The 56,671-nt window shown below is 71.3% G+C and carries 53 protein-coding genes and 1 pseudogene (2 of these 54 cut by a window edge); 35 read left to right on the top strand and 19 right to left on the bottom strand.

Annotated features, from left to right (window positions below):
- The 8 genes from ACGFIK_RS05125 to ACGFIK_RS05090 form a co-directional block, all read left to right on the top strand.
- On the top strand, positions 1-305 hold the final stretch of the coding sequence (locus ACGFIK_RS05125) for a hypothetical protein (protein ID WP_357531528.1). The gene continues 514 nt to the left of window position 1, outside the view; only the last 305 of its 819 coding nucleotides appear in the window; its start codon lies beyond the left edge, outside the window; the stop codon is at positions 303-305.
- A 163-nt stretch (positions 306-468) separates the two neighbouring features.
- Positions 469-1,704 (top strand): ergothioneine biosynthesis glutamate--cysteine ligase EgtA, encoded by a 1,236-nt coding sequence (gene egtA / locus ACGFIK_RS05120; protein WP_327025430.1) that lies wholly within the window; start codon positions 469-471, stop codon positions 1,702-1,704.
- Entirely contained in the window at positions 1,704-3,038 is a 1,335-nt protein-coding gene (gene egtB / locus ACGFIK_RS05115; RefSeq protein WP_393338514.1) for an ergothioneine biosynthesis protein EgtB, read from the top strand. Before egtA ends, egtB begins: the two co-directional genes overlap by 1 nt.
- 10 nt (positions 3,039-3,048) lie before the next feature.
- Positions 3,049-3,795, top strand: coding sequence for an ergothioneine biosynthesis protein EgtC (egtC, locus tag ACGFIK_RS05110; protein ID WP_327025431.1), 747 nt, complete (start codon positions 3,049-3,051; stop codon positions 3,793-3,795).
- 41 nt (positions 3,796-3,836) lie between these two features.
- Positions 3,837-4,802 (top strand): L-histidine N(alpha)-methyltransferase, encoded by a 966-nt coding sequence (egtD, locus tag ACGFIK_RS05105; protein WP_327025432.1) that lies wholly within the window; start codon positions 3,837-3,839, stop codon positions 4,800-4,802.
- 221 nt (positions 4,803-5,023) lie between these two features.
- The gene (locus ACGFIK_RS05100) at positions 5,024-5,611 is read left to right on the top strand and encodes a TMEM165/GDT1 family protein (RefSeq protein WP_357531525.1); all 588 of its coding nucleotides are present in this window, start codon (positions 5,024-5,026) and stop codon (positions 5,609-5,611) included.
- Positions 5,612-5,652: 41 nt separating this feature from the next.
- On the top strand, positions 5,653-6,018 hold the full coding sequence (locus ACGFIK_RS05095; protein ID WP_327025434.1) for a DUF1622 domain-containing protein: 366 nt from the start codon (positions 5,653-5,655) through the stop codon (positions 6,016-6,018).
- On the top strand, positions 6,015-6,296 hold the full coding sequence (locus tag ACGFIK_RS05090) for a hypothetical protein (RefSeq protein WP_327025435.1): 282 nt from the start codon (positions 6,015-6,017) through the stop codon (positions 6,294-6,296). The genes ACGFIK_RS05095 and ACGFIK_RS05090 overlap by 4 nt, the downstream gene beginning before the upstream one ends.
- 4 nt (positions 6,297-6,300) lie before the next feature.
- Here ACGFIK_RS05090 and nhaA read toward each other — a convergent pair whose 3' ends face one another.
- On the bottom strand, positions 6,301-7,629 hold the full coding sequence (gene nhaA, locus ACGFIK_RS05085; protein ID WP_393337772.1) for a Na+/H+ antiporter NhaA: 1,329 nt from the start codon (positions 7,627-7,629) through the stop codon (positions 6,301-6,303).
- A 360-nt stretch (positions 7,630-7,989) separates the two neighbouring features.
- On the opposite strand from nhaA, the gene ACGFIK_RS05080 reads away from it, so the two are divergent.
- Positions 7,990-9,468 (top strand): polysaccharide biosynthesis tyrosine autokinase, encoded by a 1,479-nt coding sequence (locus ACGFIK_RS05080; protein ID WP_393337770.1) that lies wholly within the window; start codon positions 7,990-7,992, stop codon positions 9,466-9,468.
- On the opposite strand, the gene ACGFIK_RS05075 is transcribed toward ACGFIK_RS05080, so the two are convergent.
- Entirely contained in the window at positions 9,449-10,003 is a 555-nt protein-coding gene (locus ACGFIK_RS05075; RefSeq protein ID WP_327025438.1) for a low molecular weight phosphatase family protein, read from the bottom strand. The two genes, ACGFIK_RS05080 and ACGFIK_RS05075, sit on opposite strands and share 20 nt — an antisense overlap.
- A gap of 159 nt (positions 10,004-10,162) precedes the next feature.
- On the opposite strand from ACGFIK_RS05075, the gene ACGFIK_RS05070 reads away from it, so the two are divergent.
- The 3 genes from ACGFIK_RS05070 (at position 10,163) to ACGFIK_RS05060 (ending at position 13,009) form a co-directional block, all read left to right on the top strand.
- A complete protein-coding gene (locus ACGFIK_RS05070; protein ID WP_393337767.1) occupies positions 10,163-11,419 on the top strand; it encodes a glycosyltransferase family 4 protein in 1,257 nt (418 codons plus the stop codon).
- 205 nt (positions 11,420-11,624) lie between these two features.
- A complete protein-coding gene (locus tag ACGFIK_RS05065; protein ID WP_327025440.1) occupies positions 11,625-11,990 on the top strand; it encodes a hypothetical protein in 366 nt (121 codons plus the stop codon).
- Between the two features lie 47 nt (positions 11,991-12,037).
- Positions 12,038-13,009, top strand: coding sequence for a pirin family protein (locus ACGFIK_RS05060; RefSeq protein WP_327025441.1), 972 nt, complete (start codon positions 12,038-12,040; stop codon positions 13,007-13,009).
- A gap of 229 nt (positions 13,010-13,238) precedes the next feature.
- Here ACGFIK_RS05060 and ACGFIK_RS05055 read toward each other — a convergent pair whose 3' ends face one another.
- Positions 13,239-13,511 carry a DUF2795 domain-containing protein gene (locus tag ACGFIK_RS05055; protein ID WP_327025442.1) on the bottom strand — a complete coding sequence of 91 codons (273 nt, stop codon included), beginning with the start codon at positions 13,509-13,511 and terminating at the stop codon, positions 13,239-13,241.
- 143 nt (positions 13,512-13,654) lie between these two features.
- Between ACGFIK_RS05055 and ACGFIK_RS05050 the strand changes: the two genes are divergently transcribed.
- Positions 13,655-14,065 carry a DUF2267 domain-containing protein gene (locus ACGFIK_RS05050; protein ID WP_327025443.1) on the top strand — a complete coding sequence of 137 codons (411 nt, stop codon included), beginning with the start codon at positions 13,655-13,657 and terminating at the stop codon, positions 14,063-14,065.
- Positions 14,066-14,121: 56 nt separating this feature from the next.
- Here the strand turns inward: ACGFIK_RS05050 and ACGFIK_RS05045 are convergent, their stop codons facing one another.
- The gene (locus tag ACGFIK_RS05045; RefSeq protein ID WP_327025444.1) at positions 14,122-15,288 is read right to left on the bottom strand and encodes a CaiB/BaiF CoA-transferase family protein; all 1,167 of its coding nucleotides are present in this window, start codon (positions 15,286-15,288) and stop codon (positions 14,122-14,124) included.
- Positions 15,289-15,510: 222 nt separating this feature from the next.
- On the opposite strand from ACGFIK_RS05045, the gene ACGFIK_RS05040 reads away from it, so the two are divergent.
- Positions 15,511-16,527 (top strand): TerC/Alx family metal homeostasis membrane protein, encoded by a 1,017-nt coding sequence (locus ACGFIK_RS05040; RefSeq protein WP_327025445.1) that lies wholly within the window; start codon positions 15,511-15,513, stop codon positions 16,525-16,527.
- A 40-nt stretch (positions 16,528-16,567) separates the two neighbouring features.
- On the top strand, positions 16,568-17,869 hold the full coding sequence (locus tag ACGFIK_RS05035; RefSeq protein WP_327025446.1) for an NAD(P)/FAD-dependent oxidoreductase: 1,302 nt from the start codon (positions 16,568-16,570) through the stop codon (positions 17,867-17,869).
- A 76-nt stretch (positions 17,870-17,945) separates the two neighbouring features.
- Here the strand turns inward: ACGFIK_RS05035 and ACGFIK_RS05030 are convergent, their stop codons facing one another.
- Positions 17,946-18,926: a DUF2267 domain-containing protein gene (locus ACGFIK_RS05030; RefSeq protein WP_327025447.1), complete on the bottom strand. Its 981-nt coding sequence runs from the start codon at positions 18,924-18,926 to the stop codon at positions 17,946-17,948.
- Positions 18,927-19,130: 204 nt separating this feature from the next.
- On the opposite strand from ACGFIK_RS05030, the gene ACGFIK_RS05025 reads away from it, so the two are divergent.
- Entirely contained in the window at positions 19,131-19,424 is a 294-nt protein-coding gene (locus ACGFIK_RS05025; RefSeq protein ID WP_327025448.1) for a hypothetical protein, read from the top strand.
- A gap of 67 nt (positions 19,425-19,491) precedes the next feature.
- Here ACGFIK_RS05025 and ACGFIK_RS05020 read toward each other — a convergent pair whose 3' ends face one another.
- Both ACGFIK_RS05020 and ACGFIK_RS05015 read right to left on the bottom strand, forming a co-directional pair.
- On the bottom strand, positions 19,492-19,836 hold the full coding sequence (locus ACGFIK_RS05020) for an STAS domain-containing protein (RefSeq protein WP_327025449.1): 345 nt from the start codon (positions 19,834-19,836) through the stop codon (positions 19,492-19,494).
- A gap of 106 nt (positions 19,837-19,942) precedes the next feature.
- Entirely contained in the window at positions 19,943-20,299 is a 357-nt protein-coding gene (locus ACGFIK_RS05015; RefSeq protein ID WP_327025450.1) for an STAS domain-containing protein, read from the bottom strand.
- A gap of 285 nt (positions 20,300-20,584) precedes the next feature.
- Between ACGFIK_RS05015 and ACGFIK_RS05010 the strand changes: the two genes are divergently transcribed.
- From ACGFIK_RS05010 to ACGFIK_RS04995, 4 genes are all read left to right on the top strand, one after another.
- Positions 20,585-22,324, top strand: a complete 1,740-nt coding sequence (locus ACGFIK_RS05010) for a SpoIIE family protein phosphatase (protein ID WP_327025451.1) — start codon at positions 20,585-20,587, stop codon at positions 22,322-22,324.
- Positions 22,321-23,379: a B12-binding domain-containing protein gene (locus ACGFIK_RS05005; RefSeq protein WP_393337757.1), complete on the top strand. Its 1,059-nt coding sequence runs from the start codon at positions 22,321-22,323 to the stop codon at positions 23,377-23,379. Before ACGFIK_RS05010 ends, ACGFIK_RS05005 begins: the two co-directional genes overlap by 4 nt.
- A 77-nt stretch (positions 23,380-23,456) precedes the next feature.
- Positions 23,457-23,810 (top strand): STAS domain-containing protein, encoded by a 354-nt coding sequence (locus tag ACGFIK_RS05000; RefSeq protein ID WP_327025453.1) that lies wholly within the window; start codon positions 23,457-23,459, stop codon positions 23,808-23,810.
- A gap of 53 nt (positions 23,811-23,863) precedes the next feature.
- A complete protein-coding gene (locus ACGFIK_RS04995; RefSeq protein ID WP_327025454.1) occupies positions 23,864-24,316 on the top strand; it encodes a response regulator in 453 nt (150 codons plus the stop codon).
- Between the two features lie 7 nt (positions 24,317-24,323).
- Here the strand turns inward: ACGFIK_RS04995 and ACGFIK_RS04990 are convergent, their stop codons facing one another.
- From ACGFIK_RS04990 to ACGFIK_RS04980, 3 genes are all read right to left on the bottom strand, one after another.
- On the bottom strand, positions 24,324-25,184 hold the full coding sequence (locus ACGFIK_RS04990) for a hypothetical protein (RefSeq protein ID WP_327025455.1): 861 nt from the start codon (positions 25,182-25,184) through the stop codon (positions 24,324-24,326).
- Positions 25,185-25,532: 348 nt separating this feature from the next.
- Positions 25,533-25,952 carry an OsmC family protein gene (locus tag ACGFIK_RS04985; protein ID WP_327025456.1) on the bottom strand — a complete coding sequence of 140 codons (420 nt, stop codon included), beginning with the start codon at positions 25,950-25,952 and terminating at the stop codon, positions 25,533-25,535.
- A gap of 60 nt (positions 25,953-26,012) precedes the next feature.
- On the bottom strand, positions 26,013-26,954 hold the full coding sequence (locus tag ACGFIK_RS04980) for a serine/threonine-protein kinase (protein WP_327025457.1): 942 nt from the start codon (positions 26,952-26,954) through the stop codon (positions 26,013-26,015).
- A gap of 165 nt (positions 26,955-27,119) precedes the next feature.
- Between ACGFIK_RS04980 and ACGFIK_RS04975 the strand changes: the two genes are divergently transcribed.
- From ACGFIK_RS04975 to ACGFIK_RS04960, 4 genes are all read left to right on the top strand, one after another.
- Positions 27,120-27,341, top strand: a complete 222-nt coding sequence (locus ACGFIK_RS04975; protein WP_327025458.1) for a hypothetical protein — start codon at positions 27,120-27,122, stop codon at positions 27,339-27,341.
- Between the two features lie 75 nt (positions 27,342-27,416).
- Positions 27,417-28,160, top strand: a complete 744-nt coding sequence (locus ACGFIK_RS04970) for a response regulator transcription factor (protein WP_393338512.1) — start codon at positions 27,417-27,419, stop codon at positions 28,158-28,160.
- 18 nt (positions 28,161-28,178) lie between these two features.
- Positions 28,179-29,621, top strand: a complete 1,443-nt coding sequence (locus ACGFIK_RS04965; RefSeq protein ID WP_327027091.1) for a HAMP domain-containing sensor histidine kinase — start codon at positions 28,179-28,181, stop codon at positions 29,619-29,621.
- A gap of 4 nt (positions 29,622-29,625) precedes the next feature.
- Positions 29,626-30,387, top strand: coding sequence for a helix-turn-helix domain-containing protein (locus tag ACGFIK_RS04960; protein ID WP_327025460.1), 762 nt, complete (start codon positions 29,626-29,628; stop codon positions 30,385-30,387).
- A gap of 29 nt (positions 30,388-30,416) precedes the next feature.
- Here ACGFIK_RS04960 and ACGFIK_RS04955 read toward each other — a convergent pair whose 3' ends face one another.
- On the bottom strand, positions 30,417-30,821 hold the full coding sequence (locus ACGFIK_RS04955) for a VOC family protein (protein ID WP_327025461.1): 405 nt from the start codon (positions 30,819-30,821) through the stop codon (positions 30,417-30,419).
- 189 nt (positions 30,822-31,010) lie between these two features.
- Between ACGFIK_RS04955 and ACGFIK_RS04950 the strand changes: the two genes are divergently transcribed.
- The 4 genes from ACGFIK_RS04950 to ACGFIK_RS04935 all read left to right on the top strand — a co-directional run bounded on the left by ACGFIK_RS04950 (position 31,011) and on the right by ACGFIK_RS04935 (position 36,196).
- Positions 31,011-31,160: a hypothetical protein gene (locus ACGFIK_RS04950; RefSeq protein WP_171023063.1), complete on the top strand. Its 150-nt coding sequence runs from the start codon at positions 31,011-31,013 to the stop codon at positions 31,158-31,160.
- Positions 31,161-31,165: 5 nt separating this feature from the next.
- Positions 31,166-32,644, top strand: a complete 1,479-nt coding sequence (locus ACGFIK_RS04945) for a class I SAM-dependent methyltransferase (RefSeq protein WP_327025462.1) — start codon at positions 31,166-31,168, stop codon at positions 32,642-32,644.
- Positions 32,637-34,664, top strand: coding sequence for a sulfatase-like hydrolase/transferase (locus ACGFIK_RS04940; protein WP_327025463.1), 2,028 nt, complete (start codon positions 32,637-32,639; stop codon positions 34,662-34,664). The genes ACGFIK_RS04945 and ACGFIK_RS04940 overlap by 8 nt, the downstream gene beginning before the upstream one ends.
- Before the next feature lie 248 nt (positions 34,665-34,912).
- On the top strand, positions 34,913-36,196 hold the full coding sequence (locus tag ACGFIK_RS04935; protein ID WP_327025464.1) for a citrate synthase: 1,284 nt from the start codon (positions 34,913-34,915) through the stop codon (positions 36,194-36,196).
- 143 nt (positions 36,197-36,339) lie between these two features.
- Here the strand turns inward: ACGFIK_RS04935 and ACGFIK_RS04930 are convergent, their stop codons facing one another.
- From ACGFIK_RS04930 to ACGFIK_RS04915, 4 genes are all read right to left on the bottom strand, one after another.
- Positions 36,340-37,008 carry a fasciclin domain-containing protein gene (locus ACGFIK_RS04930; protein WP_327025465.1) on the bottom strand — a complete coding sequence of 223 codons (669 nt, stop codon included), beginning with the start codon at positions 37,006-37,008 and terminating at the stop codon, positions 36,340-36,342.
- 89 nt (positions 37,009-37,097) lie between these two features.
- A complete protein-coding gene (locus tag ACGFIK_RS04925) occupies positions 37,098-39,260 on the bottom strand; it encodes a M14 family metallocarboxypeptidase (RefSeq protein WP_327025466.1) in 2,163 nt (720 codons plus the stop codon).
- 124 nt (positions 39,261-39,384) lie between these two features.
- Positions 39,385-40,041, bottom strand: a complete 657-nt coding sequence (locus ACGFIK_RS04920) for a response regulator transcription factor (RefSeq protein WP_393337747.1) — start codon at positions 40,039-40,041, stop codon at positions 39,385-39,387.
- A gap of 635 nt (positions 40,042-40,676) precedes the next feature.
- On the bottom strand, positions 40,677-42,080 hold the full coding sequence (locus tag ACGFIK_RS04915; RefSeq protein ID WP_327025468.1) for a glycosyltransferase family 4 protein: 1,404 nt from the start codon (positions 42,078-42,080) through the stop codon (positions 40,677-40,679).
- Between the two features lie 309 nt (positions 42,081-42,389).
- Between ACGFIK_RS04915 and glgX the strand changes: the two genes are divergently transcribed.
- Genes glgX through treZ form a run of 3 tightly spaced genes read left to right on the top strand, consistent with a single transcriptional unit; the run spans position 42,390 to position 48,532 of the window.
- Positions 42,390-44,507: a glycogen debranching protein GlgX gene (gene glgX / locus ACGFIK_RS04910; RefSeq protein ID WP_327025469.1), complete on the top strand. Its 2,118-nt coding sequence runs from the start codon at positions 42,390-42,392 to the stop codon at positions 44,505-44,507.
- Position 44,508: 1 nt separating this feature from the next.
- A complete protein-coding gene (treY, locus tag ACGFIK_RS04905) occupies positions 44,509-46,794 on the top strand; it encodes a malto-oligosyltrehalose synthase (RefSeq protein ID WP_327025470.1) in 2,286 nt (761 codons plus the stop codon).
- A 16-nt stretch (positions 46,795-46,810) separates the two neighbouring features.
- Positions 46,811-48,532 (top strand): malto-oligosyltrehalose trehalohydrolase, encoded by a 1,722-nt coding sequence (gene treZ / locus ACGFIK_RS04900; protein WP_393337743.1) that lies wholly within the window; start codon positions 46,811-46,813, stop codon positions 48,530-48,532.
- Between the two features lie 9 nt (positions 48,533-48,541).
- Here the strand turns inward: treZ and ACGFIK_RS04895 are convergent, their stop codons facing one another.
- On the bottom strand, positions 48,542-49,960 hold the full coding sequence (locus tag ACGFIK_RS04895; RefSeq protein ID WP_327025472.1) for a hypothetical protein: 1,419 nt from the start codon (positions 49,958-49,960) through the stop codon (positions 48,542-48,544).
- Positions 49,961-50,195: 235 nt separating this feature from the next.
- On the opposite strand from ACGFIK_RS04895, the gene ACGFIK_RS04890 reads away from it, so the two are divergent.
- The 3 genes from ACGFIK_RS04890 to ACGFIK_RS04880 all read left to right on the top strand — a co-directional run bounded on the left by ACGFIK_RS04890 (position 50,196) and on the right by ACGFIK_RS04880 (position 52,876).
- Entirely contained in the window at positions 50,196-51,386 is a 1,191-nt protein-coding gene (locus ACGFIK_RS04890) for a helix-turn-helix domain-containing protein (RefSeq protein ID WP_327025473.1), read from the top strand.
- A 130-nt stretch (positions 51,387-51,516) separates the two neighbouring features.
- Positions 51,517-51,687 carry a hypothetical protein gene (locus ACGFIK_RS04885; RefSeq protein WP_327025474.1) on the top strand — a complete coding sequence of 57 codons (171 nt, stop codon included), beginning with the start codon at positions 51,517-51,519 and terminating at the stop codon, positions 51,685-51,687.
- A complete protein-coding gene (locus tag ACGFIK_RS04880; RefSeq protein WP_327025475.1) occupies positions 51,671-52,876 on the top strand; it encodes a helix-turn-helix domain-containing protein in 1,206 nt (401 codons plus the stop codon). Before ACGFIK_RS04885 ends, ACGFIK_RS04880 begins: the two co-directional genes overlap by 17 nt.
- Positions 52,877-53,006: 130 nt before the next feature.
- Here ACGFIK_RS04880 and ACGFIK_RS04875 read toward each other — a convergent pair whose 3' ends face one another.
- Complete coding sequence (locus tag ACGFIK_RS04875) at positions 53,007-53,555, bottom strand: hypothetical protein (RefSeq protein ID WP_327025476.1); 549 nt, start codon at positions 53,553-53,555, stop codon at positions 53,007-53,009.
- Positions 53,556-53,927: 372 nt separating this feature from the next.
- The gene (locus tag ACGFIK_RS04870; RefSeq protein ID WP_327025477.1) at positions 53,928-54,926 is read right to left on the bottom strand and encodes a hypothetical protein; all 999 of its coding nucleotides are present in this window, start codon (positions 54,924-54,926) and stop codon (positions 53,928-53,930) included.
- 179 nt (positions 54,927-55,105) lie between these two features.
- On the opposite strand from ACGFIK_RS04870, the gene argG reads away from it, so the two are divergent.
- The gene (gene argG / locus ACGFIK_RS04865) at positions 55,106-56,557 is read left to right on the top strand and encodes an argininosuccinate synthase (protein ID WP_327025478.1); all 1,452 of its coding nucleotides are present in this window, start codon (positions 55,106-55,108) and stop codon (positions 56,555-56,557) included.
- A 77-nt stretch (positions 56,558-56,634) separates the two neighbouring features.
- Here the strand turns inward: argG and ACGFIK_RS04860 are convergent.
- A pseudogene (locus ACGFIK_RS04860) lies at positions 56,635-56,671 on the bottom strand (NAD(P)-dependent alcohol dehydrogenase); it runs 936 nt beyond the window's last position.

Genomic DNA, 56,671 nt, shown 5'->3' with positions numbered 1-56,671 from the left:
CCACCCCGACGGCCGGCCTGCCGGCACCCGCCGATTCGCTCGCGCCGACCGCGGAGCCCACCGCGCCGGCCGGCCCCGGAAACTCCGACAACCTCGCCGGCCGACCCGGCCGCTGCAAGGCCTATCTGTCGAAGTCCGAACGGCAGCGGGAGAAGGCGCTGCGCACCCCGGCCTTCAGCGAACTGGTGATCGTGGCCGGTGGCGCCGACAACGTCTTGGCGTACTGTCAGGCGCTGTTGGCCGAGACCGACCCGCAGTGGCTGGCCCGGCGTGGCCTCGACGTCGGGTCCACCACCTTCCCCTGACCCGCACCTCCCCTCGGTGGAGCCCGACCACGGTGGCCGGCAGCCCGTCGGTGCGAGGGCGCACCCTTCTCCTCGTGTGCTGAACCCCGGTCAACAGGGCCGCCGATGTCAGTGGTACCGGCTAACGTGAGGGGGCAGAGCCGGCCGCGGAGGGAGCCGTCGCATGGTGATGTCACCTGAGCTGGACCGGGTTCCGCAGTTGCGTGACCGTGCCGCCGCCGCCCGGCACCTGGCCCGGATCTGCTTCAAGACAGGGCCACCGACCTGCACGGGTGTCGAGCTGGAATGGACCGTTCACGACGCGGTCGACCCGACCCGCCCCGTCGAGGCCCGGCGGTTACGCGCCGCCCTGGGCCCCTACAGTCCCACCACCTTGGATCCGACCAGCCCGGCGCTGCGACTGCTGCACGGCGGCGCGGTGACCGTCGAACCCGGTGGCCAGGTGGAGATCTCGACCCCACCCCGCGCCTCCGTGGCCGCCCTGATCCAGGCCACCCAGTCCGACATCGACCAACTGGCCCGCCTGCTGGACACCGCGGGGCTGCGGCTGGGGCACACCGGACTCGATCCGTACCGTCCACCCACACCGGTGATCGACACACCTCGCTACCGGGCCATGCGCCGGGTCTTCGACCGGCGGGGCCCGGCCGGGCGGACGATGATGTACAGCACGGCAGGTCTCCAGGTCTGCCTGGACGCGGGTGAGCCGGGGCAGCTGCGGGCCCGCTGGGCTCTGGTGCACGCGGTCGGGCCACCCCTGCTCGCCGCCTTCGCCACCGCCGACCGGCACGCCGGAGCGGCCACCGGCTGGGCCTCGGCCCGCATGGCGGCCTGGTTGGGCATCGACCCGGCCCGGACCACCGCGGTCTGGGAACCCGACCGGCCCGACCGGGATCCGGTGGCCGCCTGGACCGCCTACGTGCTGGCCGCCCCGCTGCTCTGCGTCCGCGACGGCGACGGCGACTGGACCGCACCACCGGGGGTCACCTTCGCCGACTGGCTCGACGGAGCGCTGTCCCGACCCCCCACCGTCGACGACCTCGACTACCACGTCAGCACCCTCTTCCCACCGGTACGCCCGCGTGGCTACCTGGAACTGCGCTATCTGGACGCCCAACCGGGCCGGGACTGGGCGCTGCCCCTGGCGGTGCTCGCCGCCCTGCTGGCCGACCCCGAGACGACCGACTCGGCCTTCGCGGTGGCCGCCCCGGTGGCCGACCGGTGGCAGGTCGCGGCCCGACACGGGCTGCGGGACCCGGCGCTGGCCTCGGCCGCCACCGAACTGCTCGACCTGGCCCGGGCGGGGCTGCCTCGGCTGGACCTGCCGACCCCACTGCACGACGACATCGACCGAGGGCTGCGCCGACGGCGGGCTGCGGCACGAAGGAGGCAAGGGTGATCCACACCGCTACCGAAGGGGCGGACACCGAGGAACTGCGGAGCCGCATCGCCGCGGAACTGGAACGCACTCGGGCCCGGACCGCCCTGCTGACCGAGGTGGTCGACGACGCGGACCTGATGCGCCAGCACTCGCCGCTGATGTCCCCCCTGGTGTGGGACCTGGCCCACGTGGGCAACCAGGAGGAACTCTGGCTGGTGCGCGACGTCGGCGGCCGGGAGCCGGTGCGGTGCGACATCGACGACCTGTACGACGCCTTCAAGCAGCCCCGCCGGGACCGCCCCGCCCTGCCGCTGCTGCCGCCGACCGAGGCGCGGGCCTATCTGGCCACCGTCCGGGACAAGGTCTTCGACCTGCTCGACCGGGTGGCCTTCGACAACCGTCCGCTGGTCGCCGACGGCTTCGCCTTCGGCATGATCGTGCAGCACGAACAGCAGCACGACGAGACCATGCTCGCCACCCACCAACTGCGCTCCGGACCGGCGGTGCTCCAGGCACCCCCACCACCCGAGCCGACCGTACGACCGGCCGGGGAGGTGCTGGTGCCGGCCGGCCCGTTCGTGATGGGCACGGACACCGACCCCTGGGCCCTGGACAACGAGCGGCCCGCCCACCGGGTGGAGCTGCCGGCGTACTTCATCGACGCCGCCCCGGTGACCAACGGGGCGTACGCCGAGTTCATCGCCGACGGGGGGTACGACGACCCCCGCTGGTGGACCGAGCAGGGCTGGCGGCACCGCCAGGAGGCCGAGCTGAGCGCGCCGCTGCACTGGCGGCGGGACGGCTCCGGGTGGGCGTACCGGCGCTTCGGCCGCTGGTCCGCGGTCCGCGACGACGAGCCGGTGGTGCATGTCTGTTTCCACGAGGCCCAGGCGTACGCCACCTGGGCGGGCAAGCGGCTGCCCACCGAGGCGGAGTGGGAGAAGGCGGCCCGGTGGGACCCGGCCACCGGCCGGTCCCGGCGCTACCCCTGGGGCGACGAGGAGCCGACCTCCGCGCACGCCAACCTGGGGCAGCGGCACCTGTGGCCGGCGCCGGTCGGTGCCTATCCGGCGGGGGCCTCACCCCTGGGGGTGCACCAGCTCATCGGCGACGTGTGGGAGTGGACCTCCACCAGCTTCCGGGGGCATCCGGGTTTCGTGGCCTTCCCGTACCGCGAGTACTCCGAGGTCTTCTTCGGCGAGGACCACCAGGTGCTGCGGGGCGGCTCCTTCGGCACCGACCGGGCCGCCTGCCGGGGCACCTTCCGCAACTGGGACTACCCCATCCGTCGGCAGATCTTCAGTGGCTTCCGCTGCGCCCGGGACGCGGGCCTCGAACAGGACCACCGGTGACGGTCGGCTGATGTGCCGCCACCTGGTCTACCTGGGCCCGCCGGTGACCCTGCGCGAGGTGCTCCTGGATCCGCCGTACTCGCTGCTGCGTCAGTCCTGGGCCCCGCGTGACATGCGCGGCGGCGGGACGATCAACGCCGACGGGTTCGGGGTCGGCTGGTATCCCGGCGCGGGGCCGCCGGTGCGGTACCGGCGGGCCCAGCCGATCTGGAGTGACCCGACCATCGCCGACTTTGCGGCGGTCACCTCGACCACGGCGGTGCTGGCCGCGGTGCGCTCCGCCACGGTCGGCATGGCGGTCGTCGACGGCGCCGCCGCACCCTTCGCGGAGGGTCGGTGGCTGTTCAGCCACAACGGGGTGGTGCGGGGCTGGCCGGACTCGATGGTGCCCCTCGCCGCCGAACTGCCGGTACGTGACCTGCTGACCCTGGACGCGGCGACCGACTCGGCGCTGCTGTGGGCGCTGGTGCGCCACCGGCTGCGGGCCGGTGTCGATCCGGCGTCAGCGGTCGCCGAGACGGTCATCGAGGTGGCCGCCGCCGCCCCCGGGTCCCGGCTGAACCTGCTGCTCACCGACGGACACACCGCGGTCGCCACCACCACCGGGCACGCCCTGTCCCTGCGGGCCGGGCCCGACTCGGTGCTGCTGGCCTCCGAACCTCACGACGACGACCCGGGCTGGCGGGAGGTGCCGGACGGTCACCTCGTGCAGGCCACCGCGACCAGCGTGCGGCAGTGGCCGCTGGCCGCCCCCTGAGCCGACCGCCGGCTTCGATCAGCACTAGCGAGAGGAAGCAGATGAGCGCGGAACCACTGGAGATCCACCTGGACGAGCAGGACATCGCGGACAGTCTGCGTCGGGACGTACGGGTGGGGCTGAGCACCGAGGCCAAGTGGCTGCCCCCGAAGTGGTTCTACGACGCCCGGGGCAGCGAGCTGTTCGACGAGATCACCCGGCTGCCGGAGTACTACCCCACCCGGGCGGAGCGGGCCGTCCTGGCCGCGCAGGCGGCCGAGATCGCCGAGGTGACCGGGGTGAAGACCCTCATCGAGCTGGGTTCCGGGTCCTCGGAGAAGACCCGGCTGCTGCTGGACGCCTTCGCCCGCCGGGGCGGTCTGGGCACCTTCGTCCCGCTGGACGTGTCCGTGAGCGCCCTGCGCGGATCCATCGCGGCCCTGGCCGCGGAGCACCCCGGTCTGCGGGTACGCGGCATCGTCGGTGACTTCACCCGGGACCTGCACCGGCTGCCCACCGGCGGACGGCGACTGGTGATCTTCCTGGGTGGCACCATCGGCAACCTGATGCCGGCCGAGCGGGCCGAGTTCCTGGCCCGGATGCGGGCCGCCCTGGAGGTGGGGGACTGGTTCCTGGTCGGCACCGACCTGGTCAAGGACCCCTCGGTGATCGTGCCCGCGTACGACGACGCGGCCGGGGTGACCGCGGAGTTCAACCGCAACGTGCTGCGGGTGCTCAACCGGGAACTCGGCGCGGACTTCGACCCGGAGGCCTTCGACCATGTCGCCGTCTGGGATCCGGCACAGGAGTGGATCGAGATGCGGCTGCGGGCGCGACGACCGATGCGGGTCCGGGTGCTGGACATGGCTGTCGATTTCGCCGCGGGTGAGCAGTTGCGCACCGAGGTGTCGGCGAAGTTCCGCCCCGAGGGGATCGCCGCCGAACTGGCCGCGGCCGGGTTGCCGGCGCAACGGTTCTGGACCGACCCGGACGGCCTGTTCGGGGTGACCCTGGCCCGAGCCGACTGACGGCCCCCTCCCCATCCGGTCGAGCCGGCCGTTCGGTGGTCGGCTAGGCTGGGCGCAGCGAAGGGGAGTAGCCCTCAACGTCGTGGTCGACATACTGGTGCCTCGCGCACCCGGCCACGAGGCCTCGTACTCCGAGGCGGGCGAGACCTTCGACCCAGGCTGTAGGCAGCCGGGTCGAGGGCATCCCCGTACCTCCTCCCGGCTTGATCCGGAAGGATGTCATGGAAGGGTTCCTCGTCGCGCTGGCCGTCAGCTTCGGCGTGATCTTCGTTGCGGAGCTGGGAGACAAATCCCAGCTCATGGCCCTGGCCTTCGCCACCAGATATCGCACCATGCCGATCCTGATCGGCATCACCGTGGCCACCGCCCTGGTGCACCTGGCCTCGGTGGCCATCGGGTACGGCCTGGGCTCCGCCCTGCCCACCGGCTGGATCTCGCTGCTGGCCGGGGTGGCCTTCATCGGTTTCGGACTGTGGACCCTGCGCGGTGACACCCTCACCGAGGATGAGAAGCGCAAGGCGGCCCGGGGCGGCAAGTCGGCCGTGCTCACCGTCGGTGTCGCCTTCTTCCTGGCCGAACTCGGCGACAAGACGATGCTCGCCACGATCACCCTGGCCACCCAGTACGGCTGGTTCGGCACCTGGATCGGTTCGACCATCGGCATGGTGGCCGCCGACGCGCTGGCCATCATCGTCGGCCGGCTGCTGGGCCGAAAACTGCCGGAGCGGACCATCAAGTACGGTGCCGCCGCACTGTTCGCGCTCAGCGGCATCTGGTTGATCGTGGACGCGGTCGCCGAACTGCTCTGAGCCGGCCGACTACCCGGAGGGTGGCCGGGTAAGGCGCCGGGGTGAACGTCGAGGAGGCCGTCGGCCGCGGTCACCAGCTGGTGGTGACCGCGGTCGAGCTGGTCGGTGTCGTGGTGATCGTCGCCGGGGTGGCCTGGGCGGTGCTGCGGTTCGTCGTCGACGGGCTGCGGTACCGCGACACCGCGGTGTTCACCCGGATCCGGCTGACCCTGGGCCGCTTCCTCGTGTTGGGCCTGGAGTTTCAACTGGCCGCGGACATCCTGCGGACCGCGCTGTCACCGACCTTCGCCCAGATCGGTCAGCTGGCCGCCGTCGCGGCCATCCGGACCGGCCTGAACTATGTCCTGCGCAAGGAGATCGAGCAGGAACAACGGCAGGTGGAGACGCCCCGGGAAGGGGCGCGATGATCGAGACCCTGGCCGCGGTGGTCGGCGCCCTCGGGGTGTTCAGCGCCGGTGTGGCGTTGCTGGCCACCCGGTCGGTGCCGACGGCTCTCGGGGTGCTGCTGGACCTGCTGGTCGCCGCCGGGTTGCTGCGGCTGGCCGCGGTGGCTTCCTGGTCGGCCCTGGTGGGGGTGGTCGTGATCGTGGCGGTACGGCAGATGCTGCGGGCCGGCCTGCTGGCCACCGAGCGCTGGCGGGCGTCGGCGAGCAGCAGCCCGGCCGGGCCGGCATCGAGCCGCTGAGACCTCAGCCGCCGGGCCGCTGGTAGACGTCCGGCACCCCGTCGCGGTCCAGGTCGACCTGTTCCTTCAACGCGATCAGCCGGTAGGCCCGGTTGCGGCGGACCAGCACGAGGGTGGCCAGCAGCGCCGAGAGCAGCGAGCCGGTCAGCACGGCGGCCTTGACGTTGGCACCGGCCAGGCTGTCGGGGCCGAAGGCCAGTTCGCCGATCAGCAGGGAGACGGTGAACCCGATACCGGCCAGCAGCGACACCCCTACCAGGTCGGTCCAGGTGATGTCCTCGTCCAGCCGGGCGCGGGTGAACCGGGCCAGCAGGAAGGTGGAGCCGAAGATGCCGACGAACTTGCCGACCACCAGACCCAGCACGACACCGATGACGACCGGGTCGCTGACCACCGCACCCAGGTCGGCGCCGCGCAGCGAGACCCCGGCGGCGAAGAACGCGAAGACCGGTACGGCGAAGCCGGCCGAGATCGGCCGCCACTTGTGCTCCAGGTGCTCCGCCAGACCCGGCGCGGGGCGGCCGTCGCGACCCTTGCCGGCGAGCACCGGCACGGTGAAGCCGAGCAGCACCCCGGCCACGGTGGCGTGCACCCCGGAGGAGTGCACCAGGGTCCAGGCGACCAGCGCCAGCGGGATGAGCGCCCACCACCAGGTACGACGGCGCTGCACCAGCAGGCCGAACAGCGCGATCGGCACGACGGCTACCAGCAGCGGGAGCAGGGTGAAGTCGTCCGTGTAGAAGATCGCGATGATGGTGATCGCGAGCAGGTCGTCGACCACGGCCAGGGTGAGCAGGAAGGCGCGCAGCCCCTGCGGCAGGTACGCCCCGATGACCGCCAGGACGGCCAGGGCGAAGGCGATGTCCGTGGCGGTGGGGATGGCCCAGCCGCGTAGCCCCTCCCCGCCGGCGGACAGGTTGACGGCTACATAGATCAGCGCGGGCACTGCCATGCCGCCGACCGCCGCGACGACCGGCAGCACGGCCCGGCGGGGATCGCGCAGTTCCCCGGCGACGAACTCACGCTTGAGTTCCAGGCCGACCACGAAGAAGAAGATGGCCAGCAGCCCGTCGGCGGCCCAGGTGGCGAGATCCAGGTCCAGGTGCAGGGCCGAGCCGCCGGCCCAGGGCACCCATCGTCCCAGCTCGGTGTAGCCGTCCCCCCAGGGGGAGTTGGCCCAGATCAGGGCGATCACCGCACCGACCAGGAGGAGGGCGCCGCCGACGGTCTCCGTGCGCAGGACGTCGGCGAGGAAGCGGGCCTCCGGCCAGGAGGTGCGGGTGAAGAGGCGGCGTACCCCCCGGCGAGGTGGGGGCGGGTTGTGGTCGGTCATCGGCGGGTTCCACCTGTCGGTCGGATAGGAGCAGCGACATCGCCGACCAGACTTCCCGGCACACCGGCCATGACCTTATCCCCTGGCGGCGGTGGGCGCGAGGGCGGTGATCGGGCGGCGCCCGACCGGCATGGACTCCGCGACCTCCCGGTACGCCGAACCGCATCTTTTCCGGCCGGAGGGCGATTCCGGCGGACGCCCGGTCCGGTTGGGCATTGCGGAGGCGGACCGCCCTCAGGAAACGCCTAACTCCGGACACAAGTCACATAAGCCGCTTTAATGGTTTCACGAGATTCAGTCGACCTTGGGGGTTTTCGTGAAGTTCTTTGGCGTTACCGGGTTGATCCGGAGGCGTGCCTGATGGACCTGTTGCGCCAGCTGCGTCTCGTGCGGCAGCACTGGTGGATCGTCCTGGTCACCGTGATGGTGGCCCTCGGCGTGACCGCCCTGATCACGGTCCGGGCGCAGCCTCGCTACGTCGCCTCGGTCACCTTCTTCGTCACCACCCCCAGCCAAGGGGTGACGGACGCCTACCAGGGTGGGCTCTTTCTCCAGCAACGGGTCAAGTCCTACGCCGAACTGCTGACCAGCGACCGGCTGGCCCAGAACGCCGCCGCCGATCGTGGGGTCGGGTTGACCGCGGAGGAGATTCAGCGTCGGGTCAGCACCTCCACCGAAAACGGCACCGTCCTGCTGCGGGCCTCGGTGACCGACACCGACCAGGCCCGCGCGCTGCGGGTCAGCGAGGCCCTGTCGGCGAACTTCGTGGAACTCGTGAAGAAGGTGGAGGCCAGACCGGACGGCAGCGCCGGGCCGATCAAGATCGAGGTGGTCAGTGGTCCGCGGGTGACCGCCAGCCCGGTCTCCCCCCAGCCGGTGCGCAACACCGTGATCGGGGCCCTGCTGGGCCTGCTGGCCGGGATCGGTCTGGCGGTGCTGCGCGGGATGGCCGATGTCCGGTTGCGTGACGCCGCCGCGCTGCGGCGGGTCACCGGCAGTCCGCTGCTCGGTGAGATCCCGCTGGACGGCAGCGCCCAGACGGCACCCCTGATCGTCGGGGAGGCCGCCACCTCGGCCCGCGCCGAGGCGATCCGCAAGCTGCGGACCAACCTGCGCTTCGTCGACGTGCACGAGCCGGCCCGGGTCATCGCCGTCACCAGTGCCCTCCAGGGAGAGGGCAAGACCACCCTGTCCTGCAACCTGGCGATCGCCCTGGCCGAGGCGGGCTGGCGGGTGCTGCTGGTCGACGCCGACCTGCGCCGCCCCAAGGTGGGCCACTACCTCGGTGTCGACTCCGGGGTGGGGCTGACCGACGTCCTCGTCGGCGACGTGCACGTCGGCGACGTGGTGCAGCGGTGGGGCGACAAGTCCCTGCTGGTGCTGCCCAGCGGATCGGCCCCGCCCAACCCGAGTGAGCTGCTCGGTTCCAAGGCCATGTCGGATCTGCTGCTGGCCCTGCGGGAGTCCGCCGACATCGTGATCATCGACACCGCCCCGCTGCTGGCGGTCACCGACGGTGTGGTCGTCGCCGTGCAGGCCGACGGTGCGCTGCTGGTCAGCCAGCAGGGGCGGACCTCGCGTACCCAGGTGGCCACGGCCGCCCGGGCCCTGCACTCGGTCTCCGTCCGGCTGCTCGGGTGTGTGCTCAACATGGCGCGGGTGCCCAAGGCCGACGCCTACCAGTACGAGGCCTATCGGGTGGTGACCGAGACCGCCGCGGCCTCGGCGGGGCGGGCCGCTACCTCGGCGGGGCGGGCCGCGGCCGGCCGGCACGCCGACCGCGGCAGCACCGGAGCACCGGTCGACCACACCCAGGAACTCACCCGGCTGTCCCGATGAGCACCGCCAGGGGTCGCAGGGACCGTTCGATCTCCTCCGCACAGTGCCGGAAGTCCTCCGGGGTGCCCCCGACGGGGTCCGGCAGGTCGTCGGCGTCACCGGGGGCGGGCTGCAACCGGGCCCGAGCCAGGGTGGCGGCGGTGACCGCGGCGGCCAGTGGGTCCTCCTGCTCGGTCAGGGGCGGCTCGACGGCCGCGGCCAGCCGGCCGAACTGGCGCAGGGTGAAGGTCCGGTGCAGGGCCGCCGGGGCCAGCGCGGTGCAGACCGAGCGCTGGCGTCGGGTGGCGGTCAGCACCAGCACCGCCTCGGTGAGGTGCTCCGCCGCCAGCCGTCGGGTGCGGAAGGTCTCCGGATCGGCACCGGCTGCGGCGACGAGATCCGCCGCGTACGGGTGCATGGGCCGGCCGGCCACCGCGTCCGTGCCGGCGCTGGTCACGCTCACCGGACGCCCGGCGAGCATCCGACGCGCGGTGAACTCGGCCATCGGTGACCGGCACAGGTTGGCGTGGCAGACGAACAGAACTCCGTTGAGCATCGGGAACCCTCTCGACGAGGCGGCCGCCCACGGTGGCGCCGCGATCGGGGACGGTGCCCACCGGCGCCCGTCCCGCAAGGGGTTGGCGGCATCGTACGCGCACCCGGCGCCGGGTCAGGGTCACGCCGCGCCGGACCGGCCGAGGGTGGGGGTGTCCCGATGCGGGTCGGCATCCTGACGTATCACTTTCCGCCGGAGCCGGCCTTCATCCCCGGCAGCCTGGCCGAGGAGTTGGCCGCCCGGGGCCACGAGGTGCGGGTGCTGACCGGTTTTCCGGACTACCCCGGCGGACATGTCTACCCGGGCTGGCGGCAGCGCTGGCGGCACGAGACCCGCAGCCGAGGGTTGACGGTCCGCCGGGTGCCCCGATACAGCACCGGCGACGGGGCCGTGCGGCCCAGGATGGCCGCCTGGCTCTCCTTCGCCGCCAGCACGGCCTTCGTCGGGCGGAGCTATCTGGCCGGTGTGGACGTGCTGTACGTCCATCAGCCGCCTGCGGCGGCCTTCGCCTCGGCGGCCCTGCTGCGGCTGCTCGGTCAGGTGCCGGTCGTGCTGCACGTGCCGGACGTCTGGGCGGAGCAGAGCGTGGAGGACACCGACGACGACCGGTGGGCCGCCCGGGTGCGGGCGGCGATGGCCAGGACCTACCGGTCCGCCAGCACGATCGCGGTCAGCGCACCCTCCCTGCGGGAGGCGGTGGTAGCCACCGGAGTGGAGGCCGACCGGGTGCCGGTGGTGCTCAACTGGACCGACGAGCGGATCTTCCGGCCCGCCCCGGCCGGGTCGGCCGCCCGGGGACTGGTCCGCCGCGACGATCGCTGTGTGGTGATGCACGCCGGCACCATCGGGGCACGCCAGGGTCTGGAGACGGCGGTACGCGCGGCAGCGGCCCTGGAGAACACCATGGACCTGGTCCTGGTGGGCTCGGGCGGCCAGGAGCGGCGGGTGCGGGGGCTCGCCGCCGAGTTGCGCGCCGACAACGTCCGGTTCGTCGAGCGACGGTCACCCCTGGACATGCCGGAGCTGTACGCCGCCGCCGACTACCAACTGGTCATGCTGCGGGATCTGCCCGCCCTGCGCGGCACCGTGCCGGGCAAGCTCCAGGCGGCCCTGTCCTGTGCGGCACCCGTGGTGGCCTCGACCGGCGGCGACACGGCCGCCCTGGTGGAACGAGCGCGGGCGGGGCTGTCCTGCCCGCCGGGGGACTGGGCCAGTCTGGCGGACCGGTTCTGGCTGGCCGCGCAGATACCCCCACCCGCGCGGGCCGAGATGGGCCGTCGGGGCCGCCAGGCGTACCTGCGGGAGATGTCGCTGTCGGCCGGGGTGGACCGGATCGAAGGGCTGCTGCGGGAGGCAGCGGCCAACCCACGCGAGAAGACGGACACCCCGGTACGGAAGTCCATATCCTCCGAATAGTTCTTCAAGCCCACAAAACAGTCGAAGGCTGTTGGAGCTATCTACACCCTGCGAACCCTGGTCTCGGTGTACGGACCGGCCGGCGGGACGGTGCTCGACGCCCGTCTCGACGGGGCCGAGACCGCGGTGGCCACCGGCACCGAACGGCGCACGCCGGCCACCGGGCGGCAGCCCAGCCCCTCGGCTGCTGCTCAACACCCGGCTGGTGTGGGACCTGCGGATCATCGGGGGAACCACCCAACGGCGACTCGATCTGACCGCCGGCCGAGTGTCCGGTCTGGAGTTCGCCGGTGGGGCCACCCGCACCGAGCTGCGGCTGCCGCGTACCCGGGGCGGGATGGTGGTCCGGGTGACCGGCGGGGTCAACGTCCTGGACGTCACCGTGGCCGGTGGGGCACCCGTGCGGGTGCGGGCCGCCGCCGGGGCCGGCGACGTGCGGGTGTACGACGAGCAGCACGGCGGAGTCCCCGCCGGCACGGTGCTCGGCTCCCCGGCCTGGGACCGCTCCGTCGATCGGATCTTCCTCGACCTGGTGGCCGGAGCGAACCTGGTAGCCGTACGACGGGGATGACCTCCGGCGACGGCCACCGCCGGGCTGACGGCGCGTAGAGTCGGATCGTGGAGCGTACCGAGTCGATGCCGGCGCAGACCCGACCGCCCGGAGTGGCCACCACGGACCCCGGCAGTGTCCTGTTGCCCGGGCACGACGTGCCCCTGGGCCGCTACACCACCGTCCGGCGGTTGCTGCCCCAGCGCACCCGGCGGATGGTCGGGGCCTGGTGCTTCGTGGACCACTTCGGACCCGACGACGTGGCCCAGCGCCCCGGCATGGAGGTGCCGCCGCACCCGCACACCGGCCTGCAGACGGTGACCTGGCTGCTCGACGGGGAGATCCTGCACCGCGACAGCCTCGGCAACGTGCAGCCGATCCGTCCCGGCCAGCTCAACGTGATGACCTCGGGCCACGGCATCGCCCACTCCGAACGGTCACCGGCCGACCATCCGCCCCTGATGCACGGGGTGCAGCTGTGGGTGGCGCTACCGGATTCGGCTCGCGGCGGCCCGGCCGACTTCGCCCACCACGCGCAGCTGCCCCGCTGGGAAGAGGGGGCGCTGAGGGTGACCCTGCTGGTCGGGGAGTTGGGCGGGGAACGGTCCCCGGCCCGGGTGCACACCCCCCTGGTCGGCGCCCAGGTCGAGCTGACCGGTGCCGGGCAGGCGAGCCTGCCCCTGCGCCCCGACTTCGAGTACGCGCTGCTGGCCCTGGACGGCGGAGCGCAGGCCGACGGCGTACGGGTGGCACCCGGGGCGCTGCTCTGGCTGGGCACCGGACGCACCGGGCTCACCATCTCCGGGGAACCGGGCACCCGGCTGATGCTGCTCGGCGGCACCCCCTTCGAGGAGCCGTTGGTGATGTGGTGGAACTTCGTCGGGCGCAGCCACGAGGAGATCCTGACCGCCCGCGAGGACTGGATGGCCGGCCGGCGGTTCGGGACGGTAGCGGACGATCCGGATCCGCCGCTGCCCGCGCCGACCCTGCCGACGGTGCGCCTCAAGGCCCGCGACCGGGCCGGCCGCACCAGCTCCTAGGGACGGGTGTTGTCGACCACAATCGGTCGTCGGTTGACCCCCTGCTGACCGTTCGGCCGATGGCCTGTCGTATGATCCTCGCGGTAGCAGCAGTCGCCCGGTTCGAGTGACTGTGGGCCGCCTGGTGGTCCCGACCGGTTCGGCGGTGCACCACCGGGGCAGGTGGCTACCCAGGGGCGCCTCCGGTCGCGGTTCGTGGCCGGGGCGCCCTCCTGAAGGGCCCGACACCTCAGATGCTGCGCAGATGCTGCGAGACCCGCTGATGGCGCTTGTCGCGGCCGACAGCGGCCCGCTGGGCGTCGTCCACCTCCGGAGCCGCCTCGATGCTCGCGGAGCGGGCCACCTCCCGGCCGTTGGCGTACTCGACCGGCGGCAGCGCCCGCAGGGCGTGCAGCACATCCGGCGGAGCCCCCTCGCGTTCCGCCTCGCGCACCACCTCGTCCCTGCCGGCGGGGTAGTCCAAGCTGGACAGGTAGTGCAGTACCTCGGCGTAACTAGCCATGGTGTCGGCTCCTCCCGGCTTCGATCGGCCACGACCGGGCGCGGTTACCCATCCCGGCGGCGCTCACGCGCCGACGGCGGGAGAACCGGGGGAGGGTTTTCGTCCCGTGACGGCGGGTAACCGCGCGCCGAGGGGGTACGCCGATGAACTACGACACCTTCGTCGACCAGGTGGCCCAGCGCACGGGCACCTCCACCCAGCGGGCGGTGGACCTGATCCAGGCCACCCTGGCTACCCTGGCCGACCGGTTGACCGGCGGTGAGGTGCTGGATCTGGCGGTGCAACTGCCGGAGCCGCTGCGCCTGCCGCTGCGGCCGACACCGGACACCGAGGCCGCCGAGCGCTTCGGCGCCGGAGAGTTCGTCGCCCGGGTGGCCCGGCGTGCCCAGATCGAGGAACCGGCCGCCCGCGCCGTGATCGGCGCGGTGTTCACCACCATCCGCGAGGCGGTGACCGGCGGCGAGTTCGACGAACTGGTCGTCCAACTGCCCCGGGACTACCGGGACATCGTCGAGCCCGCGATGGCACCCGGCGCCACCCTGCGCCGCCGCTGACGGCGGTCTGGCGGCCCGGCCGGGCTGGACCGTGAGCCGTACACCGGGGGATTGCGCTAGGCCACCGTGCCGGCAGCCCGTAGCTCGGCCACCCGCTGCGCCGGGTAGCCGATCTCGTCGAGCACCTCGTCGGTGTGCTCGCCCGGCCAGGGCGGGGGGCGGCGCACCGAGGTCGGGCTGCCGGAGAAGCGGGGGGCCGGGGCCGGTTGGCGTACCCCCTCGTGGGTGACGAAACTCCGCCGCGCGGCCAGGTGCGGATGCTCGGGCGCCTCCTGCCAGTCGAGCACCGGGGCCAGGCAGGCGTCGGAGTCGGCCACCAGGGCCGCCCACTCGTCGCGGGTACGAGTGCGGAACAGCCGCGCCCAGGCCGCCCGCAGGGCCGGCCAGTTCGCCGGATCGTCACGGTCCAGGGCCTGGTCCGGCGGCAGCGGGAAACCGGTACGGCGCACCAGTTCCTCGTAGAACCTCGGCTCCAGGGCCCCGACGGCGACATACCGGCCGTCCGCGCACTCGTAGCTGTCGTAGAAGGGGGCACCCCCGTCCAGCAGGTTCACCCCCCGGGGGTCCTGCCACATGCCCAACCGGCGCAGGGCGTGGATCTGGGTGCTGAGCACGCTGACCCCGTCCACGATCGCCGCGTCGATCACCTGACCGGCCGCGCCGCCGCGCACCGCGTACAGGGCGGAGACCACCCCCAGGGCCAGCATCATGCCGCCACCTCCGAAGTCGCCCAGCAGGTTGAGCGGAGGCACCGGGGGCTGTCCGGCCCGGCCGATGCCGTGCAGGGCGCCGGTCAGGGCCAGGTAGTCGATGTCGTGCCCGGCGTACGGGGCGTTCGGGCCCTGCTGCCCCCAGCCGGTCATCCGGCCGTACACCAGCCGGGGGTTGATCTCCTGGCAGTCGGCCGGGCCGAGGCCCAGCCGTTCGGTCACCCCCGGGCGGAAGCCCTCGATCAGCACGTCGGCGTCGCGGACCAGGTCCAGGACCACCTGTCGGCCCTCGGCCGACTTGAGGTCCACCGCCAGGGAGCGGCGGCCCCGGTTGAGCAGGTCCGGATGCGGGGTGCCGAAACCGGTCGGATCCACCGCCTCGACCCGGTCCACCCGGATCACCTCGGCGCCCAGGTCGGCGAGCATCATCGCGGCGAAGGGGCCGGGTCCGATCCCGGCCAGTTCGATCACGCGTACGCCGGTCAGGGGGCCGCTCGACAGCTCTGCGCTCACCCCGGTCACGATAGGGGTACGCCCTGCGACCCGGTGAGACGAGACCGCATCCCCCCGCCTGGCGGGGTCCTGACGGCTGTCCTAACCTTGTCGGGACGAGGGGAGTACTTCCCACGAACCATACCGGTCAGTACGGCGCGCCCGGGGTGCGCCTCGGGTGGTTGCCCAGCGAATACTGGGTGAAGGAGACCTCGAACATGACACGGTGTTCGAGGAGGCCCCATGTCCGAAATGTCGTACGTAGCTGCCGGTTTTCAGTCCATCGGTACGCCCTCGCTCTGGGCGATCACCATCGCCGGGGTCATCGCGCTGCTGGTGCTCGACTTCGTGGTGACCCGACGCCCACATGAGGTGTCGCTGAAAGAGGCACTCGGCTGGTCGGCCTTCTACATAGCCCTGCCGCTGGCCTTCGGGGCCTGGGTCTGGTCCCGGTACGGCAGACAGGAGGGCATCGACTACCTGGCCGGCTACCTGGTCGAGAAGTCGCTGTCGGTCGACAACCTCTTCGTCTTCATGCTGCTGCTGGCCGCCTTCGCGGTGCCCAGCGTGCTCGCCCAGCGGGTGCTGCTGTTCGGCATCGCCGGTGCCCTGGTGCTGCGCGGCGTCTTCATCGCCGTCGGCGCGGCGGCCCTGCAGACCCTGGACTTCGCCTTCCTGATCTTCGCCCTGATCCTGCTGGTCACCGCCGCCAAGCTGATCCGGGACGCCTTCAGCGGCCACGAACAGAGCGTCGACATCGCCAACATGCGCTCGGTTCGCCTGCTGCGCCGGTTCATGCCGGTGGTCAACGAGTACCACGGCACCAAGATGACCGTACGGGTCGACGGTCGACGGGCCCTGACCCCGCTGGCGCTGGTGGTGGTCGCCGTACTGGCCACCGACGTGGTCTTCGCGGTCGACTCCGTGCCGGCCGTCTACGGCATCACCGAGGACCCGTACCTGGTCTTCGCCACCAACGCCTTCGCCCTGCTGGGCCTGCGCGCTCTGTACTTCGTGCTGCACGCGGCGCTGAGCCGACTGGTGCACCTCACCTACGGGCTGGCGATCATCCTGGCCTTCATCGGGGTCAAGCTCGGCCTGCACTGGGCGCACGGCATCTGGGAGAGCGTCCCGGTGATCCCCACCGAGATCTCCCTGCTGGTCATCGTCGCCGTGCTGATCACCGTCACCATCACCAGCCTGCGGGCGACCCGCAATGTCGTACCGGGGTCGAAAGAGGTCATCACCGAACGGCGCTGACCTGACGTTTGTCCCGGCCGCCCACGGGAACCGGGCCAGGATGACGAAACCTCGTGTGGTGATCGTGGGAGCCGGGTTCGCCGGTTACCACGCGGCGAAGACATTGAGCCGGCTGGCCCGGGGCCGGGCCGAGATCGTCCTGCTCAACTCGACCGACTACTTCCTGTATCTGCCGCTGTTGCCTGAGGTGGCGGCGGGGGTGGTGGAGCCGGGCCGGATCGCCGTGCCGTTGACCGGCACCCTGGACGACGTCCGGGTGGTCATCGGGGAGGCCGACCACGTCGACCTGCAAAATCGGTGGGTGGGCTTCACCCAGGCCGAGGGGGATCGCAACCGGCTGGCCTACGACCGGCTGGTCCTGTCCGTCGGCAGCGTCAACAAGCTGCTGCCCATCCCCGGGGTGACCGAGTACGCGCACGGCTTCCGTGGCCTGCCCGAGGCGGTCTACCTGCACGACCATGTGGTTCGGCAGGTGGAGTTGGCCGAGCAGGCGACCGACCCCACCGAGCAGCAGGCCCGGGCGACCTTCGTGGTGGTCGGCGCCGGCTACACCGGTACGGAGGTGGCCGCCCACGGCCAGCTGTTCACCGACGCCCTGGCCGCCCAACGCCCCCGACTGAAGATCCGCCCCAAGTGGATGCTGCTGGATGTCGCACCCCGGGTGCTGCCCGAGCTGGACCAGCGGATGTCCCGCACCGCGGACCGCGTGCTGCGCCGCCGCGGCGTGGACGTCCGGATGGGTACCTCCGTGGCGGTCGCCACCGCCGACGGGGTAAAACTCACCGACGGGGAGTACGTGCCCACCTGCTCCCTGGTCTGGTGCGTCGGGGTACGCCCCGACCCCTTCGTGGCACAGTTGGGTCTGCGTACCGAGAAGGGTCGGTTGGTCGTCGACGAGTACCTCAACGTCCCCGGCTTCCCCGAGGTGTACGCCTGCGGTGACGCCGCCGCCGTGCCCGACCTGACCCGGCCGGGCGAGATCTGCACCATGACCGCCCAGCACGCCCAGCGGCAGGGCAGACTCGCCGCCCACAACATCGCCGCCTCGTACGGCCAGGGCCGGCGTCGCCCGTACAAGCACCATGACCTGGGCTGGGTGGTCGACCTGGGCGGCAAGCAGGCCGCCGCCAACCCGCTGAAGGTGCCGCTGTCCGGCCTGCCGGCCAAGGCGGTCACCCGCGGGTATCACCTGCTGGCCATCCCCGGCAACCGGGCCCGGATCGGCGCCGACTGGGCCCTGGACGCCGCCCTGCCCCGCTCGGCGGCCCAACTGGGCCTCGTCCCGGCCAACGCGGTACCACTGGAGAGCACCTCCCCGGAGATGCCGGCCTGGGCCCGCTGACCACCCCCTGGTGTGGGCGCGGCGGGGGCCGGCCACCGTGCGGCTGGCCGACCGGTCGGCCCACACCCGGGTCGGCTCAGCCGGAGGACAGGCCCGCGCCCGCCTCGTCGATCGCGGCGTCCACCGCGTGGGCCAGGTCCACGTCCAGCTCGGTCACCCCACGGGCGCTGCCGGTGCTGACGCTGAGCACGGCCGTGCTCGGGTCCGCCCGGCCGATGCGGGGCCCTCGACCGATCTGGTCGCGGAGTTGATCGAGACGGTCCAGGACCCGGTCCAGGCTGTCCGCCGGTAGCACCAGGGTGCGGGTCAGGGCCTCGCCGTCGTCCGACCAGTACGGCAGGTCGGTCAGCGCGGCGCTACGTTGCGCACCGGTCAGGGGCGGCGTGGCGCTGCTGGCCCCGACCAGCCCACCACCGACGGCCGGCGGGTTGAGCAGTTCCCGCAGGTCGTCCGGCACGTGCAACGACTCGACCAGGTCGTGATCGTGTTCGGCGAGCGTCGCCAGGGTGGCCTCGACCTGGTAGCGGGCCTGCTCCGGGCTGCGGCCGCTGAGCCGTCCGACCTCGGACAGGAAGCCGGGCAGATCCGAGTGCCGTTCGACACCGTCGACCGGTACGACACTGTGCAGTGACGCCGGGACGGACTGGAGCAGGCGTTGTCGCTGTTCCGCGCCGAGGGCCCAGGCCAGGACCAGCACGGTGGACTCCACGCCCACCTTGGCGGTGCGGAAGTCGACGCCGGCCCGGCGACCGACCTCGGCGACGAGGTCCTGGTAGCCGATCGGCTCCACTCCGGCAGAGGTCGGGTCCATCTCGGGCAGGGGTCGCTGGGTCTGCGGGACAGCGGCCGGCGGCGGGGCCGGACCACCGCGTGTGGTGTTCGGTTTGTGCCGGCTACCGGCCGGCGGTGGGCCGTCGCGCCGGGCCTGGTCGAGATGGGTGAGCTGCTTTGACGAACTCAGGCTGGCCCCGGTGTCGGCGGCCTGGGTGCCGCGCTCGCGGGCCTGTCGGGCCAATGCCCGCCTACGTTGGTTGTCGCCCTCCATCTGCTTGCGCATGCTGACACCTCGCTTTCGCTGGTGTTCTGCTCCGGGCTCAGCGGTGGCCTTCCCGTCGCCGCCGGGCACGAAACGAGCGGCCGGACCGGGTCGGTGACGGTCGGCGACGCTTCATCCCCGCCGGGTGAGGGCCGCTCACCCGACCGGCGCAGATGATCGCCGTGGACCGGAGATCTTCCGATGGCATGCGGAGGGCAGGTCGTCATGAAGCGGATTGTCGAGATCGTCCCGGCCAGGCCCGGCTGGTACTCCCGATGGCTCCTGGCTCCGGAGAACACCCGCTGTTATCCGGTGAGCCTGTGGGCGCTGCTGGAGGAGACCGACGGCACCGGGCGGGAGGTGATCGGGGTCGACTGCGCGGGACAGTGGCCCGGCGACGACGACACGGATGCGGAGTTCGTCCGCTATCTGTTCCAGACGCCGGATTCCGGGGCCCCCGACGACGCGGAGTCGACCCCCGAGGCCCGCCGTGCCGGGCCGGTCGTCGCGGCCACCTGAGCATTCCTCCGGCCCCCGACCCCTGGTCCCAGGGTCGGGGGCACCCCCGAACCCGGTGGGCGCCCGGTCAGCCCGCCGCCTGCACGTCGTCGTCGCCGGCCGCGGACACCTGGAGCAGCTCGGCCAGACCGGTGCGGTCCAGCAGTTGGCGAAGGTTGGGGTTGACACCGGTCAGGCGGATCGGCACCGGGCTGCCCCGGTGGGCCACCACGAGAGCGCTGAGGCCCGAGGAGTCGCACAGACTCACTCCGGCCAGGTCGATGACCAGGTGCTGGTAGCCGTCCCGGCGTACCTGCTCGACGGCGGCGATCAGTTCCGGAGCGCTGTCGAAGTCCAGGTCACCGGTGAGCCGCAGCTCCGCATGTCCGACGTCGAACCGGCTGACCTCGATGACCAACAGCTGTGAGGACATGACTCCATGCTCCCAGCCCGACGAGGGAACGCAAGTCGCGGGGTACGTCTTTCGCGGTCCGCGCCACTGTCGACCCCCGTGCAGGGCTGCGGCGTAGGCCGGTCGCTCAGGCGGGGACGGTGGGTTGGCCGTCCGGTTCGGTGCTGACCGGCCCCTCGCCGCCGGTCGAGCGAGTCAGCAGGCCGGTCACCCCGGTCATGTCCAGGATGGTCGCCAGGAACCGGGGCACCGCGCGCAGCCGCAGGGTCACCCCGTCGCGCAGCCCTTCCCGCCAGGCGTGCACGATGATGCTGAGCCCGGTGCTGTCGATGAACTGGAGGTCGGCGAAGTCGAGTACGAGGGCGCGGGGACCGGCCCGCAGTTCCCGGTCGATCTCCGTACGCAGCGGCCCGGCCGTGGTGTAGGCGAGGTCGCCACCCACCCGGATCACCGGAATGTCGGGATCGGACCGGTCGACTGACACGCTCAACGGAGTGGTCTCGGGTCTTCGACCGTGGGACAGCAACGATCACGCCTTCCGCGGGGTGGCGGGCGGACGGGGGCGTCCGGATCGTAACAACCTTGACGGCGCCTCGCCTTACGGCAGTCGACCGGGCCGCTCACGGCCACCTGAGCGGCGGTCGAACGGGCTGCCCGACGGCCGCCTGGGTGGCGCGGCGACGACACCGGCGTACCCTGGGGGCGGGACAGCGACCAGGCACACCGCCGCTGCGTGGGTGCGGAATCGAGATGGAGTGGGGCTTATCTGGTGACTGGTGCCGACGTCAGGGACATCGACCCCGGCGACGGACGGTTCACGCCGAATGCCCCGCAGGAGCCGGCGTGGCGCACCGACCTGTCCGCAGCCGCACTGCCCGCCATCGATCCGTCGCTGAGCGCCGCCGACTGGCCGGTGGTCGTCGAGCACCTGCGGGAGGGCCTGGTGCTGTGCGGCCCGGACGGCGTGGTGTGGCAGGTGAGCCCGGTCGCCGCGCGGTTGCTGCCGGAGATCGTCGTGGGCGGCAGCTGCGCCGAGTTCGAGGCCCTGCCCGGCCCGGTCGCCGAGATCACCCGGCACGGACGCCGGCTGCGGGTCCGCCGGGTGTCGTTATCCGCCGGGCGCAGCTGCTGGTACGTGGAAGACCTCAGCGAACACACCGGGCCGGTCGACGCCCTGGCGGCCGAGCGGGCCCGATCGGCCTTCCTGGCGATGGTGGGGGAGAAGCTCGGCAATCCGTTGCATCCCGACCGGGCCGCCGCCGCGGTGGTCCGGCTGGCCGTGCCGACCCTGGCCGAGACGGCGGTGCTGATTCTGGCCCCCCGCTCGGGACGCGCCCGGTGGTGGCGGGCCAGTCAGGCCGACGACGGGCAGTCCACCCTGGACCGAGGGGCGCTGCACACCGGTGAGATGCCCGCGGCCGTCGCCGAGAGCCTGCACGGGGTGCAGCCGCACACGGTCGACTGGTTGGCCGAGCAGGCGGTCGAGGCGGGCTGGCTGCCCGGGCACAACGCGGCCGAGGTCTGCGCCCGACTGGTGTCGTTGCCCGGTCGGGACGCCCCCGCAGGCGTACTGCTGGTGGCCCGTCCGGCGCCCCGGTGGTACACCGAGGACGATCTGGACCTGCTGCGGGCCTTCGCCGACCGGGCCGGGGCCGCGCTGACCACCGCCCTGCTCTACCGCAACCAGGCCGAGGTGGCCGACACCTTGCAGGCCAGCCTGCTGCCGGTGGAACCGGCGCAGGCGCCGGGGGTGCAGTGGGGCACGGCGTACCGGCCGGCGCAGGCCGGTCTGCGCATCGGTGGGGACTTCTACGGCGCACACCGGCTGCCCGACGGCGGCTCGGTGTTCTTCCTCGGTGACGTCTCCGGCAAGGGGGTCGAGGCTGCGGTCTTCACCGGTCAGCTGCGCCAGTGCCTGCACGCCCTGCACCGTATCGAGTCACAACCGGCCCGGCTGCTGCGGCTGCTCAACGACGCGCTGCTGGAGACCACCCTGGCGCACGGGCAGGGCCGGTTCGCCACGATGGTCCTGGGAGTGGTCCGGCCGCACCGCGACGGTGGACTGTCGTTGACCCTGGCCGGCGGCGGTCATCTGCCTCCGCTGGTGGTGCGCGCCTCCGGCGAGGTGGAACAGCTCCCGCTCAGCGGGATGCTCATCGGGGTGGTCGCCGATCCCCGGGTCGATCAGGTCTCCACCCGACTGGCCCCCGGCGAGACCTGCCTGCTCTACAGCGACGGGGTGACCGAGGCCCGGGGTGGCCGGCGGGGAGTCGAGCAACTCGGCACCGACCGGTTGATGCAGGCGTTGACCGGCTGCCAGCGGATGCCGGCTCCGGCCCTGGCCGAACGAATCGAACAGGTCACCTGCGACTGGCTGGCCCAGCGTGACCACGACGACATCGCGGTGCTCGCGCTGCGTGCCGCCGGCGTCGGGGGCCGGCCGCACCGACACCTGCACGCGGTCCCCACTCCGACCGGGGTGGCTCGGGAAGGGGCGACGACACCGTGACCATGGCGACGACGGAAACCTCCCTCGCCGCACTCTATCCGCGGTACCTGCACTGCCTGGCCGAGGCCGACGAGTCGGCCGCCATCGAGGTGGCCCGGGAACTGCTCGAGGCGGGGGTGCCCGCCGACCGGGTGCTGCTGGACCTGGTCGCACCGGCCCAGGCCGAGGTGGGGGAGCGCTGGGCCCGCAACGAGTGGAGTGTGGCCCAGGAACATGCGGCAACCCACGTCAGCGAGCGGGTGGTGGCGGCGGTAGCCGGGTACGCCAATGTCCGAGGCGACCGGGGTCGGATCGTGGTGGCCTGTATGGACGGTGAGTGGCACGCCCTGCCGGCCCGGCTGGTCGCCGAGGTGCTGCGGTTGCAGGGCTGGCAGGTGACCTTCCTGGGGGCCAGCGTGCCGGCCGCGCACCTGGTGTCGTACCTGCACCGGCATGACGCGTACGCGGTCGCCCTGGCCTGTGCGCTGCCGATGCGACTGCCGCAGGCGCATCGGATGATCGAGGCCTGCCGGCGTTCGGACGTGCCGGTAGTGGTCGGCGGCCGGGGTTTCGGCACGGACGGCCGGTGGGCGCGGCGGCTCGGGGTGGCCTGGGCGCCGGACGGGCCCACCGCCGCGGACCTGCTCGCCGACGAGCGGGCGCTGCGGGCCACCGCACCGGCCGCGCTGGCCCATCTGGCCGACGACGAGTACCCCAGCCTGGTCAGCCGTCGTGGCGAGCTGATCGACAGCGCCCTGGCCGACCTGACCCGGCGGATCCCGGCCACCCGGGACTACACCCCGGCCCAACTGGACTCCACGGTCAGCGACCTCGGCTACATCCTGGACTTCCTGGCCGCCGCCCTCTATGTCGACGACGGCTCACTGTTCACGGAGTTCGTCGACTGGCTGGTGACCATTCTGGCCAGTCGGGGAGTGCCGGCCACCGCGGTCGGGGCTACCCTGCGGCACTACGTGGTCACCCTGCACGATTTTCCGCGTGCGGCGGCCTTCCTGGCCGCCGGTGCGGCCTCGTTGCCGGCGGTCGGGCGGCCCGACCACCCACCGGCGGCGTAACTGCGGCCCGCCCGGCGGCGCGCTCTATACTTCGCCCACTGCAAGCATTCGTCCTCAGGCGGCGAGAGGGGATTGCCGTGACGTTGACCGTCACGTACGCCGGTCGTGACGCGGAAGGGCCGGCCCGCCTGTGTCTCGCCGGTGAGCTCGACATGAGCAGTGCCCCGGAGCTCAACGAGGCGATCGACCGGTTGGCCGCGGCGGGGCAGCGGCGCCTGCTGGTCGATCTGTCCGACCTGACCTTCTGTGACTCGACCGGGATCGCGGTCTTCGTCCGTGGTGACAACCGTGCCGCGGCGCAGGGTGGCTGGCTGCGGATCACCGGCGCCAGGGGTCGGGTGGAACGGGTGCTCAAGGTGACCGGACTGGCCGATGTGCTCGGGTACGGTACTGCCGACCCGGGCCCGGACGACAGTGCCGGAATGGGCTAGATTCCCGCCAGTATGGGATCGTCGATCCCGTCCTCGCCGACCTGAGGCAGGTAATGATGGCCGCTCGTACCCATGACCCGGTTCGCATCCTCGTCGTGGACGACGACCCGGGTGATGTGCTCATGATCGAGGAAGCGTTGGCGACCTCGGACGTCGAAAAGGTCATCGACGTGGTCGGCGACGGCCAGGAGGCGATGGAGTTCCTGCGCCGGGAGGGTAGGCACAGCGGGGCTCACCGCCCGGACGTGATCCTGCTCGACCTGAACATGCCCCGGATGGACGGGCGCCAGGTGCTCGGCGAGGTGAAGGGCGACGCGGACCTGCGCAGCATCCCGATCGTCGTGCTGACCACCTCCAACGCCGACACCGACATCATCAGCAGCTACACCTTGCAGGCCAACGCGTACGTCACCAAGCCGATCGATCTCGACGACTTCAACGATGTGGTGCACCGCATCGACGAGTTCTTCGGCCGGGTGGTCGTACTGCCCAAGCAGCGGCCCTGACCGGCGCCTAGCTGAGCAGCGCCGCGACGATGGTCTCCGCCCGCTGCTCGTGCTGGGCGTAGGCGTAGGGGTACGCGGAGACCTGCACGGCCTGGGCCGCCAGGGTCACGGCCATCTGCTGCCAGCCGGGCACCTGGAGCAGGGCCTCGTAGAAGGCGCGGGACGCGTATGCGGGACGCATCAGGTCGCGTACGGTGCCCCAGCCGCTACTCGGACGCTGCTGGAACAGCCCGACGGAGTCGTGGTCCCAGCCGATGGCCTGGTGGGGGTAGTTCTGGGACTCCGGCAGCACCCCGCTGGCGTAGTTGAGCAGGGTGCTCTCCTGCATGGCGGTGGCCACGGCGACGACCAGGCCCTTGCGGGGGATCTTCATCTCGACCCCGACGTCCACGATCACCTTGGCGTTGTCCATCTGCACCTGGGTGAGCCCGGCGACCGGCTTGGGGCGGGGCGGTCGGGTCGGCTTGGCGGTGGTCTTCTTCGGCTTCGGGGTGGCTGACGGCTTGGCCGAGGGGGAGGCCGAAGGGCTGGGGCTGGCCGGTGGGGTGGGCGAGGGGCTGCGTGCCAGGGACCGGGAGGCCGGGCCCTCCTCGACGAGCCGGGCCCGGTCGGCCACCGCCTCGGCGACCTGTGCCCGCGGGCCTTCGTCGGTTGCGCGGACAGCCGCCACCGCCACCGCGGTCGCCCCAAGGCAGCAGGTCAGGCCGGTGGCCAGGGCCACCCGGAGCCGGGTACCACCCAGCCGGGCCCGGATGCCCGGGAGGGTGGCGCGGTGCCTGCCGGCCCGTTCGGATGATGCTCCGTCGGCCGATAGGCTCGCCGGTTGCTGTGGGGGCAGCGTCTGGTCGATGTCGTCGTCGGGGTGCATTCGCCGAGGTTAGAGAGCCCAGGGCGCGCTGGCATCGGGTGGGTTGATGGCATGCGTCACAATTTGCGGCTAACGGCCGGGTGAAACTCCATATTCGTTCCGGTGGCTCACAAATTGCGCCAACCGGCTATTTCGGCAATGACCGTAATGTCACCAACAACTGCCCGGAAAAGGTGATCTTGGGTCAATGAACGGTCCCCCTGATCGCCTCCACCGAACGGCCCACCCCGCTGTCGGCCCTGCGGAAGCCACTGATGGGGCGGTCGGCCCAGCCGCCACCCCGACCCACTCGCTGGAGGTGTCCGTCCGCAGCCGGTCCGGGCCGGACCGGCTGCGACACCCGATCGCCTAATGCCGCCCGTTCTCCGCCGGGCTGACCGTCAGCCGGTGTCGGCTGCCGTCCTCGCGGGAGAAGGGCCACAGCCGGTCGGCGTGCTCGACCAGCTCCGCCAGCTGCTGGCGGCTCAGCCCGGCTGAGGAGATCGAGGCGTGCACGTCGGCCCGGTACCGCCCGTCGTCGTCGCGGCCCAGCTTCGCCTCCGCGCGTACCTGCACGGTGTGTGCCTCGTCGGTGATCCCGCCGGCCGCCTCCACGGCGGCATGGTGCAGGCAGGACGCGTACGCGGCGGCCAGCAGCTGCGAGGGGGTCAGCCCGGTGCAGTGTCGTGCCAGTGGTGAGGCCAGGGCGGTGGACAGCGCCTCGTCGTCGGTGTGGATGTGGCCGCCCTCGGCGGTCACGGCGGCAACCTCGTTAAGCCAGGAACTCATCGCGTTCCTCCCGTCACTCACCGCCCGGCTACCCGAGCCGGACCCGGTGAAACCGGGAGGTCAGTCGCCGTGGCGGCTCCACTGCACCCCGACGGCCGCCTCGGTGGCCGCGGCGGCGGCCCGCTCCGTCCAGGGGCTCACCGGTGCCGGGCGCTGTCGAGGTAGCAGCGGCTCGTGCATCGGCACGTACACCCGGGCGTCCACCACCTCGGCCAACAGCAGCGCGGTGACCAGGCTGCTGGGCCGCCGGGAGGGCTCCTCGGCCAGGCAGCGCCGGCAGATGTCGGCCACCTCGGCGGGCAGCCCGGGCACCTCCGGCAGGGGCTGCGGGGGCTGCCGCCGGTCCGGCCCCAGCAACTGGGTGACACTGTCGGCCGCGTACGGCAGTCGCCCGGTCAGGCAGCAGTAGAGCAGTACCCCGAGGGCGTACATGTCGGCCGCCGGGGTGATGGGCGCCCGACGCAGCTGTTCCGGGGCCAGATAGGCCGGAGTGCCGACCACCATGCCCTCCGGCATGGTCTCGGTGGCACCGGCCGGGGTGGCGATACCGAAGTCGAGCACCTTGGCCCCGGAAGGGGTGAGCATCACGTTGGCCGGCTTCACGTCACGGTGCACGATGCCGTGCGCGTGCGCGGCGGCCAGGGCGGCGCTGACCTCCGCGCAGACCCGGGCCGCGATGCGCCAGTCCAGCGGGGCGACCCGCAGGTGGGCGGCGAGGGTCTCGCCCTGCACCAGCTCCATCACCAGGTACGGCGTCTCCCGGCCGGGGATGGTGGCGCAGGTGCCGAAGTCGTGCACGCTGGCGATGTTGGGATGCACCAGCCGGGCGGCGGAACGGGCCTCGGCCTGGATGCGTGCCACCGACGAGTCCGGCTGGTCCGGTGACACCAGTTTGACCGCCACCGGCCGGTCCAGCACCGTGTCGTGGGCCCGCCACACCTCGGACATCCCACCGACGCCGATGCGCTGTTCGAGCCGGTACCGCCCGTCCAGCGTTCTCATCGACCGCCCCTTGCCCTTCGCCGGGTGCCTGCCCGGCTGCCGCACCCGCCTTCGGGCACCGGTACCCCACCTCCGATCAGGGCAAACCGGCTTCTGTCGGCGGTCAGTGCGTTAGCGTGCGAGCCGGGGAGCCGCGATACCAGGGAGTCTGGAGGGGAACGGGTGATGAGTGAGGTGACCGTACGCTTTGTCGGTGGCCCGGCCCACGACCTGGTGCGGGAACTACCCGCCGGTCCGGACGGTGCGCCGCCCCGGTTGTGGGTGCTGCGTCGCCCGGAGGCCGCGCCCACCCCGGCCGCCGATCATCTGTACGCCCGCCAGCGTCCCGACGGAACCGCCTGGACGATGCGTTTCGTGCGCACCGACCCGGTAGGGGCCAGCGAGTGAGCCGCCCGTACCCACAGCCGGCCCACAGGATCCGCACAGGTCGCCTCCCGCGTGCCGGACCACGATGAGGCCATGATGACCGAGAGGGAGAACGGGCCGGGTCGGGTGCCGTTGTGCCGGCCCGACGGCGAACCCGTCCGGGTGCTGGTGGTCGACGACGAGGCGACCCTGACCGACCTGCTGTCGATGGCCCTGCGCTACGAGGGCTGGCAGGTGCGGACGGCCGGGGACGGCACGGATGCCCTCCGACTGGCCCGACAGTTCCAGCCCGACGCCGTGATCCTCGACGTGATGCTGCCCGACTTCGACGGTTTCGAGGTGCTCCGCCGGCTGCGTGCGGACAACCCGTCGGTGCCGGTGCTCTTCCTGACCGCCCGGGACGCGGTGGAGGAGCGCATCGCCGGGCTGACCGTGGGCGGGGACGACTATGTGACCAAGCCGTTCAGCCTGGAGGAGGTGATCGCCCGGCTGCGGGCCCTGCTGCGCCGCTCCGGCTTCGCCGTCACCGCCCAACAGGAGTCCGTGCTGACCGTCGGGGACCTGACCCTGGACGAGGACAGCCACGAGGTCCGCCGGGACGGCCAACTGATCACCCTGACCGCCACCGAGTTCGAACTGCTGCGGTACCTGATGCGCAATCCCCGTCGAGTGCTGAGCAAGGCGCAGATCCTCGACCGGGTGTGGCACTACGACTTCGGCGGCCAGGCCAACGTGGTCGAGCTGTACATCTCGTACCTGCGCAAGAAGATCGACGCCGGTCGGCAGCCGATGATCCACACCCTGCGGGGCGCCGGCTACCTGCTCAAACCGGCGGAGTGAGGGATGCTGCGGCGCTGGCTGGCGGGCTGGTCCCTGCGTACCCGGCTGGTGGTCACCCTGGTGGCCCTGCTGGCCGTGGTCAGCCTGGCCATCGGCGGGATCACCACGGCGGCGCTGCGGGAGTTCCTGATCTCCCGGGTGGACGAGCAACTGCTGCCGATGACCGGTATGCGCGGCGGGCCGTCGGGGGAACCCGGACCGGGCACCCCGGCCTGGTCCGAGATTCGGGTGCCGCGCGGATTCCCGCCCGGCACCATCAACGCCCGGATCGTCGACGGACAGGTAACCGAGGCGTGGACCCTGGCCGACCGGCAGGAGCAGGCGGTACCGGTCGAGGAGGTGGCCGCCCTGGCCACGGTGCCCGCCGACGGCCGCGCGCACAGCCGCGACCTCGGCGACCGGGGCAGCTACCGGCTGGTGGCCCGCACCTCCACCGCCGGCACCGTGCGGGTGCTCGGGATACCGCTGGCCGGGGTCCAGGAGACCGTGGGATGGCTGGTGCTGGCCCAGGCCGGGATCACCGCCGTCGGGCTGCTGGTCGCCGGCACCGCCGCCACGCTGATCGTCCGGGCCACCCTGCGTCCGCTGCGCCGGGTGGCCGCCACCGCCGGTAGGGTCAGCGAACTGCGGCTGGACCGCGGCGAGGTGGCCCTCTCCGAGCGGGTGCCGGCCGCCGACACCGATCCCCGTACCGAGGTCGGGCAGGTCGGTGCCGCACTGAACCGGATGCTCGGGCATGTCGCCGCCGCGCTGGCCGCCCGTCAGGCCAGCGAGACCCGGGTACGCCAGTTCGTCGCGGACGCCAGCCACGAACTGCGTACCCCGCTGGCCGCGATCCGGGGTTACGCCGAGGTGGCCCGCCGAGGCCACGACCGGGTACCGGCCGACGTGGCCCACGCCCTGCGCCGGGTGGAGTCGGAGAGTATCCGGATGACCAACCTCGTCGACGACCTGCTGCTGCTGGCCCGGCTGGACTCCGGCCGCCCCCTGGCGGTGGAGTCGGTCGACCTCACCGCCCTGGTCATCGACGCGGTCAGCGACGCCCATGTCGCCGGCCCGGACCACCGCTGGCAGCTCGACCTGCCCGACCAGGTCATCCGGGTACCGGGTGATCCCGCCCGGCTGCACCAGGTGCTGACCAACCTGCTGGCCAACGCCCGGGTGCACACCCCGCCGGGCAGCACGGTCACCACCGGCCTGCGGCTGGTCGGCGAGGCCGCCGAACTCAGTGTCACCGACGACGGCCCCGGGGTTCCCCCCGAACTGCGGGACGAGGTGTTCGAACGGTTCGCCCGGGGGGACAGCTCCCGCTCCCGTACCCACGGCAGCACCGGCCTGGGCCTGGCCATCGTCGCCGCCGTGGTGGCCGCCCACCACGGCACTGTCGCCCTGGACAGCCGACCCGGCCGTACGGTGTTCACCGTCCGACTGCCGAACCCGACCCTCGGCGGGGCAGACTGACGGCGTGTACCGGGAAGGTCCGGCCGGGGTTGCCGGCGCAGTGTTGTGGAGCAGCACCGCCCCGGCACAGCCGCGACCCGTGCGGGTGCTCCCGGACGGCTGCCTGGATCTGCTCTGGTCCAGCCGGGCCGGACTGCTGGTCGCCGGGCCGGACCGGACCGCCTACCTCAACCAGAGCGCGCCGGCCGAGGACTGGGTCGGGCTGCGCCTGCCACCCGGGGTCGGTCCGGCAGTGTTCGGGATCCCGGCCGTGGAGCTGCGGGACCGGCGGGTGCCCCTCGCCGACCTCTGGGGCGCCAGAGCGACCAGGGCCCTGGCCGACCGCGCCGCCGACGCCGCCGTGTCGAGGCCCGCCGGGTCACCGCCGGGCGGAGCGGACGCCGCCGGCCTCGGCACCCCGGGTGCTGCCGGGGTGGGCGCGGTCCTGGTGGCGGAGGCGGTGCGGCGACTGCGGGCCTGCGGTGGGCCGGATCCGCTGGGCCGGCGGGTGTCCGCCGCCCTGGCCGCCGGGGCCACCGTGGCCGAGACCGCCGCCCGGGTCGGCCTGGACGCGCGCAGCCTGCTGCGACACAGCCGACACCTGTACGGGTACGGCCCGAAGACCCTGGCCCGGATCCTGCGGATGCGCCGGGCCCTGGCCCTGGCCCGGTCCGGGGTGTCCCTGGCCGAGGTGGCCACCCGGGCCGGCTACGCCGACCAGGCGCACCTGACCCGGGAGGTGCGGGCCCTGGCCGGTGTGGCCCCCACCGCCCTGCTCACCGACTGAACCGGGCCCACGCGGGGGAAGGCAGCTGCTCACCCCTCGGGGGTGGGGAGTGGGGCGAAGAGGTCGACGGCGTTGCCGTCCGGGTCGTGCACGACCGCGTACCGCTGCCCCCACACCGCGTCCCAGGGCGGCCGGTGACCGTGGGCCCCGGCGGCGGTGAGTTCGGCGTACCAGCGGTCCACCTCGGCGGGGTCGGCGCAGCGGAAGGCCAGGGCCACCCGCGCGCCACCGACCGGGGGAGTCCAGTCCGGATCGAAGGAGCGGATGGTGTCCAGGTCGTCCCAGGCCAGGCGCAGACCGCCGGGCAGCCGTACCTCCACATGGGGTTCCCGTTCCGCCTCGGGTGGGATGTCGAGGCCCAGCCGGCGGTAGAAGGCCAGGCTGCGGGCCAGGTCCGTGCTGACGATGCCGATGAGATCCAGTTCTGGGGTCATGGCCGCAGGCTACGACCGAGCGGTGGTCACCGTCTTGAACGAAACGGACAGGGGATGTGGGCGTTCTGCCCGACAGGGCGGCGAAGCTCGGCGTACGGTGGCAGAAGTCCGGCTCGACCAGATAAATCCTGAATGTCAGCTTTCCTGGTCGGGGTGGCGATTCGACACGGCGAGGGGAAGGAGCGGTCGGTGAACCACTTGGCCTACCTGGACGCGGGATCCGGCAGCCTGATCGTGCAGGCGGTCATCGGCGGGGTCGCCGGGGTCGCGGTGGCCGCCAAGCTCTACTGGCGCAGACTGGTCAGCCGGTTCCGCCGCCAGCCCACCGACCAGAGCTGATCGGCATGGCGCTCCCGCACCTGCACCACCCCGCACCGCCCGACACCGACCGACCCGGCACCGCCTCCGCGCCGCCCGGCACCGGGCTGCGGGCCGAGCCCGGTTCCTTCCGGGACCCGGCCAACCAGGTCTTCCACGCCGGCGTCCAGGTGTTGCGCGGGCTCGACGAGACCGCTGCGGGACACTGGCGGGCCCTGAGCGGCACCGACTTCTTCCCGGCCCTGATGGCCGACGGCAAGGTCTGCGGCACCGAGGAGCTGCCGAGCGCGAGCGCCCCCCAGGGGTGGGCGGCGGTCCTGCGACACGAACGCATTCCGTTCGTCTCCCACCCCTACGAGTGGTCCGTCACGATGCTGCGTGACGCCGCCCTGCTGCACCTGGAGATCCTCCGGGCGGCCCTGCCGGCGGGCTTCACCACCAAGGACGGTTCGGCGTACAACCTGCAATGGCGGGGCACCCGACCGGTCTTCATCGACGTGGGATCGTTCGCCCCGCTGGTCGAGGGGGAGCCCTGGGCCGGCTACCGGCAGTTCTGCCAGACCCTGCTCTACCCGCTGCTGCTCACCGCCCACCTGGGGGTCGACTTCCAGCCCTGGCTGCGGGCCCAGGTCGACGGCATAGCACCGGACCAGATGGGTCGGCTGTTCCGTGGGGTGCGCCGCCTGCTGCCCGGGGTGTTCACCCATGTGCACCTGCACGGCAGCGTGCAACGCCGCAACGCCGCCCGGACCACCACTGACGTCCGCGCCCAACTGCGCGACGCCGGGTACGGCCGGGAGCTGGCCCTGGCCACCGTACGCGGCATGGAGAAGCTGGTCCGGCGCCTGGATCACTCGCCGCCGACCAGCCACTGGGTCGACTACCAGCGCACCTGCGGCTACTCCGAGGCCGACCGGGCGGCCAAGGAAGGGTTCGTCACGGCCGCCCTGACCGGCGCCACCCGGCGGCGACTCGTGCTCGACCTGGGTGCCAACGACGGCCGGTACTCCCGGATCGCCGCCGCACACGCCGACTACGTCGTGGCGGTGGAACAGGACCCGGCCGTGGTGGACCGGCTCTACCGCACCCTGCGGGAGGAGGGGGAGGGTCGGGTGCTGCCACTGGTGATGGACCTGGCCGACCCGTCGCCCGGCGGCGGCTGGCGGGGGGTCGAACGGGCCTCCTTCGCCGCCCGCACCCGCGCGGACACCGTCCTGGCCCTGGCCCTGGTGCACCACCTGGCGATCGGCCGTAACGTGCCGTTGCCACAGGTGGTGGAGTGCCTGACCGCCCTGGCCGCCCCGGACGGGCGGCTGGTGGTGGAGTTCGTCCACCCGCAGGACCCGATGGCCCGCCGGCTGCTGGCCAACAAACCCGACGGACTCTTCCCGGACTACCGGCGGGAGGCCTTCGAGGCCCTGCTGGCCGCGCACGGCACCGTCACCGACCGGCTGGAGCTGCCCTCGGGCACCCGCACCCTGTACCAGGTGGCCCTGGGTGGCTGACCAGCCCGGCACCGAGGCGCGAGCCCGCCGGTGGTGGGGGTGGGGCGGCTGGCGGAGCGAGGTCGCTCGGATGGTGGAGGTCGCGGCCCTGCTCGGCCTGGTGATCACCCAGCCGCTGCTGGACGTGCTCGGTCGCAGCCCGGACTTCTTCCTGTTCCACCGCGCCGACCGCCGGGAGATCCTGCTGCTGGTGGCCCTGATCGCGGTGCTGCCCACCATGGCGGTCGGGCTGCTCGGCCTGGTCAGCGGAGTGTTCGGTCTGCGGGTCCGCACGGCCACCCACTCCGTGCTGGTGGGCCTGCTGGTCGCCGCCCTGGCGGTGCAGGTCGGCCGGCAGCTGACCCCCCTGCGGGGCGTACCCCTGCTGGTGCTGGCCGGGGTGGTCGGTGCCGCCGGGGCGTACGCCCATCGCCGGTGGCGGGTCCCGAGCCGCATGCTGCGGGTGGCCGGCATCGGTCCGCTGATCTTCGTCGGGCTGTTCCTGTTCGCCTCACCGACCGGGCCGGTGGTGCTGCCCCGGGGTGAGGGCGGCGCGGCCGGCACCGCCACCGGCAACCTGCACCCGCCGGTGGTCATGCTGGTCCTCGACGAGCTGCCGCTGGTCTCCCTGCTCGGCCCGGACGGCGGGATCGACGCCGCCCGGTTCCCGCACTTCGCCGAGTTGGCCGCCGCCTCCACCTGGTACCGCAACGCGACCGGGGTGAGCGGCTGGACCCCGTACGCGCTGCCGGCCATGCTGACCGGCCGCTACCCGGCCCAGCCGTCCGCCCCGCACTACTCGCACTACCCGGACAACCTGTTCACCGCCTTCGGCGGCCTGTACGACATCCGCGCCGAGGAGAGCATCACCCGGCTCTGCCCGCCCAGCCGCTGTGAGCAGCCGGTCCTGCCGGAGCAGGGCCTGGGGGTGCTGGTCCGGGAGACCGGCCGGTTGCTGGGTCAGGTGACCGCCCCGCGGGACAGCCGGATCGACCCGGAGAACTCCTACCGGGAACGCACCGCCGAGGAAGTGGGCATCGACTCCGCCGAACCGGTGCCGGACGATCCGAAGTTCCGCTGGGACAGCCTGAACGTCCACCAGCCGGCCCGGTTCACCAGCTTCCTCAACGGTCTGACCCCGAGCGCCCGCCCCACCCTGCACTTCCTGCACCTGCTCATGCCGCACTCGCCGTGGGCGTACCTGCCCTCCGGGGCCCGGTATCACGCTCCACAGGAGTTCCCCAACGAGGGCGAGGGCTGGGTGGACCTGGCCCGGGCCCGTCATCTGGCGCAGCTCGGCTACACCGACCGGTTGATCGGCGAGACCCTGCGGAAGCTGCGCGAGAGCGGCCTGTGGGATCAGGCCCTGGTGGTGGTGACCGCCGACCACGGGGTCAGCTTCACCAAGGGGGTGCAGGGGCGGGGCCTGGACTCGATCCGGGCCGCCCCGAACGAGGTGGCCTGGGTACCGATGTTCCTCAAGACCCCGGGGCAGCGCGCCGGCCGGGTCGACGACCGCAACTGGGAGCATGTCGACCTGCTGCCCACGGTCGCCGAGGAGGCCGCCATCTCGCTGCCCTGGTCGGTAGACGGCCGCTCCGCCCGCCAGGCGCCGCGCGCCGAGGCCAAGGTGTTCTACGACCAGCCGGCCGAACCGCTCACCCTGCCCGCAGGGGTGCCGGACCCCCTGCCCCCGCCGGCCCCGCATCCGTTGGTCGGCACCGCCGTGGGCGAGGCCCCGATGGGCGGCACCGTACGCCTGGCCGGTCAGGACGGCTTCCGGGCGGTCGACCCGGACAGTGGCGAACTGCCGGCGCTGATCTGGGGCACCCTGCCCGAACAGGTGCCTGACGGCACCCTGCTGGCGGTGGCCGTCAACGGCACGGTGGCCTCGGTGGTGCCGGTGGTCGCCCCCGATCCGGGAGGCAGGCGCTTCGCCGCCCTGCTCGCCGACGACCGTTTTTTCCGGGCCGGGGCGAATCAGTTGGATCTGTACCTGTTCGATCCGGCCGGCACCCTCCGGCAGCTAGCCATCTCCTGAACCGTCGGAGCTGGCCAAACGGGTCTTGACTGAGTTCCCGAACAGTGTTTTTTCGGCCGCCGATTTCCGTCTCAGAGGCGCTCTGCGTTCCTTTCTGTCCCGATCGTCGGGGTTTCCCTGCCGGCCGCTCGGGAAACGGGTGACGCATACCTCACCGCAGAACCACGGCGAGCGGTGTTGTCGCAACCGCAATTACGGTAGAAGCGAAGGCAATTCAACGTAGATCTGCCGGCGAAGCGAGGAAACACATGACGGAAGTCAAGCTCGATCACTCCGGCGGGCAGCTGTCGATGCCGGTACATTCCGCGGTCGAGGGCCCCGCCGGCATCGGTGTGGGCAAGCTCCTGAAGGAAACCGGACTGACGACGTACGATCCCGGTTTCGTCAACACCGCCGCCTGCTCGTCCGCGATCACCTACATCGACGGGGATGCGGGCATCCTGCGTTATCGGGGTTACCCGATCGAGCAGCTGGCCGAGAAGAGCTCCTTCCTGGAGGTCTCCTACCTGCTGATCTACGGTGAGCTGCCGACCAGCGCGCAGCTTACCGAGTTCAGCGAGCGGATCCGGCGGCACTCGCTGCTGCACGAGGAGATGCGCCGGTTCTTCGACGGCTTCCCCCGGGACGCCCACCCGATGGCGGTGCTCTCCTCCGCGGTGAGCGCCATCTCCACCTTCTACCAGGACAGCCTGGACCCCTTCGACGCCCAGCACGTGGAGATGTCCACCGTGCGGCTGATGGCGAAGGTCCCGACCATCGCCTCGTACGCCTACAAGAAGTCCATCGGGCAGCCGCTGCTGTACCCGGACAACTCGCTGGGCTACGTGGAGAACTTCCTGCGGATGACCTTCGGGGTGCCGGCCGAGCCGTACGAGGTCGACCCGGTGATGGCCCGGGTGCTGGACATGCTCTTCATCCTGCACGCCGACCACGAGCAGAACTGCTCCACCTCGACCGTACGCCTGGTCGGTTCCAGCAACGCCAACCTGTTCGCCTCGGTCTCCGCCGGGGTCAACGCCCTGTTCGGCCCGCTGCACGGCGGTGCCAACCAGGCCGTACTGGAGATGCTGGAGCGCATCCAGGCCGACGGCGGTGACGTGCAGTCCTTCGTCCGCAAGGTCAAGGACAAGCAGGACGGCGTCAAGCTGATGGGCTTCGGCCACCGGGTCTACAAGAACTACGACCCGCGGGCCGCGATCGTGAAGAAGGCCGCCCAGGACGTGCTCGGCCGGATGGCCAAGCCCGACCCGCTGCTGGACATCGCGATGCAGCTGGAGGAGATCGCCCTGGCCGACGACTTCTTCGTCTCCCGGCGCCTCTACCCGAACGTGGACTTCTACACCGGCCTGATCTACAAGGCCATGGGCTTCCCGACGAAGATGTTCACCGTGCTGTTCGCCCTGGGCCGGCTGCCCGGCTGGATCGCCCAGTGGCGCGAGATGATCAACGACCCGGAGACCAAGATCGGTCGGCCGCGCCAGGTCTACACCGGCGCCACCGAACGCGACTACCTCCCGCTCGACAACCGCTGACCGGTAAGGAAGGGCCCCTTCTTAACGCCTGGCGTAGAGAAGGGGCCCCTTCTTAACAAGCGACGACACAACACGACGGCCGCCGCCCCGATCCGGGGTCGGCGGCCGTCGTGGTCCGCGAGGAGGGGGTTTTGCCCCGCGGGCTAGTGGTACGGATGATCGTCCTCGCCGCCGGCCGTGGTGGGCAGGGACCCGAGGACGTGGTCGATGACATGGATTCGGGCGTTCGTCGCCTGGTAGTCGGCACACAGGGTCTCCGCCTCGGTGCCGAACCGGGCCCCCGAACCCTGAGCGGTGACGGTGAGTTCGCCCTCGGCGAGGGTCCGCACGGTGCCGGCGGCGACCATCTCGGAGACCGACATCGGCCCGGTCACCAGGTGCTCGCGCAGCAACTCACGTAGCTCGTCGGTGTCGTGCAGCAGCAGTTCGTCGAGGTTGGTCCGGGAGAACTTCTCCGCGAACGCGTCGTCGGTGGGCGCCAACACGGTCACCCCGGTCAGCTCGCCGGCCAGGCCGGTGGCCCGGACCGCCGCGTCGAAGGTGGTCAGCACGGGAATCCACTGCACGGCCTGGTCGGCGGGCATGCCGGCGAGCGATTCCGGGTTCCCCGGCTCGGCGCCCGCCGGCAGCTCGGCGCAGAGTGGACCGGTGAGGGTGAACGCGACGGGCGTGATCCCGTCGTCGCCCGTCGCGTTGTCACCGGTGCACCCCGTGACCGCCAGCAGCGTGGCCAGAGCCAACCCGGTGGCCGGGCCGGCCCGTCGGACCCGCCGTGGTGTCGGCCTCATGGTGTCGAGGAAGACGTCGGTCACGGTGTTCTCCACTCCGCACTTGGTGTACCGGCAGGCCGGGCGCGGAACCGGCCTGCCGGTACGTCTGTTACCAGTTGACGGTCAGCGGCTCAGAGGCGAGCGCACTGGCCGATCTTGAAGCCCCGAACGGTGTTGGGGGTCTCCATGTTCACCGGCGTGACGGCGTTGCTGGTGCAGGTCAGCAGACCGGTGAGGTTGTTGCCCGCCACCAGCGGCGCCCCGATGACGCCGTTGGCCACGTTGGCCGGGCCGCTGGCCTTGGTGCCGTGCACCAGCACCGAGCCGTTGATCTTGTTGCCGACCATGATGACCGGGCCGGCGGTGTTGAGCACGTTGACCATCGCGTTGACCTTGCTGTCGGTCAGCACGAACCCGGCCGCGCGGTCAGCGTGGACCAGACCGTTGATCGTGCTGCCGGTGGCGATGAGCGTGGCACCCTTCTTCACCGTGATCGCGCCCCGCACGGTGGCGTCGGCGATGCAGGTGACACCGGAAACCGTCAGCGCACCCTTGCGGGTACCGGTCACGGTCGGCATGATCCGCTCGCCGGCGACCAGGCCGGCGACGGCCTGCTCGTCGAGCAGTAGCGGCACCAGGCCCCGCTGCGGCTGGGACAGCGGAACGATGTAACCGTCGGCGGTCTTGATGACCTTCCAGCCGTGCGCGGCGAGCCGCTGGGCCACCGTGGTGCCCTGGCCGCCCGGACCGTCGGTGCGGGCACCGTTGTACTGCTCCTCGGTGAGCTTGTACGCGCACGGCGCGTGCTTGAGGATGTTCTCCTCGCGCGGAGCGTCGACCGGCGGCGGAGCCTCACCCGGGTGCGGGGCGGGGTACGCCTTGATCTCCCGGGAGCCCTCGAGGACGATCGGTCCGGTGTTCGCGGACTGGAACTTGATCGCGTCGGCCCGAGCCTTGTTGAGGTCCTTGAGGGCCGCCCCGTGGTACTGGAAGAACTGGTTGAAGGTCCAGAGCCCCGAGTAGGTCTTGCGGCGGCGGTTGGTGGCGGTGTTGGTCTCGCCCGGCCGGGTGGGGCCACCGGAGCTGCGCAGCTCCAGCAGCGAGTTGACCACGTTCTTCAGGCCGAGGGTGTTGCGCAGGATGGTCTCCTGACCCAGACCGACGGTGGCACCGGCGGTGCAGCCGTACGGGCAGGCCCACCAGCCGTCCTTGGCGCCCTCGGTGTACATGTGGCCTTCGATCATGTCCTGCGACTCGTCGAAGATGCCCTGGGCCACGTTGGCGTGCCGCGGCGACAGCATCGGCAGGTCACCGGTGTTGCTGTTGCCGTACTCGTGGCCGTCGTAGCCGGCGATCGGCCGGTAGTCGCGGACCATCTCCGCGAAGGCCTGGGTCTCCGGCTGACGGATCAGCGAGTGGTCCCGGTTGAGGTCCTGACCGGTGGAGTTGCCCCGGCTGTTGGCCGCCCGGCCGTCCCCGTTGATCGTCGGGACGATCAGTACGGTGGTCTTCGACAGCAGGTCGAGCGTGCTCCGGTCCTGGGTGAAGGCCAGCTGGCGCGCCATGATGAAGCACGCCTCACGGTCGCCCGGCTCGTTGCCGTGCACGTTGCAGTTGACGACCAGCGGGCTGGTCGCGGCCACGGCCTCCGGGGTCGCCGGCGGCTTCGGGTAGCCGATGATGAACATGTTGATCGGCCGGTTGTGGACGGTGCGGCCGATCTCCGTCACGCGCACCCGGTCGCTCAGCTCGTCGATGGCCGCGGTGTACGCGTACTCGTTGACGTCGCTGGTGTACTGCGCGCCGAGGGTCTCCTCCCACTGGGTCCGCAGGTTCTGACCCGGGATGTTCGGGTCGCCCCAGTGCGGCTTGGTGGTAGCGGTGACCGCGGCCGAGTACGGCTGCGCCTCGGTGCCGAACCGCGCCCGCACCCGCCACTGGAAGCGGTCACCGGGAACGAACCCGGCGTCGGCGAAGGTCGGCTTGTCGTTGTTGATCTGGCGGTTCGGCCGCCAGAGGCCGACGATCGTGCCGTTGCCGGTCGCGGTGCCATCCTCTGCGACGGGCGTCCGCTCGATCTGGTAGTCGGTGGCTCCGTCGACGTGGGTCCAGGCCAGGGTGGCGTAACCGTCGCCCTGGACGACGCTCACGTTCTGAACCTGGTTCGGCTCCGCCTGGGTCTGAACAGCGGTGCCGGCCGACTGGCCGTGCGCCTGGGCGGGCAACGCCGTCACCGCGAGAACGGCGGCGAGCAGGCTGGAGTAGACACCGGCCCTTGTCCGTCTGTATCTCAAAAGGATCTCCAAACAGGAGGTATGGCTGGGTGTCGAACAGCACACCCGCCGTGGGCCTGTCGCGGGGTAGGAGGCTGGGAATCTTGAGGATGATCTGAGGTTGGCGGCAGCGGCCACCCTCGGCTCAGTCGACCCGCAGCCGATATCCGACCCCCCGTACGGTTTCCACCAGTCCGGCGTCGACCAGTTTGCCCCGCAGAGCTGCCACATGGACGTCCAGGTTGTGCCGGGTGGCCCAGGTGGTCTGCCACACCTCCAACTGCAACCGGTCCCGGGGCACCACCGTGCCGGCCTGCCGGGCCAGCGCCACCAGCAGATCGAACTCCTTGCGGGACAGCGCGATCTCGCGCTTGTCGATCCAGACCCGGCGGGCGTCGACATCGATGCGCAGCGGACCCACCTGAAGGGCGGTCGTGGCCCGCACGGTACGGCTGGTCCGGCGCATCACCGCGTCGATGCGGGCCTGCAACTCCACCATCGAGAACGGCTTCACCACGTAGTCGTCGGCACCGGCGCGCAGCCCGGCCACCCGGTCGTGTTCCTCGGCCCGGGCGGTGACCGCGATGATCGCGACCTCCTCGTTGTGCTGACGGATGCGCCGACACACCTCCAGACCGTCCCGGTCGGGCAGATTCATGTCGAGCAGAATGAGATCGACCGGCTCGGCCTCGGCCGCCTCGGCGGCCGTGAGCGCCTGCACCACCTCGTGCCCCCGTCGTCGCAGCGCCGAGGCCAGCCCCGCCGATACGCGCAGATCGTCTTCCACCAGGAGCACCCGCACTTGCATCCTCCTCGACCCGCCCCCGCTGGATGTACGCGAGTCTGTCGGATGTGAACGACCGTTGACCAGTGCGGATGCAAGATCGTAACGACAGTTTCGGCTACCCGAACGGCCCCGAGGCCGCCCTCACGGCCACCGAGTCCCCGCTGACCGCACCCTGCCGCAACCCCGCATCGACGCCCGTGCCGTGAAGCCGTCCCGCCCTCAGCCCCGACGCCGTTACCGTCCGTACCGGCGCCGCCGCCCAACCACCCCACCTCCGTCCCCTTTGCTCTGCTTCAACCCACGCACAGGTCACCGACCGTGTCGGTGGTGGCGTCACCGCCCGCGCCCGTCCGCCGAATCCATGCAGCTCAAGGGCCGTTGCGTGGGTTGAAGCAGAGCAAAGGGGGAGCAGGGGAGTTCCTACTCCCGCCCGCCACATCACCCTCGGCACCGCCATGGCCGCAGGGCGACGCCACAGACGGCAACCCCATGGCCGGCGACACCGCAAATGGCAACCCCACGGCCGGTGACGCCAGAGACGGCGATCGCCCGTGGCCGGCGACGCCGCAGGCAGCGACGTCGCCGGCAGGCAGTGCGCGGCGCGCGGAGGCAGGAACCCCGGAGGCGCGATGACCGGCGGGTGGGAGGGGTCAGCGCAGGCCGGCGGCGGCGAGCAGGTTGCCCTCCGGGACCGACGGGCGTGGCCGACCGTGGGCCATCTGCTGCGCCGCGCGTTCGGCGGCGACCGTGGGGGCCTGGGCGATGGCCGAGGCGTACGCGGAGGCGGTGCGGCTGGCGATCGCCGCCCACCCGTACTGCTCGTGCACCATCACCCGGGCCCGTCGAGCCAGGGTCCGGGCGTGCTCGGGGTCGGCCAGCAGGCCGTGCACCGCGTCGGTCAACGCCTGCGGGTCATGTGGACGGAAGGTCACTCCGGTGACGCCCGGCTCGACGATCTCGGCGAGGCCGCCGGTCTCGGCGACCGCGAGTGGTGCACCGGCGGCGGCCCCCTCCAGGGCGACCATGCCGAACGGCTCGTAGATGCTGGGCACCGCGAAGCAGTCCGAGGCCGCCATCACCGCCGGCAGGTCCGTCCCACCGAGGAACCCGGGCAGACTCACCGTGTCGGCCAGACCCAGCCGGTGCACGTCGGCCTCCAACTCACCCCGGTAGGGGCCGTCGCCGACGATCACCGCGCGCAGCCCGGGGTGCCGCTCCCGCAGCCGGGGCAGCCCGGCGAGCAGGTGCTGCACCCCCTTCTCGTACACCAGTCGGCCGGCGAAGGTGACCAGTGGACCCTCCCCGGCGAACCGGGCCCGGGCCTGCGCCACCGCGCTGGCCGGTACCCGCCAGCGGTGCGGCTCCACCCCGTTGGGCACCACGTCGACCCGACCGGCCGGCACCCCGAACAGGCCGGTCACCTCCTCGCGCATGTAACCGGAGCAGACCACCACCCGGGTGGACTCGCTGCCGAGCCACTGCTCGACCCCGTGGATGGTGCGGTTCATCTCGCCGGGCAACCAGCCCTGGTGCCGACCCGCCTCGGTGGCGTGGATGGTGCTGACCAGCGGCAGGTCGAGGTGATCGCGCAGGGTCATCGCGGTGTGCGCGACCAGCCAGTCGTGGGCGTGGATGACGTCGTACCCGCCGGTCTGGGCGGCCCGCAGGGCGGCACGGGTGAGGGTGTGGTTGAACGCCATCGTCCAGGCCAGCAGGCTCTCGGTGGCCAGCGGAAAGGTCACCGGGTCCTCGGCGGCGCGGACCACCCGCACCCCGTCGACGTACTCCTCCAGCGGCGCGCCCTCGGCGTGACGGGTGACGACGGTGACCTCGTGCCCGGCGGCGACCAGGGCCACCGACAGGGCGTGCACATGCCGACCCAGTCCACCCACGAGCACCGGCGGGAACTCCCAGGACAGCATCAGGATGCGGTGGCCGCGCGGCGGTGTGGCCGGGCCGGACTGGGCCGGGAACTGGGCTCGTGAGATGAGGGTGGGCCGGTGGGACCGGTCCGTGGCGGTGGCGGTACGCCCGCCGATCCGCAGGGTCGTCACATCAGTCTCCGTCCGTGCAGGGAGGGACGCGCCGACTTCGGTGGCGGCGACAGAACGAACTGTGGGTTTTGGACGCGCGCAACAAGGAAACGTCATCTCTGCCGATTCCGCACCTTGAGGACGATCACAGTGACTGAGGGCACCATGCGGATTCACCCAGGGTCAGTCGGACGGCCACCAGGCATTCATCCGATCGGATGGATTGGCGGCGGACCGGGCGGGGCATTACGCCGGCGCGCACCCGCCGGGTCCCCCGGACGGGTGTGTTCATGATGCGGGCGCGCTCATGATTCTTGCCTAAGGAGCGACATGCAGGTCTGGCCGGGCGAGCGGTACCCCCTCGGGGCGACCTACGACGGGATGGGCACCAACTTCGCGATCTTCTCCGAGGTAGCCGAGCGGATCGAACTCTGCCTCTTCGACGAGTGGGACGTCGGCCACGAGCGCCGGGTCGAGCTGCGCGAGGTCGACGCGTACGTCTGGCACGCCTACATCCCCGGCCTCGGACCGGGGCAGCGGTACGGCTACCGGGTGCACGGCCCGTACGACCCCGCCAACGGGTTGCGCTGCAACCCCCACAAGCTGCTCATCGACCCGTACGCCAAGGCGATCGACTCCGACGTGCAGTGGGACCCGGCGGTGTACGACTACACCCTCGGTGAACCGGAGCGGATGAGCGAGACCGACTCGGCGCCCTTCATGCCGAAGTCGGTGGTGGTGAACCCGTACTTCGACTGGGGCAACGACGCCCCGCCGCGCATCCCGTACCACCGCTCGGTCATCTACGAGGCGCACGTACGCGGGCTGACCATGCGGCTGCCCGGCATCCCCCAGGAACTGCGCGGCACCTACGCCGGCATCGCCTCACCCCCGATGATCGAGCACCTGACCCGGCTGGGCGTGACCGCCATCGAGTTGATGCCGGTGCACCAGTTCGTCCACGACCACCGCCTGGCCGATGAGGGGCTGCGCAACTACTGGGGCTACAACACCATCGGCTTCTTCGCCCCGCACCACGGCTACTCCGCCCTGGGCCACCTGGGCCAGCAGGTGCAGGAGTTCCGGGGCATGGTGAAGGCCCTGCACGCCGCCGGCATCGAGGTGATCCTCGACGTGGTCTACAACCACACCGCCGAGGGCAACCACCTGGGCCCGACGCTGAGCTTCAAGGGGGTCGACAACCCCAGCTACTACCGGCTGAGCGAGTCCGATCGTCGCCACTACGTCGACTACACCGGCACCGGCAACAGCCTGAACGTCCGCAGCCCGCACTCCCTGCAACTGATCATGGATTCGTTGCGGTACTGGGTGACCGAGATGCATGTCGACGGGTTCCGCTTCGACCTGGCCGCCACCCTGGCCCGCGAGTTCTACGAGGTGGACCGGCTCTCCACCTTCTTCGAGGTGGTGCAGCAGGACCCGGTGGTCGGCCGGGTCAAACTGATCGCCGAGCCCTGGGACGTCGGCCCCGGTGGCTACCAGGTGGGCAACTTCCCGCCCCAGTGGACGGAGTGGAACGGCAAGTACCGGGACACCGTCCGCGACTTCTGGCGCGGCGAACCGGCCACCCTGGCCGAGTTCGCCTCCCGCATCTGCGGCTCCGCCGACCTCTACCAGGACGACGGGCGCCGCCCCTTCCACAGCATCAACTTCGTCACCTGCCACGACGGGTTCACCCTCACCGACCTGGTCTCGTACAACGACAAACACAACGAGGCCAACGGCGAGGAGAACCGGGACGGGGAGAGCCACAACCGGTCCTGGAACTGCGGGGTCGAGGGCGACACCGCCGACCCCGGGGTGCTGGCCCTGCGGGCCAAGCAGCGGCGCAACTTCATCGCCACCCTGCTGCTGTCCCAGGGGGTGCCGATGATCGGCCACGGCGACGAGTTGGGCCGTACCCAGCGCGGCAACAACAACGCCTACTGCCAGGACAGCGAGCTGGCCTGGGTCGACTGGGAGAACATCGACCACGACCTGCTCGGCTTCACCCGCCGACTGGTCGCCTTCCGCCGCCGACACCAGGTGTTCCAGCGCCGCCGCTTCTTCACCGGCCTGCCGGTACGCGGCCGGGAGGTCGACGAACCCCTGCCCGACCTGGCCTGGTACACCCCGGACGGGCGGGAGATGACCGGCCAGGACTGGGGCAACGACTTCGGCCGCTCGGTGGCGTTGTTCGTCAACGGCGACGGCATCCGGGAACGCGGCCAGTACGGCCAACGTCACCACGACGCCTCCTTCTGGCTCTGCTTCAACGCCCACGACGCACCACTGGACTTCACCACACCGCCGGCCGAGTTCGGCCAGCGGTGGGAGTTGGTCATCAGCACCGCCGAACCTGACCAGGACAAGGGCACCACCGTCGAGGCCGGCGCGACGATCTGCGTACCGGACCGGTCCCTGGTGGTGCTGGAGAGGGTCGCCTGAGATGACCGCGAAGCCCCTCGGCGCCACCTACCGGGTGCAGGTGCGCCCCGACTTCGATCTGGACGCCACCGCCGGCCTCGCCGGCTACCTCGCCGACCTCGGCGTCACCCACCTCTACAGCGCACCGCTGCTGACCGCCGCGCCGGGCAGCACCCACGGCTACGACGTGGTCGACCACCGTCAGGTCAACCCGGAACTCGGGGGCGAACCCGCCCGGCAACGGCTGCTGCGGGCGCTGCGTTCCGTCGGGCTGGGCCTGGTCGTGGACATCGTGCCCAACCACGTAGGGGTAGCCGTACCGGCCGCCAACCCGGCCTGGTGGGACGTGCTGCGTCGGGGACGCGACTCGGCGTACGCGGACTGGTTCGACATCGACTGGGCGCGGGGCCGGCTGCTGCTGCCGGTGCTCGCCGAGGACCCCGACGCGCTTGATGACCTCACGATCGTCGACGGGGAACTGCGCTACCACGAGCACCGCTTCCCGATCGCCGACGGCACCGGCGACGGCAGCCCTCGTCAGGTGCACGACCGGCAGCACTACGAACTGGTCTCCTGGCGGCGCGGCGACCCCGAGCTGACGTACCGCCGGTTCTTCGCCGTCTCCAGCCTGGCCGGGCTGCGGGTGGAGGACCCGGCGGTGTTCGCCGCCACCCACGAGCTGATCCTGGCCTGGGCGGCGGCCGGCGAGATCGACGGCATCCGGGTGGACCACCCCGACGGGCTGCGCGACCCCGCCGCATACCTGGCCCGGTTGCGCGAGGCCGCCCCCGAGGTCTGGCTGATCGTGGAGAAGATCCTGGAGTACGGCGAGGAACTGCCCGGCTGGCCGGTCGACGGCACCACCGGCTACGACGCCCTGGCGGCGGTCTGCGGACTCTTCGTCGACGGCGACGCCGAAGCCGACTTCACCGCCCTGGACACCCGGCTGACCGGCCGGGCCACCTCCTGGGCCGACCTGACCCACGACACCAAACTCGGCGCCGCCACCCGACTGCTGGCCGCCGAGCTGACCCGACTGGCCGCCCTAGCCCCCGAGGTGGACCCCGACGCCGCCCGCGCCGCCCTGGCCGAGTTGGCCGCCGCCTTCCCGGTCTACCGCGGCTACCCGCCCGACGGGGTACGCCACCTGGCCAACGCCCGCGCCGAAGCCGGCCGCCGCCGCACCGACCTGACCGGGGCCCTGGACGCGGTCACCCGGCGGCTGCGGGACCCCGACGACGAACTGGCCCGCCGCTTCCCCCAGTTCACCGGCGCGGTGATGGCCAAGGGGGTGGAGGACACCGCCTACTACCGGTGGACCCGGTTCGTGGCCCTCAACGAGGTCGGCGGCAGCCCCACCCACTTCGGCACCCTGCCCGGCCGGTTCCACCGCTTCGCCGTCGCCCGGCACGACCGCTGGCCGACCAGCATGACCACCCTGTCGACCCACGACACCAAACGCGGCGAGGACGTCCGGGCCCGGCTGGCCGTCCTGGCCGAGCTGCCGCAGCGCTGGGCACAGCTGGTCACCGGCTGGATGGCGGCCGTGCCGTTGCCGGACACCGCCCTGGCCCACCTGCTGTGGCAGACCGCCGTCGGTGCCTGGCCCATCGAGCGTGAGCGTCTGCACGCGTACGCCGAGAAGGCCGCCCGGGAGGCCGCGGCCTCGACCGGTTGGACCGACCCCGACCCGGCCTTCGAGCAGGCCATGCACGCCCTCGTCGACGCCATGTACGACGACCCGGCCGTCGCGTCGGAGCTGGCCGCCTTCGCCGCCGAGATCACCCCGGCCGGCTGGTCCAACTCGCTGGGGCAGAAGCTGATCCAACTCGCCATGCCCGGGGTGCCGGACACCTACCAGGGCACCGAGTTGTGGGACAACTCCCTGGTGGACCCGGACAACCGCCGCCCGGTCGACTTCGCCGTACGCCGGGAACTGCTGGCCCGGCTAGACGCCGGCTGGCAGCCGGCGGTGGACGACACCGGCGCGGCCAAGCTGCTCGTGGTGTCCCGCACCCTGCGGGCCCGCCAGGACCGCCCGGAACTGTTCGGCGACTACCAGCCGATGCTCGTGCACGGCCCGGCCGCCCGACACGCCGTGGCCTTCGACCGGGGCGGCGCGGTGGCCGTCGCCACCCGCCTGCCGCTGCGCCTGGCCGCCGAGGGCGGCTGGCGCGACACCACCCTGTCACTACCCGTTAATCAGATGTCGTGCCTGTTCACCGGTCAGGTCTACAGTGATGGACGGGTCCGACTCGCGGACCTGTTGGCCACATATCCCGTCGCTCTGCTGGTGCCCACCACCTGACCCGGGAGGCTGCGTCATGTCCGAATTCACGGTCTGGGCGCCCGAGGCGAAACGGGTACGGCTGCGCCTGCCCGACGCCGACCACGAGATGAGAGTAGGCCGGGACGGCTGGTGGCGCGTCGAGGTCCCCGACGCCGGTACCGACTACGCCTACCTGCTCGATGACGACGACCAGGCCCTGCCCGACCCCCGCTCGGCGTGGCAGCCCTTCGGGGTGCACGGCCTCAGCCGCCGCTACGACCACTCGGCCTTCGCCTGGACCGACGGCACCTGGACCGGTCGGCAACTGCCCGGCAGCATCCTCTACGAACTGCATGTCGGCACCTTCACCCCGGAAGGCACCTTCGACGCCGCGATCGGCAAGCTGGACCACCTGGTCGACCTCGGTGTCGACATGATCGAACTGCTGCCGGTCAACGCCTTCAACGGCGAACACAACTGGGGGTACGACGGGGTCTGCTGGTTCGCCCCCCACGAACCCTACGGCGGCCCGGACGGGCTGAAACGGCTGGTGGACGCCGCCCACGCGCGTGGTTTGGGGGTGGTTCTCGACGTCGTCTACAACCATTTCGGGCCCTCCGGGGCCTACGCGCCGCGTTTCGCGCCGTACCTCAGCGACCGCACCACCCCCTGGGGGCAGGCCGTCAACCTGGACGGCCCGCACTCCGACGGGGTACGCCGCTTCATCCTCGACAGCGTGCTGATGTGGCTGCGCGACTACCACCTCGACGGACTGCGGCTGGACGCCGTGCACGCCATGCCGGACACCCGCGCGGTGCACCTGCTGGAGGAGATCGCCGTCGAGGTCGAGTCCCTCGCTGTTCATTTGAATCGACCGCTGTCCCTGATCGCCGAATCCGACCTCAACGACCCCCGGCTGATCAGCCCACGCGAGGCCGGTGGCTACGGCCTGCAAGCCCAGTGGAACGACGACGCCCACCACGCCCTGCACACCCTGCTGACCGGCGAACGGCAGGGCTACTACGGCGACTTCGGCACCATGGAATGCCTGGCCGAGGTGCTGACCGGCGCCTTCTTCCACACCGGCACCTGGTCCAGCTTCCGCAACCGCCAACACGGCCGCCCGGTCGACCCGCGTACCCCCGGGCACCGTTTCGTCGCGTACCTCCAGAACCACGACCAGATCGGCAACCGCGCGGTTGGTGATCGCCTCGCGGCCTCCCTGTCGCCTGGGCTGTTGCGGGTGGGGGCGGTGCTGCTGATGGCCTCCCCCTTCACCCCGATGCTGTTCATGGGGGAGGAGTGGGCGGCCACCACACCCTGGCAGTACTTCACCTCCCACCCGGAACCCGAGTTGGCCACCGCCGTGGTGTTGGGCCGCCGACAGGAGTTCGCCACCCACGGCTGGTCCGCCGAGGCGGTACCGGACCCGCAGGACCGGCAGACGTTCGTACGCTCCCGGTTGGACTGGGCCGAGCTGGACAAACCCGAACACCGGGCGATGTACGACTTCTACCGGCGGTTGATCGCGCTGCGGAAGTCCCGGCCGGAGCTGTCCGATCCGCACCTGTTCGCGGTCGAGGTGCGGCACGGTGACCGGTTCCTGGTGATGCGGCGGGGTGGGTGCCTGGTCGCGGCCAACCTGGCCGACAAACCGCAGCGGGTGACGTTGCCGGGGGTGGCCCGACGGGTCCTGCTGGCCACGGCGGAGGGGGTCACGGTGACCCGCGACCGCATCGACCTACCAGCGGAAACAGCAGCCATCGTGGCGTTGTGACCTCGGCCCTCAGCTTGTCTCGGGATCTAAGGCGGAGGTATCCGGAGGCGCCTCGAAGAGGAGGTCACCGGCTCGCTTGACCCGTAGACCTGAGCCGGGAACCCGCGAGACCAGCACTCCCATCAGGCTCTCAGCGTAGAAGCGAGACAGGCTCGTCGCGACGTACACCGGACCGACGGATGTTTTTACCTCCTTCGGGAAATACCCTGGCGAAATGTCGCTTCTGCTCGCACTGATGAAGCCGTTGTACGCCGCCGCTGCGACGCCCTGACGCTCGGCGACGAACCTTGCCAGATCGCGTACCGCCCGCGCTGCGGTGACGGGGCGTCGGGTGTCGCCCGGCCCCTCCAGTGAGTAGATCGTGAACCGTCCCCGTACACGGCGGAGCCGCAGGCGTAGGAGTTGGCGTCGGCCATCGTCGGCAGCAGCCGCGACATAGCGGTCCAGGAAGATGGCGAGCAGTTCGTCGTCCAGTTTTCGGACGCGGGTCGTCTCGATCGGATAATCCATCAGCCGGGCGACCTGGCCTTGGCCGAGATTTGAGAGCGCGGCCTCCAACTGACCGACCGTGGTCACACCAAGTTCCGCCAGTTGGTCGATGAGAACGGAGAGTGACAGCAAGTCGCCCGGCTCATCGTCTGGGAAACGGCTGGCGATCAGTTCGCCCAGCGATGCCGGGCCTAGGAGAGTCGGGTCGAGCGTCTCCGGTGACGGCTCATCGACTTCGATCACGGGCTCGTCAGCTGTTGCTGCATCATCCGCGCCTTGCGGCCGGAGCAACTCTTCGATCTTGTCGAAGATCTCGTCCATGTACCGGCGCATACCGCCGGCTTCAATGAAGTACTGATCGACTCGTTTTTGGTCGTTGGGTGGCAGCTCTTTGTAGCCGCCGGACTTGTAGCGGATGTCGTGCTCGTACTCTGCCCAGGCATGACCTGCCACGCTGCGCACCTGGATCTCCAGGCCGGGGTAGATCTCGAAGAACTTCGTGAGGGCGACGTATCGCAGCTGCGCGGCGGGGTCCTTGAGGCCCTTGATGACGAGGTGCTCGCTGTCGTATCCGTTGTGTTTCGTCTCGCCGGGGTTGTGTCGTTCATGCCACTCGCAGCGACTTTGGATGAGGGTGGCCATGTCGTTGCGTGCTCGGGTGGTGTAAACGATCACCCGAGCCGCAACGCAGTCATGGATCTGTGTGGCGGGGTCGGAGTACTTCGGAGCCCCGTCGTCCTTCTTCTTTCCTGACTTGTCCTTGTATGAAGTGAGCGCTTTGGGGCGTGCCTTCACAAGGTGGACGTCAATGCTGGCATCCCGCGCCAACTCCGCGAGGAAGCGTCTCGTCTCGTCGGCCACCTCGGCCAAGAATGGCTGATCCTGTGCGTAGCGCCACAGGTGAGTGGGGACCATTGTCATGTCTTCGCCGTGGGACACGCCTGGATGCTAACGGCGGCTGAATCCAAAAGGGAGGGCCGTTTGGTTGATCCTCGTCAGGAGCTCGTTCCTCGTGCACGACAGAGAAATCCGGGGCGGTCAATAATCCCTGCTCAGGATTCCCCTGTCGCTGTGTGTATGGGTCGCGTTCGGTGGTGAGAAAGGGTAGCGTCCGATCTGCGGCTTGATGGCCGCCCGCTAACCAGGCCAACCACACGGGAGGTAGGCGGTAAGCGTGGTTAAGAATCCTGACACCGTAGGGGCGAGGATCCGCTACTGGCGGATGCGCCGGGGCGGGATGTCTCAGGCCGTCCTCGCTGGGCTCGCTGGCGTCAGTCAGCCTTATGTCTCACAGATCGAGTCGGGTCGGAAGACCATCGACCGGCGCTCCACTCTCGTGTCCTTCGCGGCAGCCCTCCAGGTCACCGTGGCTGATCTGCTCGGACAGGGCACGGAACCGGGCGATCCGGCCCGTGAGGGTGCGACCGAGTGCGTACCGGCGATCTGGTCCGCGCTGATCGAGATCGAGGACGGTGAGCGTCGGCAGTCGACCCGTACGCAGGAGCAGTTGACGGCAGACCTGGCGCGTACTGATCAGCTTCGCAACATCTGCAACTACCCGGCGATGGCGCGGATGCTTCCCGACCTGTTGCTGGAGTCCGCTGCCGTGGGCGGCACCGTGCTCGTGCAAGCGGCGTACCAGGCTGCGACGTGTCTGCGGAACCTCGGATACCGCCATCTGGCGCTGAATGCGGCTCGCGTCGCCGTATCCGCGGCCGAGGAAGCCGAGCAACCCGCGTGGCTCGGTGCGGCACGGTTCGCGTACGTGCAGAGCCTGCCGATCGAGTCCGCTTCGCTCGCTGCCCGGGCCGCCGGCCGATCGTTGGTTGAGTTGCAGAACGACGCCAGCGATGAACAGGTGCGGCAGATGCTTGGTCAGCTTCATCTGTCGGCCGCCCTGACCTCGGTGGTGGATGGCCGTGTAGATGTCGCCGAGGACCATATCGCCGAGGCGAGCCGTGAGGCGGCGAGCCTCGGGGATCCTGTGGACGGCGGCGGTTTCAACGGGTGCGGGTTCGGGCCGACCAATGTGGGTCTCTGGAAGATGTCCATCGCCGCCGAGCAGGGCGAGATGGGTCGGGTGATCGAGCTGTCCCGAACGGTACGACCGCAAGTTCTTGTGGCCACCATTCGCCAGATGTCGTACTGGCTCGACCTTGGTCGGGCGTACGCCGACACCGGTCGTCGGGATGCCGAAGCGCTGGGTGCCTTCGTACAGGCCGAGCGGGTCGCACCCATACCGTTTGCGCTGAACCCGCTTGCCCGCGATGCCGTGGTGACCCTTGCCCAGCGGGCGAGGCGTCGGGCTGTCTCGGATGATCTGCGGTTGCTTGCTGGTCGGATGGGCATTCGCCTGGCTGTATAGCTGCTGGTAATCAAGCAACTACTGCACTGCCCTAACGTCCGGTTCGGGAAGGCGATCGCCTTTCCGGCCAGATGAGACGGTGAGCAGCCCCTGATCACTATCTCCACGGCCGAGTCTGTTGGAGGTGGGGATGCCAGGTCGGGACAACGAGTCGGTCGGCAGGGGTGAGCAGATTCAGGCGGCTGAGCGGGAGGCGGCGAAGCGGCGGCTGTTGGAGCAGGCCGAGGCGGAGCGCGTACCGATGGAGGAGACCACGCGGGCGGTGCCGGATCGGCGGTGGCGGCGTGACCGGCCGCAGTGAGGTGCCGATCGGGCGGCGGGTGGCGCAGTGGCGGATGCGGCGGCGGATGACGCAGCAGGGCCTCGCCGACCGGCTGGGGAAGTCGAAAAGCTGGGTGGACAAGGTGGAGCGGGGTGCCCGTCGACTCGACAGGTTCTCGGTGATCCAGGCTATCGCCGAGGTGCTGCGTATCGACCCGGCGGTGCTGCTCGGTCAGCATCCGCCGTTGGCCGGTGGCGGCGTACGCGATGGGTTCGATGGGGTACGCGCGGCCCTCGCGCGGTACGGGGTCTTCGAGGCGTCGGCGCGTCAGGTGCCGCTGGCGGAGCTGCGTCGGCGGGTGGGTCATGCCTGGTTGAGCTTTCAGCATGGGCAGTACGCCCAGGTGGTGCGGGCGCTGCCGGGGCTGCTGGATGCCGTGCAACTGTCGTCGGGGTCGGAGCATGGGGAGTTGCCGGTGCAGGCATACCGGGTCGCCTCCTCGGTGCTGGTGAAGCTGGGTGAGGCCGACCTCGGGTGGCTGACCGCCGATCGGGCGGTGGCGGCGGCCGGCGAGGATGCGGTGTTGGCGGGTACGGCGGCCATCTCGATCGGGCAGGCGCTGCGGCTCGCCGGTCGGCAGCGGCTGGCGCTGGCGGCCACCGTTGCCGCCGCGCAGCGGCTGACCGGGGTCGCGGCGCGACCGGCGGGGGATGGGGTGTCGTCGGGTCGGCGGGCGCAGGAGTTGGCGGTGGGTGGGACGCTGCTGCTCCAGGCCGCCCTCGCCGCAGCGAGCTGCGGCGAGTCTGGGCAGGCCGGGGTGCTGCTCGACCAGGCCGCGGACGTGGCGAGCCGGGCCGAGGTCGCCGACGATCCGTACGGTACGAGTTTCGGGCCGGTCGCCGTGGAGTTGGCGCGGGTGGTGGTGGCGGTTGAGCGGGGCGCTGCGGCCGAGGCGGTCGGTCGGCACGAGCTGCTGATCCGGCGGGACGGGTGGCGGCGGTTGTCGCCCGAGTACCGGGGTGCCTACCTGGTGGACGCTGCGCGGGCGTACCTGCTGGCCGGTGACCTGGCCGGAGCGGGGCGGATGCTGATCGCGGCGGATGGTGTCGCGCCCGCTGAGGTCCGGTTGCGCCCCTCGGCGCGTACCCTCCTCGCCGAGCTTGCCCGGGGTCGCCCCGCCCCACCCGGCGTGACCCGCCTGGCCACCCTCGTCGGCCTAACCCGCTGACCATCCCACCATCCCGCCGCGCCCCCACCGCCGTCGATGGCTGTTGACCATGAGGTTGACGGCAGTCGAGGAGATCGACTCCGCCGTTAACCTCATGATCAACGGGGACTTTGAGCGTCATGGTGCGTGATCATGACAGTGGCTGGCGGTCGCGGAGGGACTTCCGTGCGACGGTGGCGAAGGCGTCGCGTCGCTCGGTGCGGGATCTGAGGGCAGCTAGGTGCTCGGGGCGGTGGCGTTCCGCCAACGGGCCGCTCTCGTCAGCACCCTCCCGGCGCAGTCGGCGCTGGTCGGCGTACTCCTCGTTGATGCTGCGCACTGCGTGCCCGGCGGCCTGCGCCACCAGGTCTGGACCGACCAGCAGCACCAGGTTGTACGCCTCGTCTAGAGCGCGCAGCGCCGGGTACGGCATCACCTCGCCCGGTGCGGTCTCCGCCCCGACCCATGTGGTGTCCAACGCCCGGTAGGCGCGGTCGCAGGCGGCCAGGAAGCTGACGTAGGTGTCCCGCCGCTCCTGGTTGCGGCGCAGTGCGCGCTGTTCGGCGCGCTCCTCCCGGGCGGCGGCGAGTTGACCGGCGACCTGCCTGCGTACGGTCAGCGCGGTGACCAGGCCGGTGAGACCGGCGGCCGTCAGGGTGGACAGCGACGTGATCAGGGCGATGGCGACCGTCTCCCGCATGCTGCGTGATCTTGCCGCAAGATCGTGCTCGATGTGGGGTCGAGTGGCCTGGGGACGCGACATGACCACTCGATCCCACATCGAGCGTGACCATGAGGGCGTGTGGCTTCGTCCAGGTCGGGTAGAGGGGTCATCCGGCGGCGCGGCGGACGCATGCTGCTCGGGCCGCCGGTGGCGGTCTTCGATCGGATGCGCGACGCGGTCCGGGACTGGCGTCAGTCACACGACAGCGAGCGCCGGTCACCCGGCAGGTGATCCGAGGATCGGGCGTGCGGGGGCACGGTCGTGCTCGACCCCGGATCGAGTGGCATCCCCATGGCGGAGAGGCCACTCGATCCGGGATCGAGTGTGATCATGTGAGGGCCAGGAGGGCTAGACCCAGGGGGCCACCGGGTACCAGGGGATGATCTCCCGGCGGGCGAGCAGGCGGACGTCCCAGTAGAGGAACATGAAGGCGCCCGCGATGATGAACGCCACCGCGATGGTGGTGGCCATTCGGGTCGGCTTGGCGGCGAACCAGCGCTGGAGTCTGCTACCGGCGAACCAGGTCAGCAGCAGGAACAGGATCGCCATGACGACGATGTTGCCGATCGACTGGAGGGTGAACGCGGCCGCGCCGTACAGCGGGTTGCCGCTCTCGGCGGCGTCGCGGAACATCTGCCGGAACAGCGGGAACGGCCGTCCGATCAGGAAGCCGGCGATGAGCGCGCCCATGAAGACCAGCGGGGCGTTCGGGTAGCGCTGTGAGATCCGGGCGAACGGGTCCGGCACCACCTTCAACGCGGCCAGCCCCAGGTAGATCATGACCAGGCCGATGATGCCGTAGACCACCATGGACTGGATGCTGCGCGGCGACAGCGACCCGGGCACGTTCGGCGCGGTGGAGAACTGCGGCATCGCGGTGCCGACCAGGCCGACGACCGCACCGTAGAGGGCGGAGACCGCGATCATGCCGACCGCCATCCAGCCGAGTGGACGCAGCGGTGCCAGGAAGCGGCTCAGCCGGCTGTCGGCCGTACCGGTCAGCGGAGCGAGCGCGCCGAAGGCGGCGATGTTGCAGGCGGTGAAGGTGCCGGCGACTCCGGAGACGAACGCGAAGATCACGCCCGCCACGGCCCCGCTGATCGGGGTCTCCTTGGCGTCGTGGCCCAGCAGGGTGTTGGCCACGTTGTCGCCGATGGTCGAGTCGACGAACTCCGCCGACCAGACCACGGTGAGCAGGAAACCGCCCAGCAGGCTGAGCAGGATGATCAACCCGCGTCGGCGGGGGACGTCTCCGGGGGCGAACAGGGAGGTGGCGCGGGAGTCGGAGGGCAGCCGGACGGTGTCGGCGGCCTGCGGAGGGCGAGAACGGCGGTCGGCCTGTGTCACGGAAAGACTCCTCAGCATCACAGAGGGTGAGGAATTGATGATGCTGGATTATCCGCGTGTGCCTTTCTCTTCGATTGCTCTATGTAATGCCGGAACGGCCGATGGTGAGGGTCGGTCGAGGCGGCAACACCACCCACCCCGGCTTGCATGGGTATGCGACGTGGTGCATACTCTTCCTTGTGTCCAAGGTTCTGACCTCCCTGCCCATCGGTGAACGTGTCGGCATCGCCTTCTCCGGCGGCCTCGACACCTCGGTCGCGGTCGCGTGGATGCGCGACAAGGGTGCGATCCCCTGCGCCTACACGGCCGACATCGGCCAGTACGACGAGCCCGACATCGCCTCCGTGCCCGGCCGTGCCCTCAACTACGGCGCCGAGCTGGCCCGGCTGGTCGACTGTCGGGCCGCCCTGGTCGAGGAGGGGCTGGCGGCACTGACCTGCGGGGCCTTCCACATCCGCTCCGGCGGGCGGGCCTACTTCAACACCACCCCCCTGGGCCGGGCGGTCACCGGGACCCTGCTGGTGCGGGCCATGATCGAGGACGATGTCCAGATCTGGGGCGACGGGTCGACCTTCAAGGGCAACGACATCGAGCGGTTCTACCGCTACGGCCTGCTGGCCAACCCACAGCTGCGGATCTACAAGCCGTGGCTGGACACCAGCTTCGTCACCGAGCTGGGCGGGCGCAGGGAGATGTCGGAGTGGCTGCAGGAACGCGGCCTGCCGTACCGGGACAGCACCGAGAAGGCGTACTCCACCGACGCCAACATCTGGGGTGCCACCCATGAGGCGAAGACCCTGGAACACCTGGACACCGGCATCGAGACGGTCAACCCGATCATGGGGGTCCGGTTCTGGGACCTGTCGGTGGAGATCCCCACCGAGGACGTCACCATCGGCTTCGACCAGGGCCGCCCGGTGACCATCAACGGCAAGGAGTTCGCCAGCGCGGTCGACCTGGTGCTGGAGGCCAACGCCATCGGCGGTCGGCACGGGCTGGGCATGTCCGACCAGATCGAGAACCGGATCATCGAGGCCAAGAGCCGGGGCATCTACGAGGCCCCCGGCATGGCGCTGCTGCACGCCGCGTACGAGCGGCTGGTCAACGCCATCCACAACGAGGACACCCTGGCCAACTACCACAACGAGGGTCGCCGCCTGGGCCGGCTGATGTACGAGGGCCGCTGGCTGGACCCCCAGGCGCTGATGCTGCGCGAGTCGTTGCAGCGCTGGGTGGGCACGGCGGTCACCGGGGAGGTGACGCTGCGGCTGCGCCGGGGCGAGGACTATTCGATCCTGGACACCACCGGCCCGGCCTTCAGCTACCACCCGGACAAGCTGTCGATGGAGCGTACGGAGGACTCCGCCTTCGGCCCCTCCGACCGCATCGGCCAGCTCACCATGCGCAACCTGGACATCGCCGACTCGCGGGCCAAGCTGGAGCAGTACGCGAACCTCGGCATGGTCGGCGGCGGCTCCCCGCAGCGGATGGTCGGCGCCGCCCAGGCGGCCTCGACCGGGCTGATCGGCGCGATGCCGCAGGGTGGCGCGGAGGCCATCGCCTCCCGGGGCGTAGCCCCGGCGGAGGACGAGGCCCTCGACCGCGCCGCCATGGAGTTCGGCGTCGACTGACCGTCCCTGCCGGGACCGACTCGCCACCGGCCAGCCCTGTAGCGGCTGGCCGGTGCAGTCGCCGGTGAACGAGACCGTCAGATGGTGACCACGATCTTGCCCGCCGGGTGTCCG

The sequence above is a fragment of the Micromonospora sp. NPDC048871 genome (genome assembly GCF_043198155.1).
Classification (GTDB): domain Bacteria; phylum Actinomycetota; class Actinomycetes; order Mycobacteriales; family Micromonosporaceae; genus Micromonospora.
Note: the sequence above shows the minus strand (reverse complement) of the source record. Positions and strands in the feature narration are given on the sequence as shown.

Bases quoted from the DNA above. Each gene is read 5' to 3' on its own strand.
- egtA (WP_327025430.1), top strand. From the start codon at position 469: ATGGTGATGTCACCTGAGCTGGACCGGGTTCCGCAGTTGCGTGACCGT.
- egtC (WP_327025431.1), top strand. From the start codon at position 3,049: ATGTGCCGCCACCTGGTCTACCTGGGCCCGCCGGTGACCCTGCGCGAG.
- egtD (WP_327025432.1), top strand. From the start codon at position 3,837: ATGAGCGCGGAACCACTGGAGATCCACCTGGACGAGCAGGACATCGCG.
- ACGFIK_RS05100 (WP_357531525.1), top strand. From the start codon at position 5,024: ATGGAAGGGTTCCTCGTCGCGCTGGCCGTCAGCTTCGGCGTGATCTTC.
- ACGFIK_RS05090 (WP_327025435.1), top strand. From the start codon at position 6,015: ATGATCGAGACCCTGGCCGCGGTGGTCGGCGCCCTCGGGGTGTTCAGC.
- nhaA (WP_393337772.1), bottom strand. From the start codon at position 7,629: ATGACCGACCACAACCCGCCCCCACCTCGCCGGGGGGTACGCCGCCTC.
- ACGFIK_RS05080 (WP_393337770.1), top strand. From the start codon at position 7,990: ATGGACCTGTTGCGCCAGCTGCGTCTCGTGCGGCAGCACTGGTGGATC.
- ACGFIK_RS05075 (WP_327025438.1), bottom strand. From the start codon at position 10,003: ATGCTCAACGGAGTTCTGTTCGTCTGCCACGCCAACCTGTGCCGGTCA.
- ACGFIK_RS05070 (WP_393337767.1), top strand. From the start codon at position 10,163: ATGCGGGTCGGCATCCTGACGTATCACTTTCCGCCGGAGCCGGCCTTC.
- ACGFIK_RS05055 (WP_327025442.1), bottom strand. From the start codon at position 13,511: ATGGCTAGTTACGCCGAGGTACTGCACTACCTGTCCAGCTTGGACTAC.
- ACGFIK_RS05050 (WP_327025443.1), top strand. From the start codon at position 13,655: ATGAACTACGACACCTTCGTCGACCAGGTGGCCCAGCGCACGGGCACC.
- ACGFIK_RS05040 (WP_327025445.1), top strand. From the start codon at position 15,511: ATGTCCGAAATGTCGTACGTAGCTGCCGGTTTTCAGTCCATCGGTACG.
- ACGFIK_RS05035 (WP_327025446.1), top strand. From the start codon at position 16,568: ATGACGAAACCTCGTGTGGTGATCGTGGGAGCCGGGTTCGCCGGTTAC.
- ACGFIK_RS05030 (WP_327025447.1), bottom strand. From the start codon at position 18,926: ATGCGCAAGCAGATGGAGGGCGACAACCAACGTAGGCGGGCATTGGCC.
- ACGFIK_RS05025 (WP_327025448.1), top strand. From the start codon at position 19,131: ATGAAGCGGATTGTCGAGATCGTCCCGGCCAGGCCCGGCTGGTACTCC.
- ACGFIK_RS05020 (WP_327025449.1), bottom strand. From the start codon at position 19,836: ATGTCCTCACAGCTGTTGGTCATCGAGGTCAGCCGGTTCGACGTCGGA.
- ACGFIK_RS04995 (WP_327025454.1), top strand. From the start codon at position 23,864: ATGATGGCCGCTCGTACCCATGACCCGGTTCGCATCCTCGTCGTGGAC.
- ACGFIK_RS04990 (WP_327025455.1), bottom strand. From the start codon at position 25,184: ATGCACCCCGACGACGACATCGACCAGACGCTGCCCCCACAGCAACCG.
- ACGFIK_RS04985 (WP_327025456.1), bottom strand. From the start codon at position 25,952: ATGAGTTCCTGGCTTAACGAGGTTGCCGCCGTGACCGCCGAGGGCGGC.
- ACGFIK_RS04980 (WP_327025457.1), bottom strand. From the start codon at position 26,954: ATGAGAACGCTGGACGGGCGGTACCGGCTCGAACAGCGCATCGGCGTC.
- ACGFIK_RS04975 (WP_327025458.1), top strand. From the start codon at position 27,120: ATGAGTGAGGTGACCGTACGCTTTGTCGGTGGCCCGGCCCACGACCTG.
- ACGFIK_RS04970 (WP_393338512.1), top strand. From the start codon at position 27,417: ATGACCGAGAGGGAGAACGGGCCGGGTCGGGTGCCGTTGTGCCGGCCC.
- ACGFIK_RS04955 (WP_327025461.1), bottom strand. From the start codon at position 30,821: ATGACCCCAGAACTGGATCTCATCGGCATCGTCAGCACGGACCTGGCC.
- ACGFIK_RS04945 (WP_327025462.1), top strand. From the start codon at position 31,166: ATGGCGCTCCCGCACCTGCACCACCCCGCACCGCCCGACACCGACCGA.
- ACGFIK_RS04935 (WP_327025464.1), top strand. From the start codon at position 34,913: ATGACGGAAGTCAAGCTCGATCACTCCGGCGGGCAGCTGTCGATGCCG.
- glgX (WP_327025469.1), top strand. From the start codon at position 42,390: ATGCAGGTCTGGCCGGGCGAGCGGTACCCCCTCGGGGCGACCTACGAC.
- treY (WP_327025470.1), top strand. From the start codon at position 44,509: ATGACCGCGAAGCCCCTCGGCGCCACCTACCGGGTGCAGGTGCGCCCC.
- treZ (WP_393337743.1), top strand. From the start codon at position 46,811: ATGTCCGAATTCACGGTCTGGGCGCCCGAGGCGAAACGGGTACGGCTG.
- ACGFIK_RS04885 (WP_327025474.1), top strand. From the start codon at position 51,517: ATGCCAGGTCGGGACAACGAGTCGGTCGGCAGGGGTGAGCAGATTCAG.
- ACGFIK_RS04875 (WP_327025476.1), bottom strand. From the start codon at position 53,555: ATGCGGGAGACGGTCGCCATCGCCCTGATCACGTCGCTGTCCACCCTG.